Below are 56,113 nucleotides of genomic sequence, written 5' to 3' on the forward strand. Positions count from 1 at the left end.
CCGGTGATGTGGAACCCGGACGTATCCGACGATCGGCGGCCTTGTCGTACCCGACAGGCACAATCAGCTCACAACCATCAATCCGAAACCGCACAGGCCAGGACGTCACCCCGATGAAATTTCGAGGCTAACGGCTGTTCTACGTACTGCCCCATGGCAGCGGCCGGCGGCGGATAGTGTCGTGAGCCGTGGGTGATTCAATGTTGAGCGGGACTGAGGCAGTCGAAATTGCCAGCGAGCTACCAGGGGTCCGTGCATGGGTGTCGCCTATCACCATCACTCCCCTCGGGTTGGGCTTCAGCATCTACGCGAAAACGGACGTTCGCGGCGTTCGCTACGAGGTGTCGGCGTCGACTGAACTCGCGGGCGAAACAGTATGGATCGGCGGCAGCAACTCGGCCTCGACCAAGTTCTCTATGACACAGCTGTGGTGGAAAGTCGACCCGGACCAGGTCCAGTGGCCGCTGGCGATCCGAATTTTTGAGGCTGACGGCCACGACCCGGCAGACCGGCGGCACATCGAGACGTTAACCGCCGCCCGCCGACCCTGACCGATGACGAACGGACCCGCCGATTGCTCGGCGGGTCAAGTCGGCTCCCGCCGACCCGCTCGCAAGATCCGCGAGGTAGGCGTCGGCGCGCGCACCGCTCAGGGCCCGCAGCGACCTCACGACGTCGACAGCACGACCTACGCCGGCTACTCGCACGAGGGCCTGACCGGGCCGTTTTCGGAGCCGCGACCAGATGAGCGGTTCAGGATTCAGGTCAGGTATCAACCTGACCCGTACTTCTTCGGTTGCGACATCGCGCAGCGCCTTCGGGTGGCTCGCTGTCGTTCACCCGCGTCGGCTGAGAATCTCACGGCCCGCTCGGCTCTAGTTGATCTCCATAGAGTGCTGGATCAAACAGGCGATGCGTGGTTCCTTATTGTCGCGGACGTAGGGATGGATATTTGCTGCCGCACCGGACTCTGAGTCGATCTGTCACCAGCGAGTACGCGATGTTTGTCCTTATGACGCCTGCGATCCGTCGCTGATCGAGCGCACGCCCTCGAATCGAAGACTCGGGCCGAGTGGGCGTGCCACACAAATGCAGTCACTACCTCCATCGGATGGTGGCCGACCAGACTCAGGCGACGAACGAGATCGAACAGGTTCGTTCGACCCGGAAGGAGACCGGTCGTCAGGCGATCGAGACGGTGACGAGGCAACCGCTGCGCTTCCGTCTCGCCGAGCGAGGCGTGTCGCTCCTCCAACTGGACGGTGAGTGATCGCTCCTCAACCGACGGTCGCCGCGACGGCGACCAAGACGAACGCCGCGACGATGACCGCGAGCCTGACGTAGTGGAAGCTGTCCCAGCGGCGGGTCTGCTCCCGCCAGTCGTCGGGGTGGTCGTCCGGGGTCCAGCCCGCGGAGCGGTTGTTGACGGGAACGAGAAGCGTGATCGACAAGACAACGCTCAGTGCGAGCAGCGCGGCAGCGGCCAGCGCCAGTGCCGCCGCCGGCGCGCCCCAGGAAGCGGCCGCGAGAGCGGCGGCGAGGATGAGCGATCCGAAGTACCAGAACGGCATCACTCGTCCGAGCATGCGGGCGCCGTGCGCGCGGGCGGCCATCGAGGCGCCGGCGGGCACGGCGAGCGTGATCGGGTTGATCACGAAGGCGACGGAGAATTCGACCCCGACCATGACCCCGATGACGGTGGTGGCGAGAACTGCGAGTACAGGGGACATGCCGACTCCAAAATCTAGCGACACTAGAGTTTCTAGTAATGCTAGGGTAGGCCTCGTCGGGCCGGAGAGCAATAGGCGGAGCGGATATGGCTGAGCGGATGTCGCGTCAGGAACGGTACGAACAGCGGCGCCGCGCGATCCTGGACGCGGCCCGCGAGAGAGCCGACGCCGACGGTTGGGCAGCAGTCACCACGCGGCACCTCGCCGATGCGATCGGCTACACCCAGCCAGTGCTCTACGGTCACTTCCCGGGCGGGAAAGCGGAGATCATGCTGGCAGTGGCGCTCGAGGGCTTCGTCGAGCTGACACGGCGGTGCCGTACCGCTCTCGACGAGGGCGGCGACCGCGGCGCGGTCGAACCCGTGGCCGAGGCCTATCTGGAGTTCAGCCGTGACCACCCGGCGATCTACGAAGCGATGTTTCAGCAGGCCATCGACGCCGAGTTCGCCAGCGCCGATTCGCCGGCAGACCTGCGGGCGGGATTCGAGGTGCTGGCGGAGACGATCGGCGACGACGAGGGCGGCGCGGCCACCGAGGTCTTCTGGGGTGCGCTGCACGGAATCACGGTCCTGGAGCGCGCCGGCCGCATGAGGCCCGAATATCGCGCGCAGCGGATCGCGGAGTTGAGCAGCCGTTACGCCGTGCGGCGGCGCTGACCGCCGCGTCGACGTACGCTGCGCATGTGCGCTCTCCGATCCCCGACTATCTCGCCGAAGCTCTCGGTTCGGTCGAGTTCGACCAGTCCGGCGCCACCGCCGACTACATCCCCGAACTGGCCGACGCCGACCCCGACCGGCTGGCCGTGTCGTTCTGCACCGAGGACGGCCGCCGCTACTCGCAGGGCGACGCCGACGTCGAGTTCAGCATTCAGTCCATCTCCAAACCGTTCGTGTACGCGCTCGCCCTGGCCGATCGGGGATTCGACGATGTCCTCGCGAAAGTGGGGGTGGAGCCCACCGGCGACGCCTTCAACGAACTCTCGCTCGAACCCGGCACCGGCCGCCCGCTGAACCCGATGATCAACGCCGGCGCGATCACCGTGCACACCCTCGTCGGACCGCCCGACGCGACGCCGGAAGCGCGCAACGCGCGGATCGTGGACGGGCTCAGTGCCTTCGCCGGGCGTCGCCTGAGTGTGGACCAGCGGGTGTACGAGTCGGAGATCTCATGCGCCTACCGCAACCGGGCGCTGGCGAACATGTTGCGCGCCAACGAGATCATCGATGAGGGGCCGCTGGTGGCCGTCGCCGGATACACGCGGCAGTGTTCGTTGTTGGTCACCGTCGAGGATCTGGCGATGATGGCGGCGACGCTGGCCAACAGGGGCGTCAATCCGGTGACGGGTGCGCCGGTGGTGTCGGCCGCGGTGGTGCGTCAGACGTTGAGCGTCATGGCCACGTGCGGAATGTACGACGGCGCCGGCGACTGGATGACCCGCGTCGGGATCCCGGCGAAGAGCGGCGTCTCGGGCGGGCTGATCGGCGCGCTTCCCGGTCAGGCCGGCATCGCGACCTTCTCTCCTCGGCTCGACCGGCACGGCAACAGCGTGCGCGGCGTCGACCTGTTCCGGCGCTTCACATCCGATATGGGAATGCACTTGATGGAGGTGCCGCCCGCGGGTCCGTCGGTGGTGCGCAGTCGGCGCGAGTTCGGTCACGGACCGTCGGGTGTCGAGGTGGTGTCGCTGCAGGGGGAGATCCGGTTCGCCGGCGCCGAACGCATCGTCCGGGAGTTGGCGGACGCGCCGCCGACGCGCAAGCGGGTCGCGATCAACCTCATGCGGGTCAGTTCGGTCGGCGACGTGGGACGCCGCATGATCCTGGAGGCGGTGCGCCGACTGACTCTCGACGGCCTCGACGTCTACCTGATCGATCCCGACCGCGTGTTGCCCGATCCCGACCCCGGAGAGGGCGGCCGGGTGACCGTGGTGAGCGGCCGCGACGACATCCGGCGCCTGATGAGCAAGTGAGGCCGATCCGGACCCCTGCTCGTCCCGTCGCGGCAGGCAACTACGCTGTGCGTCGACAGTATTGTTCCGGCCGTCGTCGCGGCGGCCCTGCGGTTTGGAGTACTTGTGAATCTCATCGGCGTTATCGGCGGCGGAACCATGGGAGCTGGCATCGCTGAGGTGTGCGCGAAGGCCGGCAGCGACGTGCTGGTCCTCGAGACGAAGCAGGAGTTCGCCGATGCGGCGGCGGAGCGCATCGCGAAGTCGATCGGGCGCGGTGTCGCCAAGGGCAAGATCTCGCAGGAGGACGCCGACGCGGCTATCGCCCGTGTGAAGGTGACCCTCGACGTCAATGAGTTCGCCGACCGCGAACTGGTCATCGAAGCGGCACCCGAGGTCGAGTCGATCAAGCACGACATCTTCGCCAAGCTCGACGCCGTGGTGAAGCCGGAGGCCATCCTCGCCACCAATACCTCGTCGATCCCGATCATCAAGATCGCCGCCGCCACCAGCCGTCCCGAGCGCGTCGTCGGCGTCCACTTCTTCAACCCGGTCCCGGTGATGCCGCTGGTGGAGATCATCTCCGCGCTCACCACCGCGCCGGAGACCGCCGCCGCGGTCACCGACTACGCCAAGAACGTGCTCGGCAAGACCACCGTGCAGGCCGGCGACCGCTCGGGCTTCATCGTCAACGCGCTGCTGATCCCGTACCTGTGCCAGGCGATCCGGATGTACGACTCGGGCTACGCCAGCGCCGAGGACATCGACGCCGCGATGAAGGGCGGCTGCGGTTACCCGATGGGCCCGTTGACCCTCTGCGACACCGTCGGCCTCGACATCTGCCTGGCCGCCGCCGAGTCGCTGTACGCGGAGTTCGCCGAGCCGCACTTCGCGCCGCCGGCACTGCTGCGCCGCATGGTCGACGCGGGTCGTCTCGGCCGCAAGAGCGGCCGCGGCTTCTACGACTACAGCTAGCCGACACCTGCACGGAGCCCCTCGGCCGGAATCCCTCCGGCCGAGGGGTTTCGTCGTATCCGGACAGCTTCGGCGCCCGACAGTCTCTGCGCCAGACCGTCTCAGCGACCGCCGGCCTGCAACCGGAGTCCGGACAGCAGCAGGTCGAGGCCGGCGCGGAACTGCTCGGCGTCGTCGTGCACGGCGAACTCGTCGACGGTGTAGTGGATGAACGGATACTGATCGGGGTCGAGGGATCGCCACTGGTCGGCGAAGTGCTCGATGTACTCCGAGCGGCTCATCGTGCCGTCGAGCACGGCCGCGGGCGGCTGCTGTCCGAGGTCGGTGGCCGTTCCGATGACGAATCCGAGAACGGCCGAGACACCGTGGAAGGTCTCTCGCGGCCCGAGGCCCAGCCGCATCACATGACGGCCGAGCCGCTCGTACATCTGCAGTCCGTTGGGCTGGGTGCCGGTGTCGCGCATCAGGTATCCGCCCAGCCAGGGCCGGTCGACCACGGTGTCGAACAGCGCGACCGCCACCGCCCGGAGGTCGGCGATCGGATCGTCGGTGTCGTCGAAGTCATTGGTCCGGATGAGCACCTCGCCGAGCACGTGGTCGGCGGCCCGGTCGAGCAGTTCCTCCTTGCTCGAGACGTACCAGTAGATGCTTGCGACGCCGCCGCCCAGGCGTGCCGCGAGCGCGCGGAAGGTCAGCGCGGACTCGCCCGACTCGTCGAGCAGTGCGACGGCCTCTCCGATCACCGTGTCCATCGAATGGGAAGCGCGGCGGCGGCCCACTCGTCGCTGCGGGCGGTCGTGCTCGGGAACAGTCATGAATCCTCCTCCCTTGCATCCTATCGAACGTCGTTCTATTGTATCGAACAAGGTTCGATAACCGAACGTCGTTCGATAAGGAGGTGTCTCATGACTGACGTCGCCGAGACCTCGCGCTCCGGGACCGCACGATCCCGGACCTACACATCCGTCCGTGCCGCCTGGATGCCGATGGCCGCCCTGTGCCTGGCGTTCTTCGTCGAGATGGTCGACAACACGTTGCTCTCGATCGCACTGCCGACCATCGGGCGTGATCTGGGCAGCGGCACCACCGCGCTCCAATGGGTCACGGGCGCCTATTCGCTGACCTTCGGGGGTCTGCTGCTGACCGCCGGATCGATGGCCGACAAACTGGGGCGACGACGGGTTCTGCTCGTCGGGCTCGCCGCCTTCGGCGTGATCAGCCTCGGCGTTCTCGCCGTCTCCTCGACGGGCGAACTGATCGCCCTGCGCGCGCTGCTCGGCGTCGCCGCCGCCGCGATGGCCCCGATCACCAACTCGCTGGTCTTCCGCCTCTTCGACGACGCGGCGCTCCGCATGCGCGCGATGACGCTGATGATCGTCGTCGGCATGAGCGGCTTCATCCTCGGTCCGGTGCTGGGCGGAACGGCGCTGGCACACGTCGGCTGGGAATGGCTTCTCCTGGTCAACGCCCCGATCGCGCTGATCGCGTGGATCGGTGTCCGGCTCGGGGTCCCCGCCGACGATCCGCAGGATCTCACCGGAGATCGTCTCGATCTGCCGGGCGCGGCCCTGAGCATTCTCGCGATCGGTCTCGGGTGCTACACCCTCACCGCGGGTGTGGAGCACGGCTGGACGTCCGGCCCGGTATGGGCGTCGGCGGTCGGGGCGGCGGTCGCCCTCGGCGCCTTCGTGTGGCATGAGCGCCGCACCCCCGAACCGATGCTCGACCTCGGCGTCTTCGCCGACGGCACCGTGCGGGGAGCGGCGATCGCGCAGGTGGGTACGTCGATCGCGATGGCCGGTGTGATGTTCGGCCTGATTCTGCACTTCCAGTACGCGTACGGGTGGAGTCCGATGCGGGCGGGACTGGCGAACCTGCCCCTCATCATCACGATGATTCTCGCGACCCCGCTCTCGGAGTACCTGGCGAAGAGATTCGGTCATCGGATCGCGTGTGTGATCGGCGCCGGATTCCTCGCGGGCTCGCTCGCCGGACTCGCGTGGGCCGTCGACCACGGTTACCCGGCGATCGCCGTCTTCATGGTGACGCTGACGATCGGTCTGCGGACGGTGATGACGATCTGCGCGGTGGCGCTGGTCGGAGCGATGCCGAGCAACCGGACGTCGATCGGCACCGCGCTCAACGACAGCGCGCAGGAGATCGGCACCAGCGTGGGCACCGCGGTGATCGGCACGATGATCGCCGCGCTGGTCACGACCAGTCTGCCGCCGGGCGTGTGGGGCAGCGACCTCGTCGCCTCGTTCTTCCGCGGCGAGCGCATCGCATTCGCGGTGCTCGCGGTGGTGGTCGGGGTGGTCTCCGTGTGGGGCGCGTTGGCGTTGACCGATTCGCGAGCCACCGACGAGCACCCGTGAGCCGCCCCGTCGAGCGCGCGCCCGCGGATGCGACGATGGACCGATGACCGCAACGCTCGTCGCCAAGGACGTCTCCGGTGGGTACGCCCATCGGGTGCTGTTCGATCATCTCGACCTCACGGTGGCGCCCGGCGATGTGGTCGGGGTGGTCGGCGCCAACGGTGCCGGGAAGACGACGCTGCTCCGCATCCTCGCCGGTGATCTCGCACCGCTGGAGGGAACGGTGGTGCGGGCGCCGTCGGACGCCTTCGTGGGCTGGTTGCCTCAGGAGCATGAGCGGGTGCCGGGCGAGACGGTGGGCCAATACGTGGCCCGACGGACCGGTTGCGCGGCGGCGACGGCCGCGATGGACGCGGCCGCGGCGGCGCTGGCCGACGGGACCGGGGACGAGGCCTACTCCGCGGCCCTGGATCATTGGCTCGCGACCGGAGCTGCGGATCTCGACGAACGCCTGCCCGCGGTGCTCGCCGAGCTGGGATTCGACACGACCGCCGGCGCACCCGAGTCGGCGCTGATGACCGGTCTCTCCGGAGGTCAGGCCGCGCGCGTGGGCTTGGCGGCGCTGCTGTGCTCCCGCTTCGACATCGTCCTTCTCGACGAGCCCACCAACGATCTCGACCTCGACGGCCTGGCCCGGCTGGAAGAGGTCGTCGCCGGCATGCGCGGCGGCGTGGTCCTCGTGAGCCACGACCGGGAGTTCCTGTCGAGGAGTGTGACCCGCGTCCTGGAACTCGACCTGGCACAGCACACGAACACCGTCTTCGGCGGTGGATACGAGAGCTACCTCCAGGAGCGGGAAGTGGCGCGCCGGCACCGACGCGAGGCCTACGAGGAATACGCCGAGAAGAAGGCCGACCTCGTGGCACGGGCTCGGACGCAGCGGGAGTGGTCGAGCCAGGGCGTGCGGAACGCGATGCGCAAGAATCCCGACAACGACAAGGTGCGTCGCAAGGCGGCCACTGATTCGAGTGAGAAGCAGGCGCAGAAGGTACGGCAGATGGAGAGCCGGATCGCGCGCCTCGAAGAAGTCGTCGAGCCGCGCAAGGAGTGGGTTCTCGAGTACTCCATCGGAACGGCGCCGCGGTCGAGTTCGGTGGTGTCCACTCTCAACGACGCCGTCGTCCGGCAGGGCGAGTTCGTTTTGGGTCCGGTGTCACTGCAGGTGAACGCTGGTGAGCGCATCGGCATCACCGGTCCCAACGGTGCGGGGAAATCAACGCTGCTGGGGTTGATCCTGGGGCGCATCGAGCCAGACTCCGGCACCGCAGCCCTGGGCGCGAATGTCGCCATCGGTGAGGTCGACCAAGCGCGTGCGCAGTTCTCCGGACCCGAGTTGCTCGCGGACCGCTTCGAGGAACTCGTCTCGGAGTCCACAACCGAGGAGGTGCGGACGCTGCTGGCGAAGTTCGGACTGCGAGCCGATCACGTGGGGCGTCCGACCGCCGACCTCTCGCCCGGCGAGCGCACCCGGGCGGCGCTCGCGTTGCTGCAGGTCCGCGGCGTCAACGTGCTGGTGCTCGACGAGCCGACCAACCACCTCGATCTGGCCGCGATCGAGCAACTCGAATCCGCGCTCGACACCTACGACGGCGCACTGCTGGTCGTGACCCACGACCGCCGGATGCTGGAGAACGTCCACGTCGACCGCCGTTGGGACGTCCAGGACGGTCGTGTCCGCGAACTCTGACCGAGGTGCTGCGGAGATCAGTCGTGCGGGCCTCACCCGAGGGCGATCTTCCCTCGACGACCCGCGACGCGCATGATCTCGGCAGTGGCTCAGGACTCCGCGCGCAGACGCTGCTCGATCCTCTCCACCTTCTCGGTGAGCTGACCGGAGAATCCTTCGCGCATGTCCGCTTTCAGCACCAGACTCACGCGCGGACTGTGCGCGGCCACGGCCTCGCAGGCCGCTTTGATGACGGCCATGCACTCGTCCCAGTCTCCTTCGACGGTGGTGAACATCGAGGTCGTCTCGTTGGGAAGGCCGGAGGCGCGTACCACCCGGACCGCCTCCGCGACGGCCGCGCTGACCGATCCGTCGGGGTCGTCACTGGTTCCGGGAGCGATGGAGAAAGCGAAGAGCATGGCCTCAGGCTACGCGCCCGCCCGGGCTGGGAGCGCCCGTCGAATACCGCTGTCCGCCGTGGGGGAGTCGTGGACAATCGGGGGCATGAGCTACACGTTGGCGTTCTGGTCGGGAGGCGATTCCGCGGACTGCGGCGAGACCTACAACAGGTTGAACAGCGGTGAGAGGGTCGCGGCCGTCCGCCCCGTCGACGCCGCGGCCGTCGAGGGCGCCATCGGAGACCTCGACCGTTGGTCTCGCAATCAGAACATGCTCTACCCGCCGGGAGGGACCGCCGCGGACGGACCGGCCTTCGACGTTTTCATGGACGATCAACTCGTGGTCTTCACCGGCTACGGCGTCGAGCCGCACGACATCAACGTGGTGATCGACGTGATGCGCTCGCTCGGCTTCCGGCTGTACGACCCGCAGACTCTGGAGCGGTTCGAGTAACTCGGGACGCGTCCGGCCGATGCGATCGGTACGGTACGAGCGGTGAACACCTGCACCCGTCACCCCCGCATCCTGCTGATCCGCCACGGGGAGACCGAGTGGTCACGGACGGGCAGGCACACCGGGCGCACCGATATCGGATTGACGCAGACGGGAGAGGTGCAGGCGGGTGCGCTGGCGGGCATCGCCCAGCGTCTCGGGCTGGAGGATCCGTACGTCATCTCCTCGCCGCGCCGCCGTGCCCGGCGCACGGCGGAACTGGCAGAGTTGGCGCCCGACGAGGTCGGCGAGGACTTCGCCGAATGGGACTACGGCGACTATGAGGGGATCACCCGATCGCAGATCCGCGCGGAATACGAGCCGGACTGGTCGATCTGGACGCACGGAGCGCCCGGAGGTGAGTCCGTCCAGGAGATGACGCAGCGCGTCGATCGGGCAGTGCGGTACGTCGAGGCCGAACTGGTCCGCCGTGACGTGGTGGTCGTTTCGCACGGGCACTTCTCCCGGTCGTTCATCTGTCGCTATCTCGGCTGGCCGATCGTCTACGGTGCGGCCGTCGACCTGCGCCCGGCGGGATCGGCACTGCTCGCGGATGTGGAGGGCGAACGGCGCATCGAGCTGCTCACGGGCCCGGCCGGCGCGTGACTCGGGCGGCGCGCCGACGACACAAAACAAGCGCTTGTGACTTTTTCTTCGTGAGGTTACGGTGATCCACATCACGCACCACAGCGGCGCCGCCGCGCGAATCGATGGGATCGTCATATGGACAACGGCATCGGCAACTGGCCCACCCTGCACCGGGTGCGGCATCCACACCGCGTCGCACTGATCGACGCGACGACCGGCGCCGAGTACACCTTCGAACAACTGGATCTCCGGACCAACGCGCTGGCCGACGCCTTGCGCTCGCGCGGCATCGGCCGAGGAGACCGGGTCGCGCTCCTCGCTCTCAACAGCACCCACATGCTCGAGGTGGTCTTCGCCGTCGCCAAACTCGGTGCGGTGGCCGTACCGATCAACTGGCGACTGCAGGCCCCCGAAGTGCAGTACATCCTCAACGACTCCGGTGCCCGCCTCCTGTTCGTCTCACCCCAGACTGCGGCCCTCGCCCGTGCCGCGGCCGAGGGAACCGAGGTGTCCGGGATCGTCGAGATCCCGTCGGGCGAGCAGCGTGCCGCCGGCGAGCCCTCGGAGTACGAGGCACTCATCGCCGAGGGCAGCGACGAGCGGGTGCCGGTCGACGTCGCCGCCGACGACCTGTCGATGCTCATGTACACCTCGGGGACCACCGGCTTTCCGAAGGGAGCGATGCTGACCCACGCCAATCACCACTGGAACGGCATCAACAACCTCACCGCCGGCGACGGCGTCGGACCGCGCGATGTCAACATCGCCTCGGCGCCCCTGTTCCACATCGGTGCGCTGGGCGTCATCACGCTGCCGTTGCTCTACATCGGGGGAACCACCGTGGTGCTGGAGACCTTCACTCCCGACGCGTGGCTCGACGCGGTCGCGAAACATCGGGTCAGCGTGGCGTTCGCGGTGCCCGCGATGTGGGCCGCGATCGATGCCTCGCCGGCTGTCGAGACCGCGGACCTGAGTTCCCTGCGGTTCGGCATCTCCGGTGGTGCGCCGTGCCCGGTGGTGCTGATCGAGAGTCTCACGCGGCACGGCGTTCGGCTCTGCGAGGGTTTCGGCCTCACCGAGACCGCTCCGAACGTCTGCGTTCTGGAGGTCGACGAGGCCGTCGCGTACGCGGGATCGGTCGGCAAGCCGGTGCTCCATATGGAGATGAAGGTGGCCGACGGTGAGGGAGACGAGGTGCCGCCGGGCGTGATCGGCGAGCTTCTGGTTCGCGGTCCCAACGTCTTCGTCGGCTATTGGAACAAGCCCGAGGCCACGGCCGAGGCGCTGCAGGACGGCTGGTTCCACACCGGCGATCTCGCCACCTGCGACGAGGCGGGGTACTACCGGATCGTCGACCGGAAGAAGGACATGATCGTCACCGGCGGAGAGAACGTCTACGCCTCGGAGGTGGAGCAGACGATGTACCGGCATCCGGCCGTCGCGGAGGTCGCGGTGATCGGCCTGCCCGACGAGAAATGGGGCGAGTCGGTGACCGCGGTGGTCGCCGCCAAACCGGCCGCACAGGTGTCCGAAGCGGAGCTGATCGCCTGGACCCGCGAGCGGATCGCCCACTTCAAGAGCCCGCGGGCGGTGCACTTCGTCGACGTGCTGCCGCGCACAGCCACCGGAAAGGTGCTCAAGCGTGAACTGCGTCTGCGCTGGAGCGGCGACGAATCCGCGGTGCGGCGGTGACCGGAGACGCCGATCTCGGCGATCACTGGCGGAGCGTGTCACAGGTGGCGGCCCCGCGGTGTCCCATGGGTGTCTGATCGAGAACAACACCTGGGAGGTCGTCATGAAGATCGTGATCGTGGGAGCGGGGTACGCGGGGACGATGGCCGCGAACCGGTTGGCGCGACGGGCGCGCGGCGCCGAGATCGTCGTCGTCAATCCACGCCCGGAGTTCGTGGAACGCATCCGACTGCACCAAGTGGTCGCGGGCAGCGGGACCGCGGCCCACCCGTTGACCGAGATGCTCGACGAGTCGGTGACGACCCGGATCGCGGCGGTGACGAAGATCGCGGACGGTTCGGTGGCCCTGAGCGACGGCGGCGCGCTGGAGTTCGACCGCCTCGTCTATGCGGTCGGCGGTGCACCGAGCGCTCCGGAGGGAGCCGTGGACGTCGGCGCGCCCGAGTCGGCTGCCGTGGCCGCCGAACGACTGCGCTCCCTGCCGGACGGAGCCTCGGTCGACGTCGTCGGAGGTGGGCTGACGGGGGTGGAGACCGCGACGGAGATCGCGGCTCGGCGCCGCGACGTGCGGATCCGGCTCTTCAGCGATGCGCCGATCGCCCGATCGCTCGGCGCGAAGGCCCGAGCGCAGGTCGCCGAGGTGCTCGCCGGGCACGGCGTCGAGGTGGTCCGACAGCGGTGGTCGGGCGGACGGGACGCGGCGCTGACGGTGTGGGCCAACGCGAGCCGGGTGGGCGAGCTGGCTCTGCAGAGCGGGCTGGAGGTGAACGACGCCGGCCGCGTCGTGGTGGACGATCATCTGCGCAGCGTCAGCGATCCGCGGGTGATCGCGGTCGGCGACGGAGCGGCGGTTCCGGGATCGCGCATGAGCTGCCAGGCCGCGATTCCGCAGGGGGTGTACGCGGCGGATCTGATCGCCGCCGACTTCACGGGCCGGTCGCACAAGCCCTATTCCGTCGCGTTCGTGGCGCAGTGCGTGTCGCTCGGCCGCTCCGACGGCGTGATCCAGCGGGTGCACCGCGACGACAGTCCGGCGAGCCTCTGGCTACGCGGGCGCACGGCCGCGGCGATCAAGGAGCAGGTGTGCCGCAGCACGGTGCACACCGTCCGTGCCGGTCGGTACGCGTGGAAGCCGGGCGCGGCATGAGCGCCCCAGAGCCACCCGGAGTCGCGGAGTTCACCGAGCACCGTCCCCTGCTGTTCTCGATCGCTTACGAGATCCTCGGGTCCGTCGCCGACGCGGAGGACGTACTGTCCGAGAGCTGGCTGCGCTGGCAGGAAGGCGACCGGTCGGAGGTCGAGAACCCGCGCGCGTACCTGGCGCGGATCGTGACCCGACAGGCGTTGAACGCCGCGCGGGCGTCGTCGCGACGACGCGAGACATACGTCGGTCCGTGGCTGCCGGAACCGCTCGAGTCGATTGCCGAGGACTCCGGACTCGACCACGTCCTGTCCGGCGAAGCCGTCACGACCGCGATGCTCCTCGTCCTCGAGTCGCTCACTCCTGACGAGCGCGCGGTCTTCGTGCTGCGCGAGGTCTTCGACTTCGGGTACGCCGAGATCGCCGACGCGATCGGAAAGTCACAGCCTGCGGTCCGGCAGATCGCGCATCGCGCACGAAACCACGTCCGTGCCCGACGCCCCGCCGCGGTCGCCGACCCCGAGGATGCGCGGGCGGTGGCCGAGCGGTTTCTGACCGCGGCCGCCACCGGCGATCTCCAGGAACTCATGGACACGCTCTCTCCGGGTGTGGTGTACATGGGCGACGGTGGCGGCGTCGTGGCGGCGGCGCGCCGGCCGATCGAAGGTGCGGCCCGGGTGGCGCGGATGGCGACCGGACTCTTCGCCAAGGCACCGACCCTGGGTGAGGTGGGGATGCGGATGACGGTCGTGAACGGCATGCCGTCGTTGGTGGTGACGATCGACGGGGATCTCGACAGCGTGGTCTCGGTCGAAGTGATGGGAGAGAAGGTGACGGCGGTGTACGCGGTGCGGAATCCGGTCAAACTCGACGGGCTCCGCTGACTCGCCTCGTCGCCGCCCGCCCGTACGATCCGTACGCTGGAGAGGGTGTTAGAGATCCTCTTCATCCTCGTCATCGCGCTGATCGCCGTCGGAGTGTTTTCGATGATGCGCAACCGCACCGCCACTGCCCAATCCGGACGCGTTTCTCTCGACGACGCCAAGGCCGATGCGCGGCAGGCGATCGAACGACTCGGCGGCCAGGTGTACTCGCTCGACCCGGGCGACGACCCGGCTGCCAAGCAGGCACTCGCCGACGCGGGCGAGCGGTTCACCGCGGCCGGCTCGCAGATCGAGCAGGCGTCCAGTCCCGCTCAGGCCGGACTCGCCAAGCAGACCGCCGTGGAAGGCCTGTACTACATTCGCGCGGCCCGCACCGCACTGAAACTCGATCCGGGTCCCCCGATCCCCGAACTCGAGGGACAGCGCGCGGCCGGATCGGTGACCGAGGAGCGGTCGGTGGAGTTCGACGGCCGCACCGTCGAGGCGTCGCCGAAGCCGTCCAGCCAGACGCCCAACTACTATCCGGGCGGTCGCGTGGCGGGACGTCCGGTGCCCGCGGGCTGGTACTCCGAGCCGTGGTGGCGTCCGGCGCTCATCGGCGGTGCGTGGGGCGTGGGATCGGCGCTGCTGTTCAGCTCCTTGTTCTCCGGAATGGCGGGTGTCCCGCACGGGGTCGCCGACGCCGACATGGCCGGCGGCGACTACTCCGACGGCGGGGACGGCGGCGGCGACAGCGGGGACGGCGGCGGAGACCTCGGCGACGGCGGCGGTTTCGACGGCGGCTTCGGTGGTTTCGACGGCGGGGACTTCGGTGTTTTCGGGGGCGGCGACTTCTTCTGACCGGCAGCTGATCGGGGGTGGCGCACCGCATCGGCCCGCTGGGTGCCTGAGGGCGGTGCCGTCGGCATTACCATCGAGACATGCTTGATGGGCTTCGGTCAGCGGACATCCGGATGGTCGTCGCCGACATGGACGGAACGCTGCTCGACGACGCCGGCCGGGTTCCCGACGCCTTCTGGCCGATCCTCGATGAGTTGACCGGACGCGGTATCGCGTTCGTCCCGGCGAGCGGTCGGCAGTACTACACCCTCGAGGAGATCTTCGCCCCGCACCGCGGCACACTCTCGTACGTCGCCGAGAACGGCAGCATGGTGATGCACGAGGGCAGTCTGTTGACGTCGTCGACCATCGATCCCGCGCTGGTCGCCTCGGTCATCGACACCGTCCGCGAGGCCGATCGGCACGGGCGCGATCTCCGACTGCTCGTGCACCGGACCGACGGAGCCTTCATCGAGTCCGACGACGCCGAGTTCGTCGTTCACGCTCGCCGGTACTGCGTTCGGCTGGAGCATGTGGCCGATCAGGCCCAGGTCGACGGCGATGTGGTCAAGCTCGCGATCTACGACTTCGCCGACGCGGAGTCGAGTGCCGCGGAACTGTTCGCTCCGCTGGTCGGCGACCACAAACTCGCCGTGTCGGGGAGCCACTGGATCGACATCACCGCGCCGGGGACACACAAGGCCACCGGTGTCCGGGAACTGCAGGCTCTTCTCGGCGTGGGCCCCGAGCACACGGTCGTCTTCGGCGACTACCTGAACGATCTCGAGATGCTCGAGGCCGCACGGTGGTCGTTCGCGATGGCCAATTCGCACCCCGACGTGCTCGAACGTGCGCGGTTCCGGGCTCCCAGCAACGTCGACGCAGGCGTGGTCACGGTGCTCCGACAGATGCTGGCCGGACGGTGAGGTCCGCGCATCGGCGGGAGATCGCGCTCGCGGTGACGCTCTCCGGAATCGCCGGTTACCTCGACGCGGTCGGCTTCTTGGAACTCAAGGGATCGTTCGTGTCGTTCATGAGCGGCAACACCACCGAACTCGCCACGCAACTCGGCACCGGTCGCCTCGGCGGTGCGGGCACCGTGGCATCGATCCTCGCCATGTTCTTCTGCGGTGCCGTGATCGGTGCGATCGCCGCGCGGTTCTGGGACGGCCGGACCACCGTTCTCCTCACCACCACCGTTCTGCTGGCGGCGAGCGCCCTGGCCTGTGTGTTCGTGGCTCCGTCGTCCGCCTTCGCGATCGGACTGCCCGCGGCGATGGGTGCGATGAACTCCACCTTCCTGAGGAAGGGCGAGGTGAGCATCGGCCTGACCTACATGACGGGGACGCTCGTGAAGGCCGGACAACAACTCGTCGAGGCGTTCACCGGCGGTCCCCGCATGCTGTGGCTCCGGAACCTGTCCCTGTGGTTCGCGCTCGCCGTCGGCGGAATGATCGGGGCGGCCACCCACAATCTGACCGGGCCGACTTCGGCCGTGTGGATCTCCGTCGCGGCGATGCTCGTCGTCACGTCCGCGACCGTCGCGGTGCGGCGACGGACCGGGAGGTTCGGCGTGCCGAGTGCCGGGCACGCGGCGCGCGAGACCCGCGTCGTGCACGATCCGCCGAGCCCGGATGAGGTTTCGTAGCATGAGTGGCATGTCATCGGACGCCGCAGACCTCGCCGCGAGACTCCTCGACGCTCACGTCGATTACGAGCGCCGCCGGCTCACCGACCCCGTGGCGTTCGCGGCGCTGGTGGAGGAGGAGATCACGGCGTTCCTCGACGCCGCAGACCAGCTGCCGCTCGAAGATGCCGTCTCCCGCGATCTGGTCAAGGCCGTCGCACGCAAGTACGCGATCGCATTCCCGGTCGACGGCGCGATCCCCGGTCTCGTCGGCACCGTCGCCTCACGGATCTACGAGTACTCGACTGGCGACGACACCCGGCTCGGTGACGTCCTCGAGAGGCGCCGTTACGAGGAACTGGCGGCCGGCGTCGCCGAGTTGGGTCTGTCGCGGCGGATGCTCAAACGCGTCCTCGACAGTCCGGCGACCGAGGATGCGTGCGTGGAGGCGATCCAACGGGCGGTCGACTCCTCCCGGATGCCGGGCCCGGTGGCGACCGTCGTCGATTCGATGGTCGAGCGAGTCGCGAGACACTGCGCTCGCACGGTGCTCGCAGCCAACCGCGCCGAAGCCGATCATCTCGTGCTCGACGCCGCTCGCGAGGTATGGCTCGCCGGCGCCGATCAGAGCGTCGGTGACGTGCGCGACGTGCTGAGCAGTTCGGATGTCGAAGACGCAGTGGTGCTGGTCTTCGAGTTCTGGCGTACGTTCCGCGAGACGCCGTTCTTCCGGGCGATTCTCGACGAGGGCGTCGACGAGGTCTTCGACACCTACGGCGCCACCTCGCTGTCGGATCTGCTCGACGAGTTGGGCGTGGGGCGCGACGACCTGGTGGAGGAGGCGATGCGGTTCGGTCCGCCCGTCATCGCACGGATCGACGCCGACGGGTTCGTCGAGGCGGCTCTGCGCCGCCGGTTGAGCCCGTTCTACACCTCTGCGGAGTTCGCAGCGCTGGTCGGCCGCTGAGGCAGTGCCCCGCGTCAGAGGATCTGCGACAGGAACGTCTTCAGGCGGTCGCTGCGCGCATCGGTGAAGATCTGTTCCGGTGCCCCGGTCTCCACCACCATTCCCTCGTCCATGAACACGACGTGGTCGGAGACGTCGCGGGCATAGCCCATCTCGTGCGTCACCACGATCATCGTCATGCCCTGTTCGGACAGATCGGTCATCAACGCGAGCACACCCTTGACCAGCTCCGGGTCCAAGGCGCTGGTGGCCTCGTCGAAGAACATGATCTGCGGATGCATGGCCAGCGCACGGGCGATGGCCACGCGCTGCTGCTGTCCGCCCGAGAGGGTCGAGGGCCGCGCGTCGGCCTTGTGCGCCAATCCCACCGACTCGAGTTGGGCGATGGCGAGCGCCCGCGCCTCGTCCTTGCCGAGGCCGAGCAGTTTGCGCGGACCGAGTTCCACATTCTGCGCCACGGTGCGGTGCGGGAACAGATTGAACTGCTGGAACACCATGCCGATCCGGCGGCGCAGTTGATCCGGGTCGTCCTTCAGGACGCTGCGGCCGTCGATCAAGATATCGCCCTGTTGCGGCTCGTGGAGCCGGTTGAGAACACGCAGGAGCGTGGACTTGCCCGATCCGGACGGACCGATGACCGTGGTGGTGGTGCCGGCCTCCACATGGATGTCCACGCCGCGCAGGACGTGGTTGTCGCCGAAGCTCAGGTGCAGGTCCTGCCCGGTGAGGGAGACCGCGGCACCGCGATCGACGAGGGGATGCGAGTTCGCCACGATGCTCACGCCTTTCCAGTGCGCAGACGGTTGTCGATGTAGTTGACGAGGTGGGTCAGCGGCACCGTCATCACGAGATACAGCAGGCCTGCGGCCAGCAGCGGGGTGAGATTGCCGCTGTTGGCGTTGAAGTCCTTGCCCACGGCGAACAGTTCCCGCTGCATCAGCGTCAGACCCAGGAAGTAGATCAGCGACGAGTCCTTGATGAGCACGATGAACTGGTTGACCAGAGCCGGAAGGACGCGTCGGACGCCCTGGGGGATCACTACCAGTCGCATGGATCGGCGGTAGGAGAAGCCGAGCGCCCGCGCGGCCTCCATCTGACCCGATTCCACGCTCTGGATGCCGGATCGGAAGATCTCGCCGATATAGGCGGCGGCGAGCAGGGCGAGGGCCACCGAGCCGAGCCAGAAGGGATTGCCGCCGGTCAGGTTCTTCACCACCGGCCCGAATCCCAGGCCGACCATCAGAATGACGACGACGGCGGGCAGGCCGCGGAAGATATCGGTGTAGACGCGGGCCGGCCAACGCAGCCACCGGCTGCGCGACATCCCGGCCATCGCCAGGAGCATGCCGCCGACGGTGCCCAGGATTCCCGACGTGATCGCGATCTTCAGGGTGTTCGGCAGACCGGTCTTGATCAGTTCGGGCAGTGCCTTGGTGAACTGTTCACCGCTGAAGAAGGTCTCGCGCAGTTGCTGCCACGTGCTCTTCGGCGCGGCGTCGGCGGCGTCGGTTTTCGGCTTGCCCTCATTCGCCTTCGCGATCGCTTCGAAGTCGGGCAGCACCGGCTTCGGCGCGGCCTTGGAGCCCGGCTTCCAGCCGTCCGGAAGCGGTCGCGGCGCCCAATCGCTGTACAGGCGAGCCCAGGTGCCGTCCGCGATGATCGCGTCGAGCCCGCTGTTCAGCGCGTCGACGAGCGGTTGATTGCCCTTGGCGACGGCCCACGCGGTGAAGTTGTTGATGCTGAAGGTGTTCTCCAGGATCTTCATTCCGTCTGCGGCCTGAACGGTGCCCTCGGCCTGCTGGCTCGGGGCCACCCATGCGTCGATCTGACCGGATTTCAGGTTTGCGTATGCGGTCGCATAGTCCGGGAACTTCACCGCGCTCAGCTTGAGGGTGTTCGTGACGTAGTCGTCCTGAACCGTGCCCTGAACGACGCCGATCCGGGTGCTCGGGTTGAGATCGCCGAAGCTCTGCACCCGGCCGTTCGCCGGGCCGGCCAGAGCGAAGTAGCCGAAGTCGTAACCGTTGGTGAAGTCGACGGTCTGGCGACGTTCGTCAGTGGTGGTGATCGACGACGATCCCACGTCGTACCGGTGCCCGGCGACCTGGGCGAGCAGGCCGGAGAACTCCGTGCCGATGAACTCCACTTTGAGACCGAGCTTGGCGGCGATCGCCTTGAGCATCTCGTTGTCCATGCCCGTGTACTGCTGCTGCGAATTCACACAGATACTGGGCGGCGCATCCGACAGCGTGCCGACCACCAGGGTTCCGGGCTTGATGAGGCCGAGCCTGGAGGTGTCGATCTCGTCGAGCGGCCGAGTCGACTCGGTGGTGAACCGGTCGGGGGCCGCAGCGGCGCTGGCGAGATTCGTCGGTGCGGCGGAGGCGCTCTCCACGCCGGGAGGTGAGCAGAGTCCGGAATCGTCGCTGGACGCCGAACTGGAGCAGGATGCCAGCAGCGCCACCAGCAGAGCGACGGCCAGCAGCGGCAGCCAGCGCCGGCGGGCTGCGGAAAGCAGAGTCATGATTGGACAGGGTAATCCGGCGCGCTGCTGATTCCGCAATTAAAACCACGGGGTGAGAAAACTCGGCCGCGGTGTAACGGACGGATCGGACGCCGATCGCAAAACGCCCCGGACCGGTCAGTGAGACCTGGTCCGGGGCGCTGTGGCCGACGCGTCGGCGAGTGTCAGTTCGCTGCTTCGTACGCCGCGATGATGTCAGCCGGAATGCGGCCGCGATCACTGACCGTGTAGCCGTTGTCGGAGGCCCACTGGCGGATCACGCGGGTGTTGGTGCGGCCACGTGCTGCGGTCGGCGCGGCGCGGCGAGCGGCGGCGCGACCGCCGGTGACACGAGATGCGGCGATGTACGTGGCGACGTGGTTGCGGAACTCTTCGGCATGCTCGGGGGAGGTGTCGAACTCGTAGTTCTTACCGTCCAGACTCCAGTGGACGGTTTCGTACTCGTCGAGTTCTGCGCCGTCGATATCGTCGACGATCTGGATCACGGTCTTCTTGGCCATCTGTGGTCCTCCGGTTGATTCGAGCCCGCCGCGCATGTCCTCACCCGAGTGCGCCGCGGCGTTTATCTGCGCTCAGCGTACACGTATTCAACGGGTCGGGACCACTGGTGAGGAATTGCGATTATCGACCGTCGGGCTATCGGCGTCGGAATCCAATCCGAGCAGTGATGCGGGGGCGCGTTCATCCGCCCTAATCGCACTGTATCCATTAGCGGTAATCGCGAAGCCGGTGCCGGAACTGGACTCTACGCAGTAGAGGTCGTCGGAATCGGTGAGACAGGCGAAACGGTCGACATTGATCGCACGACCGGAGCCGAGGATGCGTGACCGGAACAACACCGGATAACTGTTAGCGCACGCGCCTGCTTTCGGTCCGTTGGCGTCGAGCACCACGTAATCGGCCTGCCAATCGCACTCGGCGGTGGCGTCGGCGGCGCGTTTGGCACCTCGGACGTGCTCGCCGACGCACACCAGAGCATCGGCGCCGTTGTTGCCGGTGGAGCATCTCACGCCGCGGTCCGGCGTCGAGAAATGAAAACCGGAGACATCGGACGTCCGGCCGTCGGCCGAGGTGGCGCCGACCTGGAATCCGGAATTGCTGGCTCGAGGCGCCGCCTTGATGACGCGTTCATAGCTCCACGGAGCCTCCGTTCGGCGGATGCCGACCGTGCGGGACGCGGATGTCGGCGAGAGCGAAGGCGCCGGCGATTCGGTGCTCGGCGCATTCGTGCCCGGGATCACGATCTTGCTGGGTGATGCGTCCGTGCTCAGCAGCGAACACGACGTCAGGACCGAGACGCCGAGGCATACCAGGGCGACGAGGGGCAGGCGTGTTCGAGGTCCGTACCCTTGCACTGTGGCGACTCCCAAGATCGTGTTGTTCTACGTCTTCGCTCCGCTGCCGGACCCGGAGGCGATCCGACTCTGGCAACAGAGCGTCTGCGAGGCCTCCGGACTGCGCGGCAGGATCATCGTGTCATCTCACGGCATCAACGCAACAGTGGGAGGTGACATCCGCGACGTCAAACGTTATGTCCGTGCCACCCGGAGCTATCCCGCATTCAAAGACGCCGACATCAAATGGTCGGACGGAACAGGCGATGATTTCCCGCGCCTGAGCGTGAAGGTGCGCCCGGAGATAGTGACCTTCGGCGCCGCCGAAGAACTGCGTCTGGACGATCACGGTGTGGTCGGCACCGGTGTGCGTCTGGCGCCGGAACAGTTGCACGAGCTCGTCGACCGGCGCGGTGACGAAGTGGTCTTCCTGGACGGCCGTAACAAGATCGAGGCGCAGATCGGCCGATTCCGGGATGCGGTGGTCCCCGACGTCACCACCACGCGGGATTTCCTTCCGCTTCTGGAAAGCGGTGCGCTCGATCATCTCAAAGGCCGGCCGGTCGTCACATATTGCACCGGCGGTGTCCGCTGCGAGGTGCTCAGCGCATTGATGAAAGCTCGTGGATTCGACGAGGTGTATCAGCTCGACGGGGGAATTGTCCGCTACGGAGAACAGTACGGCGACAGCGGTCTGTGGGAGGGCTCACTCTACGTTTTCGACAAACGCATGAGAATCGACTTCAGTCCGGAAGCGGCGGTGATAGGGAAGTGCCTTCGCTGCGGTACTCCGACGAGCGATGTCGCCAATCTGCCGGACGGCGACGGTCGCGATCTGGCAGTGCTCTGCGCCGACTGCCGCGGTGAGCAGACGGCGTGACCGCATCCGCCGCACCGGTCGTGGTGCTCGCGGGATTCCTCGGCGCGGGCAAGACCACGCTCCTCAACCATGTTCTCCGGCACGCGGGTGGCCGGCGGATCGGAGTTCTCGTCAACGACTTCGGGTCCATCAACATCGACGCTCTTCTGGTCTCCGGACAGTCGGGCGGCACGCTCAGCCTTGAGAACGGATGTATGTGCTGCACTACCGATGCGTCGGATTTCGCCGAGACACTCGCCGGCCTGACCGCCCCGGGAAACGGCATCGACGCGGTCTTGATCGAGGCCAGCGGAATCGCCGAACCCAAGGCACTGATCCGGATGGTGCTGTCGGCGCGAAGCTCCACCGTGGCGTACGGCGGCCTCGTCTACGTCGTCGACGCCGCTCACTACGACGACACGATCGCCGAACACCCGCAACTCGGTGAGCATCTCGCGATCGCTGATCTGGTGGTCTGCAATAAGATCGATCTGCTCGCCGGCCAGGACGCCGTGCAATCGCTGATCGCGCGGCTTCGAATGATCAACTCCACCGCTCCGATCCTGCCGGTGGCGGACGCGGCGGTGGACCCGGAACTCTTCTTCGAGCCCGCTGCGGAGATCGCCCGAGACGACGGTCCTCGTCAGTTGAGCTTCGATGAACTGCTCCTCGCCGACGACCACGACCACCCCGACGACCACGACCACCCCGACGACCACGACCACCCCGAAGGCCACGACCACGGTCACGATCATCTGCACGCCGGTTTCGAGTCAGCGGCGCTCGAGACCTCCGCGCCGGTGGACCCTCGGCGCCTCGCGCAGTTCCTCGAACGCCCGCCCGCCGGCGCTTACCGGATCAAGGGAACGGTGCTGGTCGATCTCGACGGGCACCGCGACACCGCCTACACGGTTCAGGCTGTCGGAGGCTTCGTCCGAGTCGATGCCGGCTCGTGGCGCGGACGGACGCCGGGTACGTCACTCGTCGTCATCGGGGCGGGGCTCGATGCGGCGGCCACCCGCGAAGCACTCGACGGTCTCGTCGCGCCCGCCGATCCCGACGATGTGAACGGAATCCTCCATCTGACGCGTCATCTGGTCACAGCAACCTAACGATTCCCGGTGAGATCCGAGCCTGCGTTTGCCGTCTAGCCTCAAGCACTGGTTCACTGTTACCAAAGTTGTCTGTGTGACAGATGGTGTTTGGATCCTCGGAAGGAGAGTGGTGTGTGCGCCCCGTGCCCGCACACCCAACCCGCCCATGAATGCTGTACGTTTCCGCCGGCGTGCGCTGATCGCGTCGTCCGTCCTCGCGTCGTCTGTCCTCGTCGGAGGACTGCTGACGGTCGCGCCCACCGAAGCGGCGCCCAAGGCCGCGGCGCCCAAGAGTGGTGAGTTGGCGGGCAAGACGGTGTTCCTCGACCCGGGCCATCAGGGATCGGCGGCGGGCCACGATCTGGCGAAGCAGGTGCCGGACGGGCGCGGCGGCAAGAAGGACTGCCAGACCACGGGTGCCACCGCGGTCACCGGCAAGGCCGAGCACACGATCAACTGGGACGTCTCCCAGCTGGTGAAGGCCGCACTCGAGAGCAAGGGTGCCCGCGTGGTGATGAGTCGCAACGACGACACCGGCTGGGGCGGTTGCGTCGACGAGCGGGCGGAGGCCGCGAGCCGGTCGGGCGCCGCGCTGGCAGTGAGCATCCACGCGGACTCGACGAGCACCGGTGCCGATTCCAGCAAGACCGGCTTCCACATGATCGTGCCGACGCTGCCGATCCCGGACAAGACCGTCGACTCGGTGCAGTCGGGCGAGGGCCGCAAGGCGTCGAACACCCTGCGTGACGCTATGAAGAAGGCCGGCTTCGCCCCGGCCAACTACCTGGGCGCTGTCGACGGAATCGTGACGCGGCCGGACATCGCCGCGGTCAATCTCACGCGCGTGCCGGCGGCCTTCATCGAGATGGGCAATCTGTCCGATCCGGCCGAGGCGGCCGTCCTGTCGTCCCCGCAGGGGGCCACCAAGTACGCGGTGGCGATCACCGAGGGCATCTCGGCCTACCTCGACGGACACGCGGCCGCGGCCAATCCGACCGCACCGGCTCCGGACCCCGGTGCCCAGCCGAGTGCACCGGCAGCCGAGAGCCCGTCCGAAGGCACCGACCTGTCGGGGCTGAGCGGCGTGGAGGCGATCGGTCCGCTGATCGACAAGCTCGCCAAGGCCAAGAGCCCGCAGGAGGCGCAGCGCATTCTGATGACCGACGGCCAGGACGTCTCGGCCAACGTGCTCAAAGCGATCCTCGCGGTGGTCTATGCGGTGTTCGGCGGCAAGCTCCCGATCTGACGAGTGGACTAAGGTTGTGTCATGGGTCTCATGACATCGCTGAAACTTCCCAGCCTGCAGACCGTCCGGGAGCTGTTCGTGGTGCCGACTCCCGTGCCCTCGCTTCATGATCGCAAAGTGCTGATCACCGGCGCCGCCAGCGGCATCGGCCGCGCCACCGCGCTGGCGGCCGCCGACGCCGGGGCGCAGCTCGTGCTCACCGACATTCAGGCCGACGCTCTCGACGCGGTGGTCGCGGAGATTCTCGATCGGCGGGGCACCGTTCTCTACCACCGTGCCGGCGACGTCTCCGACTACGAGTGGGTGGCGGCGTTCGCGCGGGGCGTCGACGCGGAGGTCGGCGTGATGGACGTCGTCATGAACGTGGCGGGCGTGTCGGCGTGGGGGACGGTCGAGCGCTTGGAACACCGCCATTGGAAGAAGATGGTGGACGTCAATCTGATGGGCCCCATCCACATCATCGAGTCGTTCGTGCCTGCGATGGTCCGCCGCGGCACCGGCGGTCACCTGGTGAACGTGTCGTCGGCTGCCGGGCTCCTGGCACTGCCGTGGCACGCCGCCTACAGCGCCAGCAAGTTCGGTATCCGGGGCGTGTCGGAGGTACTGCGATTCGATCTCCGGCGCCACAACATCGGCGTCTCGCTGGTGTGCCCGGGCGGTGTGGCGACTCCCTTGGTCGAGACCGTCGACATCGTCGGTCTCGATCGCGGCAACACCGCCATCCAGCGCGAGATCGCGGGTTTCCACAAGATCGCGGTCACGCCTGAGAAGGCGGCATCGGCGATCCTCCGCGGAGTCACCCGCAACAAGTTCATGGTCTACACCTCGTTCGACATCCGGTTCGGCTACTGGTGGGCGCGGAAGTTCGCGCTTCCCTACGAGGTGGTGATGCGCATCGCGAACAACCGATTCGACTACTTGGCGCGCCTCAGCGACCTCGCCTCCGCGGCAGGTGCCGCGGACCGGACCGGAACCGCGGCGTCGCGGCGCGCTGAGTGAGCGCGCCGGACGGGGTGCTGGTGGTCTCGGCCACCCGCGCCGAGGCCGCGCATGTGCCGCCGGGGGCCGATCTGCTCATCACCGGTATCGGGAAGGTTCGCGCGGCCAGCAAGGTGACGCACCGGCTGGCTGTCGGTGACTACCGCCGGGTGATCAACATCGGCACCGCGGGGGCGCTGCGCGACGGGCGCACCGGACTCTTCACACCTTCGCGAGTCATCGAGCACGACATCAGTGCCGCGGATCTCGCCGCAATGGGCTATCACACGGTTGACGAATGGGACGTGGCGGGCGGCGACGGCAGCGTGCTGGCGACCGGGGACACATTCGTGAACGATCCGCTGCACCGGGACCGGCTCGCGTTGCGGGCCGATCTCGTCGACATGGAGGGCGCGGCGATCGCTCACGTCTGCGCCGAGTACGGACTGCCTCTCCGCGTGGTCAAGGTCGTCACCGACAATGCCGACGACTCGGCGTTCGACTGGCCGCAGGCCATCGCGGCCGCGGCACGCGACCTCGGCGACTGGCTCGACGGAAGTCGGTTCGGCGAGATCTGAGGTCTTCGACGCCCGGCCGGCTCGCGGTCGGGATCGACTCAGCGCTCGTCGGCGCCGGCCGTCAGGTCCTCGATCTGGCTCTTGTCCCGCAGCTGGCCCGCGGTGCGACGCGGACGGCCTTTGGGATCGCGCGGCGGGATGGTCTGCGGCGCGGCGCGGCGACGGGGTGCGTCGGCGGCTGCCGGCGAGGCGGCCGGAGCCGGTCGGGGCCGGGGCGCCGGGCGAGTCGGGGACGGAGCGGGGCTCTGCGCCGCTGCCGGCCGTCGCTGAGCGGCCGCGGGATCGGCGGAGGGCTTGGCGGCGGGCCGGGCGCCGGCAGCGCGCTGGGGCGCGGGCTTGGCCGGTGCGGCCTTCGACGCAGCAGCGGTTCGCGGGGCTGCGGGGGAAGTGGCTGCACGCTTGGTGGCCGCGTCCTTCGCGTTCGCGGAGCCCTTCGGGGCCGCCGCCGCGGCGGGCACCCGCTTGGTCGCGGCAGTTCTGCTCCTGGTCTCGCGCGTCGCTGCGTCCTTGGGCTGTGTGCCGGCCGCCGCGTCTCTCGTGGCCGTGCGTTTCGTCGCAGAGGTGCCTGCCGCACCGGTTCGCCGCGTTGCGGATGCCTTGGCCTGAGCGCCGGCCGCCGCCGGAGTGGCGGCGCGCTTGGGGGAGCCGGTCTTGCCCGAGGACCCGGAGCGGGGTGCGGTCTTCTTCGCGGGGGCGGCCCGCCGACCGGACTCGGCGGTGGTCGGACGCGACTTCCCGGTGAACTTGCCGAACACGGCCAGGCCCTGGGGGCGAGCCAGGAGCAATCGCGCCACCACAACGGCCAGGGTCAGGACGAAGGCCAGCAGGATCCATGGAAAGCTCGTCGCGATCGGCAGGATCACCTTCAGGACGATGTCCCGCATGCCCTGCGCGCTGTCGGAACTCAGGGTGTAGAGGGTGACGATGCCGACCACGAACGCGACCAGCGGCGGTTGTGCCGCCGCGGTGAACAGTGCTCGTTGCCGCACGCACAGTGCGGCCAGAACGCACCCGAGCAGGTAGCACACCTTGAACGCCCGGCCCAGTGACGATGACGTATCGGCGCTGATGACGGCGCCGAGAGTCGTGGCTCCGACGGCGATCAGAACGGCGCCCCACCAGGGCACACCCCGGATGGTGGGCAGGACGGACCGCTCGTCGGCGGGCACGGCAGAGCCGGCTAGCAAGCGCGAAAACACAACTAAACGGTACCGTTAACTCCGCCGATCGCCGTGATCCGAAGCCGTGAGTTTCCTGAATCTATCGGCTCGGTGATATTGATCTCACCACCGAATCGACGGGGCTGATCCCGTCGCTGACCCGCACCGACGGGTTGGCGGTACCCGAGAGGGCTTCCAGATCTGCGAGCTTGCGGGCGGTGACTCCGAGGCGACTGTCGATGGCTCCGACCGTCGAGTTGTACGACTCCACGGCCCGGCGCAGGGACGCACCGGTCTTCTCCAGGTGGCCGAGCACTTGGTCTATCCGCTGGTACAGCTGGCGACCGAGAGCATGAATGGTCTCGGCGTCCTCGGCGAGCGCATACTGACGCCAGCCCAGGGCGACGGTTCGCAGCAGGGCGATCAGGGTGCTGGGCGTGGCGAGCACCACGTCACGGGAGAACGCGTAGTCGAGGAGCCCCGGGTCGCCGCGCAGCGCGGATTCGAGAACCCCGTCGCCGGGCAGGAACAGAACGACGAATTCCGGCGACACGGGTTGTGCGGACCAGTACGACTTCGCGGACAGTACGTTCACGTGCGCCCGCACGGCCTGCGCGTGCCGGGCGATGACCTCGCGGTTGTCGGGGACTGCGCCGGAGGTCGATTCCAGGTACGCGTGCAGCGGCACTTTGGCGTCCACCACGATCCGTCGTCCACCGGCGAGTTGAACCACCAGGTCGGGTCGCACGGCCCGGTCGGCGTCCGACTGCCCCTGTACCTGCGTCGCGAAATCGCAGTGCCGCGACATCCCGGACAGTTCGACGATTCTTTCGAGTTGGATCTCGCCCCAGCGGCCGCGAACGTGCGGTGCGTGGAGTGCGCTGGCCAACTGGCTGGTCTGCTGGTGTAGTCGCTGCGAGGTCGCGTGCACTCCGCGCATCTGTTCGGCGAGGCCGGCGTAGGCGTGGGCACGTCCGGCCTCGCTCCGCCGCAGTTCCTCCGACAGCCGTCCGAGTGTCTCGCGCAGCGGACCCACCACGAGGTCGACCTCAGCGCCCAGCGACGGCCCGGGACGTTCGCCGCCGGAGTGATGTCCGCCCGTCGCCGTACCGCGGGCGAACCACCCGAGGAGTGCGCCGACGATGAGACAGAGCGGGCCGATGATCGCTGCTGGTGTCATGCCGCCATCTTGGCGCGAGCCTCTGACATCGATCCCGGGCGTCGATCCCGGCCTGGCAGCTCCCCGCCGGCTCGAGGCGCACGGGCTACTCGTCGTCCGGACCGCGGCGTCGGTGGCCGGCTCAGTCTTCGAGGTCGGGCGGCGGCTCCTCACGAGCGAGAAGGTTCCGCTTGAGATCGAGCCCGTAGCGGAACCCGCCGAGACCGCCGCTCGCCCTGGTGACGCGGTGGCAGGGAACGAACAGAGCGGCGGCGTTGCGCACACAGCATTGAGCGGCGCCGCGGACCGCTGCCGGACGCCCCGCGCGTTCGGCGAGCTGACCGTAGGTGACCGGGTATCCCGCCGGCACCAGCCGCAATGCCGACCACGCCGCGGCGATGAACGGGCCCGCGATCTGACGCACCGCGACACCGGACGGAGCGGCGAAGTCGCCGTCGTAGTAGGCGGTCACGGCGTCGGCGACCGGGCCCGCCGGGCGCCGGCTGAGCTGACCACCGCGCAATGCGGGAGCGATGAGCCCGGCGAGATACTCGGCCGACTCGGTCCAGCCGGCGGCGTGCACGGTGTCCGCGTCGTCGTACAGGACGGTGAACGGGCCGTCGGCGGTGGCGACGGTGGTCCAGCCGAGGGCTGGGGCGGTTGGCATGGTCATCGGACCTCCCGGTGTCGGCCGGCGAGGTGATGGACTCGCCGGGATCAGACTGACGTCTACTGAATTGGACGCACCGCACCGTGGTTCGGTTCCATTCCCGTCTCCCGGCGCGTACGACAGTCGGACGACCCCTCGCGCGGCGGACCGCGGATGTCGGAGGCGTATGTGAAGATTGGCGCGTGAGCGACCGAAACGACGAATCTTCGCCGGAACCCGACACCGGGACGAGCGACCGCGCCGACGCAGCCGCCGCGGAGCCGACCCCGGAGCGATTGCTGAACCCGGTCACCGGCAAGCCCTATCCGACGCGCGGCAGGGTGTTCCTGACGGGCCTGCGGTCCTCGTCCATCGTGTCCTTGCAGATGCTGCTGGTGATGGTGTTCCTGTTCGCGCTGCTGTGGGTGATGTCCAAGCTCTGGGTGATCCTGCTGCCGGTGATCCTCGGCATCGTCGTCGCGACGGTGCTGTGGCCGCCTGTCCGATGGCTGCTCTCGAAGCGGGTGCCGCCCGCGGCGGCGACCCTCGTGGTGCTGCTGGCGGCGATCGCGGTCATCGGCGGCGTCATCGGCGGCATCGTGCCGTCAGTCATCGACCAGGCGCCGCAGCTGGCCGATCGCGCCGTCGACGGTGTGCATCGGGTTCAGGAGTGGATCCAGGGTCCGCCGCTCAACGTCGGCGACGATCAGATCAATGCTCTCGTCAACGAGATCACCAGCAAGCTGCAGAAGAGTGCGACCACGATCGCCTCGGGTGTGTTCAGCGGCGTCGGCGTCGCGACCTCGGTGCTGGTGACGCTGTTCACGACCGTCGTCCTGGTGTTCTTCTTCCTCAAGGACGGGCCCAAATTTCTGCCGTGGCTCAACCGCACGATGGGGGCCGAGGGGGCCGTTCACATCAGCGAGATCCTGCGGCGGATGTGGGAGACGCTGGGCGGCTTCATCCGAACCCAGGCCATCGTCAGCTTCGTGGATGCGGCCCTGATCGGCATCGGCCTGGTGGTGCTCGACGTGCCGCTCGCGGGAGTGCTGATCGTCATCACGTTCATGGGCGGATTCATCCCGATCGTGGGTGCCTTCGTCGCCGGTGCGCTCGCGGTGCTGATCGCGCTCGTGTCGAACGGGCTCACTTCTGCCCTGATCGTGCTCGGAATCATCCTGGCGGTGCAGCAGTTGGAGGGCAATGTCCTCTCGCCGTGGCTGCAGGCCAAGTCGATGAACCTGCACGCGGTCATCGTGCTGCTGTCGGTGACGTTGGGCGGCAGTCTCTTCGGCATCACCGGAGCGTTCCTCGCGGTGCCCGCGGCGTCGTGTCTCGCCGTCGCCCTGAGGTACATCCTCGAACAGATCGGCAGAGCCGCGGGCGATGAGATAGCCGCTGAGGACGAGGCGGCCCGGGCGGCGCAGCAGGAGTCCCGCAAGCGCAGGCGCGGGCCGGGTAGGTCGGGCGCGCAGACGCAGATAGACTGACCTCCCGTGAGTCTTACCCTCGGAATCGTCGGCCTGCCCAATGTCGGAAAGTCGACGCTCTTCAACGCCCTGACCCGTAACGACGTGCTCGCCGCGAACTACCCGTTCGCCACCATCGAGCCGAACGTCGGTGTCGTGGAACTGCCTGACGCGCGGCTCGACCGGCTCGCCGAGATCTTCGGCAGCGAACGGATCCTCCCCGCCGTCGTGTCGTTCGTCGACATCGCGGGAATCGTCAAGGGCGCATCGGAGGGCGAGGGCATGGGCAACCAGTTCCTCGCGAACATTCGCGAGGCCGACGCCATCTGCCAGGTGGTCCGCGTGTTCTCCGACGACGACGTGGTGCACGTCGACGGCCGCGTCGATCCGCGCGCCGACATCGAGGTCATCGAGACCGAACTGATCCTGGCGGACATGCAGACTCTCGAGAAGGCGATTCCGCGTCTCGAGAAGGAGGCGAAGAAGAACAAGGACCAGGCGGAGTCGCTTGACGCGGCCAAGAAGGCGCAGGCGGTTCTCGACAGCGGCAAGACGTTGTTCTCGGTGAAGGACTCGTTCGATCTGTCGTCGGTGCGCGAACTGCATCTGCTGACCGCTAAGCCGTTCCTCTACGTATTCAACGCCGACGAGGCCGTCCTCACCGACGAGGCTCGCAAGCAGGAACTCCGCGACGCCGTCGCACCGGCCGACTGCGTCTTCCTGGACGCCAAGGTCGAGAGCGAACTCCTCGAACTCGAGGAGGAGGACGCTCAGGAACTCCTCGACTCGATCGGGCAGGACGAGCCCGGTCTGCGTCAGCTCGCCCGCGCGGGCTTCCACACGCTCGGTCTGCAGACCTACCTCACCGCCGGTCCCAAGGAGGCGCGCGCCTGGACCATCCGCCAGGGCGACACCGCGCCCAAGGCCGCGGGCGTCATCCACACCGACTTCGAGAAGGGCTTCATCAAGGCCGAGATCGTGTCGTTCACCGACCTCGACGCCGCCGGCTCGATGAACGCGGCCAAGGCCGCGGGCAAGGTTCGCATGGAGGGCAAGGACTACGTGATGGCCGACGGCGACGTAGTCGAGTTCCGGTTTAACGTCTAGCGATAATGACAGGCAGTCCGGTTCGCTGGTGACACCCTCGGGTCACCAGCGCCGATCTCGGCTGGGGCGACCCATCCACGCAGGCACTCGTTCCCGACACCGTCCTTCCAACTCAAGAGGATGCGGCATCAAGCCCGGGGCGCTGCACCTTCTGTGCGGCTTGCCCGGGTCCTCGACCACCATGAACATGGTTGAGGACGTCTACGCCGAGTGACGATCCGAGTGATGAACGGAGAGCAGATGACCGAGACGATGCGTGCCCTTGTGTCCGGACGCGGACCCGAGTGGATTCTCGCCGATGCGGCGCTTCCCGAGCCCGGTCCGGGCCAGGTGCTCATTCGCAACCGCGCCGCGGCGACCAACAACGCCGATCTCCCGATGCTGGCCGAGGCCGACCCCACCAGAGGCGGACACGGCCGTGAGTTCATCGCCGGATTCGAGTACGCGGGGGAGATCGCAGCTCTCGGAGAGGACGCCGGCGACTGGCAGGTCGGGGACCCGGTGATGGGCACCTTTCCGTCCGCGTTCGCGGACTACCTGATCGCGGACCACCGCTTCGTGCTGCCCCGTCCCGAGGGGTTGGCCGCGGACATCGCCTGCGCGTTGCCGACAGCGCTCCTCACCGAGTTCGGTGCTCTCACTGTCGCCGGGTTCGTGCCGGGGCGAAGTGTTCTCATCACGGGCGCGACCACCGGCATCGGCCTGGTCGGCGTGCAGATGGCGAAGGTGCTCGGCGCTTCCTCGGTCGTCGCGACCACACGTACCTCCGGCAAGCGTGAAGTTCTCGCCGGTCTCGGCGCGGATACGGTGATCGTCACCGGCGACGAGGACCTGACTCAGGCAACACTCGCCGCGACCGGCGGCAAGGGCGCCGACGTCGTCCTCGACCATGTCGCCGGCGAGACCTTCGCGCAATGCCTTCCCGCGACCGCCGAGGACGGTCACGTCGTCAACATCGGTCGCCTCGCAGGTCCCGCGTCCACGATCGACCTCGACGCGTTGTCCTACCGGCACCTGACCGTCCACGGCGTCTCGTTCGGGTTCTCCCGCGACTGGGAGACCGTGCCGATCCTCGAAAGTCTGAGCGCTGACGTGCTGCCCGCAGTCGCCCGCGGCGAGATCCAGCCCGTCATCGACTCCGTCGTGGACGTCGCCGACTTCCAGCAGGTCGCAGAACGGCTTCGTTCAGGGAAGGCGGTCGGCAAGGCCGTCCTGGTATTCGGCTAGATGTGGTGCGCCCGATGACCTCGTCACGTGAGCAGCACTCGACCCGCAACGGAAGTCGTCCGGCATGACTGAGGTCGTCGTCAGCGGCAGGCTGATCTGCGGCGATGACGCGCAGACCGCGATCGTCGAGCGACTTCTGCCGCGACATGTCGAACTCACCCGGGCCGAACCCGGATGCGCCGCGTTCTCGGTGCTGCCGACGTCGGAGCCGGGCGTGTGGGCGGTCGACGAGACGTTCGTCGACGCGGCGGCGTTCCGAGCGCACCAGAGGCGGGTCGCGTCGAGCGAGTGGGGCCGGATGACCGCCGGAATCGAGCGCGTCTACACGACCCAGGGCAGCTGAGGCGGACCGGCACATCGACCGTCCTCGCGCCGTCCAGGGCCGTCGATCGGCGTGGCTGCTGGCATATCGGCCTTCTTCCTGGTAGTTAGTTGCGATGACAGAACAAGAATCGTCATTCAGCCGGACCGCACTCTTGGCGCAACCCGAGGCGCCCATCCTCGCCGCCGCGCGCCTGACCGCGTGCGCGCGATCTCGCTACGCGGAGACGTTGCTCGCCGAGACGGGAAACGACCAAGTCGTCGTGGTCGGCGCCGGTCTGGACGCCACTGCGCTGCGGCTCCCGACCGGCAGACACCGGGTGTGGGTGGTGGACCGTCCGGGAGTGCTGCAGTGGCGGGCGCGGCTGTTCGCACAGGCCGACCTCGCGGACACCGCGACAAGCGTCGCCGCTGATCTCGCCGACGGTCTGCGATTAGGCGATCTCGACAATGCAGGAGTCGACCTCATCCGCCCTGTCACCGTGCTCTGGCTCGGTGTCAGCATGTACCTCGCACCCGATGAGTGCCGCAGGTTCCTCGGCGACGTCAGCGCGCTGGCCGACGGATCCGCGCTCGTCTTCGACTACCACCTGAGCCGGGAACTGCGTGACGACGCCGGCCGCGACTACGCACGTGCGGTCGCGGCGATGGCGGGCGCGAGCGGTGAGCCGTGGCAATGCGCGGCGTCCCCGGACTCGGTCGCGCAATGGCTCACCGAGTACGGGTGGCGGGTGGAGGCCGATATCGACGAAGCGGACGCGACCGACGACGGCTTCTTCGACCGGCAGCAGTACTTGTCGCCGATGCGGCTGGTACGCCTCGTCCACGCGGTCCGGTGACGGTCCCTCGCGCCGCGCGACCTCAGTTGATGATCTCGCCGCCGCCGTGTTCGAGAGTCGCGGCCAGCCGCTCGCGCCAGCTTCGGAGCTCGTCCGCCGTGAGACGCTTCCAATCGGTGACCTCGCCGACCACGCGAAGCGGGTGGACGCTGCGATACGACCGGGTGGGATTGCCGGGGAATTTCTTGTCGGTGACATTCGGATCGTTCTCGAAGTCGCCTGTCGGTTGCACGAGGTAGACCCGTGGTTCGCCGTCGCCGGCCGCGAGTTCGGCGGCGAGGCCGGCGCCGTCTTGCAGCGCGGTGAAGTAGATGTGGTTCATCACCACTTCGGGACGGTAGTTGGACCGGAACCCGGCGGTGAGGTGGTCTCCGATGTCGAGGTCGGCCTTCGTCCCGTGAAAGAACGGTCCCTCGTCCAGCACGTCGTTCACCGAGTCAGGCTACCCGATCCGGTGCTGCCCGACTCGGTGGCTGACGGTCCGCGCTCAGCGTGCCGCGTCACCGTCGCTCCGCGACCTGTTGGTGCAGCAGGCTCGGCCACAGTGCCATCTCTGCCGGTGTGCGTGCCACGGTCAGAGTCGCGTGCGGCAGCAGGTCGACGAGCGCCTCCGCGGTCGACAGCGGATGTCCGGCGTCGTCGGTCCACGCCAGAATCGAGGTCGGGACGTCGATCGCCGCGACGTGAGCGGGCGAGGGGAGGTCGCTGAGGGCGGCCCCGCGCAGAACGGACGGCAGCAGGTCTGCGGCGACGGCCGGCACCGTCTCGCGGGTGCCCGCGAGCGCCGGGGGCCGGGGTGCAGTGCGTCCCGCGTCGATGAACGCGTCGATCCCCTCCGTCTCGACGGTGTCGGCGGCTGCCCGATACATCTCGGCCATCGCGGGCCGGCTGTCCCACGCGGTCGGTGGGATCACCAGCGTGAGCCCGGAGAAACGACCGGGATCGAGGACGGCGGCGTGCAACAGAGTGCCGGTGCCCATCGACGGCCCGACACCGTGCACCCGCTCGCCGGGGAACCAGGAGTCGAGCAGCCGCAGCAGGTCGTCGGCCAGCACCGGCCATCGATGGTCGCGGGGCTCCGGCCGCCCGGTCGAACGACCGTGCGCCCGCGCGTCGTAGCGCAGGAGGCGGGTGCCGCTGAGGCCGCGGCCCAGGTCGAGTCCCAGCGTCCGGTCGCGCGAGCGACTCGATGTGAGGCCGTGCAGCTGGACTACCGGCCACCCGTGCTCATCACTGAACTCGACGTCGAGGTCGGCTCCCGGAACGGTGAACGTCGTCATGGCTCTCCTCTGGGATTGCGGCCGCCGCGATGAGGGGTAGCGTAGCCGCTCATGCGGCTCACCAACGTCGGCCACCTCCGTCTCCAGTTCGGGCGACTGTACGGCTACGACGTCGCCGTGTCCGCTCCGGGAGACGACCTGCCGCTCTCCTTCGACCAGCGCAGGCACGTCGGTGCCGGCGACCGTCCGGGATCGTGGATGGCGCTCTCGTTCGAACTCGCCGAGACGATTCCGCGCGACCGCCTCGCCGACGCCTGGCTGCGGGTCGTCGACAGGCACGGGACGCTGCGGACGGTCGTCGTCGACGGGGGCGAGGGACCGCGCCTGCGTGAGGTCCGCATCGGAGCGGGAGCGTGGATCGAGCATCCGGTGGCTCCCGGCCAAGCCGTCAACGACGCGCTCCGGTCGGTGCTCGACGCGCACTGCAGGCCCTACTCGCGACCGTCCCACCGCCTGTGCGTGCTGGAGAAGGCCGCGGGTCCCACCGTGGTCGTGGCCGCCGACCACGCGCATGTCGACATGTGGTCGATGCTGGTGGTGGCGCGCGACCTGCTCGCCGCCCTGGCCGGCTCGCTCGACGGCGAGGTGCCCGCGTTCGTCGAGCACACTCGGGCGATGGCGAACCGGCCCGCGGCTCCGTCGGACGTCCGGACGCGATGGGCGCAGATCCTCGCCGCCGGCGGCGACGTGATGCCGCGCTTCCCGTTGCCGCTCGGCACGGCGGAACCGAGCGCCGAACGCGTGGAGGTCCGCGACGTGTTCGACGTCGACGACAGCGCCGCGTTCTCGGCGCAGGCTCGGGCCGACGGCGTGTCCACGCTCTCGGCCGCGGTGTCGGTGATGACGTCGGTGACGCGGGAACTGGCGGGAACGCCACTGCGCGCCGTGTTCCCCGTGCACAGCCGCTACGACGCGGCCTGGCACGAGTCGGTCGGCTGGTTCATCACCAACTCCGTCATCGAATCGTGCGACCCCGCCCCGTCGGCCTGCGCCGAAGCCGTCCGCGAAGCGGTCCGCCTCGGATCCTGGCCGCTGCGAGAGATTCTGGAACCGTGGGGCGGTGACATGCCCGAGGCACCCGGGATGTTCGCGGTGTCGTGGCTCGACCTGCGCCGGCTGCCGGTTCGGATCGATTCGGCGCGGATCGACGCCCAGTACGTGGGCGCCGTGATCCGAACCGACGGTGTGATGCTGTGGTTCATCCTCGACGAGGCCGGCCTGCATCTGAGGTGCCGCTATCCGGACACCGCGGAGGCCAGGACCAACGTCGGCGGGTGGCTGGATCTGCTCGTCGCGCGCCTGCAGGAGAGGTCACGATCGTCCGCGGGCGACGTGCTGCGCGTGAGCGGTCGGACATTCCGCATTCAGCGGGCGCGACGGTCGGACGTCCCGGCGATCGTCGACCTGCTCTCCGACGACGAGATCGGGCGCGATCGCGAAGGCGCCGAACTGGAACGGTACGAAGCGGCGTTCGACGTCCTGGTCCGAGACCGTGCCCACTACCTCGCTGTGGTCCGGGACGAGCGGGATCGGACCGTCGCGACGATGCAACTGACGGTGATCGGCGGCCTCTCGCGCGGCGGCACCACGCGGCTGCAGATCGAGGGTCTCCGCGTCGCCGAAGCAGAGCGCTCCCGCGGACTCGGGAGTGCGATGCTCGACTGGGCGCACGCTCACGGTCGCGCGCACGGGGCGCACCTGGCCCAACTCGCCACCGATGAGGCGCGCATCCGTGCGCGTGCCTTCTACGCCCGGGCCGGTTACCGGGCCGAGCACGTCGGTCTCAAACGAGAGCTCTGAGCCGTCGGGGCCGGTCAGGTGAGGGCCTGCGCCAGGCCGACGAGGATGCCCTCGGGCCCGCGTATGTAACAGAGCCGGTAACTGTCCTCGAACCGGACGATCTCGGTGCTGATGATCTCGGCGCCGTGCGGACGCAGGCGCTCCAGCGTCTCGTCGAGATCGTCGACCGCGAACATCACGCGCAGGTAGCCGAGTGCATTCACCGGAGCCCTCCGGTGATCGGCGACGACGTCCGGTTCGATGAACCGCGACAGTTCGAGCCGACTGTGCCCGTCGGGGGTCGCCATCATCGCGATCTCCACCCGCTGCTCGCCGAGACCGGTCACCCGGCCCGCCCAGGGACCCTCCACGACGGTCCGGCCGTCGAGCGACAGTCCGAGGGCGCTGAAGAACTCGATGGCCGCGCTGAGATCTTCGACGACGATGCCGACGTTGTCCATCCTCACGGGCACGCACTCACTGTACCGAGATCCGTCCGCGATGTTGAGCCAACGAGCACCCGCCGCCGGCGACCGGAGGACATACTGCTTCAGTGATGTCAGTGAAGCGCACTCGTCTCCTCGCCGTGTCGGTCGTCGTGCTCGCAGCGGTCGGGCAGTTGCTGGCAGGCCCGGGCCGCAGCGATGCGGCGCCGACCGGCTGGAAGTACACGATGGTCGGGTTCAGCAACGGCACCGACCGAGCCATGGACGTGTACGGGTCCAGCGACGGCACACAGTTCAAGCCGGTGCGGAAGGCGGCCTACCGTCCGCCGACCGGCCGGGTCCGCGACCCGAGCGTGTTCCGGAACACCGACGGCATGTACTACGTCACGTACACCACCGCAGACGGCGCGAACATCGGCTTCGCCCGCAGCCGTGATCGGGTGAACTGGACGCCGATCGGCAACTATCCGGTCCCGTTCTGCTGCGCACTGCTTCCCGGGACCGGCGACGGCACCGGGTCGATGAACATTCCGGGATCGTCGGGCTCGGCCGCGTTGAAGAGCGCTCCGTCACTGTCGCCCTTCACGACGAAGGCGTGGGCGCCCGAATGGTTCGTCGAAGGCGGGCGGGTCCACGTCGTCCTGTCGATGTCCACCGGCGGCGGCTTCGTGCCCTACGTCATGACCGCTTTGGAGCCGTCTCTGCGTCTGTGGAGCATGCCGGTGCCGATCGCCGGCATCGGCGCCGACCACATCGACACCACCATCGTGAAGGTCGGGGCCACCTACCACGCCTTCACCAAGAACGAGACGCACAAGTACGTGCAGCACGCGGTGTCGTCGAAGCTCGCCGGGCCGTACCGGTTCGTGGCACCCGGCGATTGGGGTTCATTCGTGGAGGGACCCGCGGTGACGCAGTTGCCGAACGGCGCCTGGCGCATCTATCTCGACGCGTACAAGGCGGGGAAGTACGTCTACTCCGACAGCACCGACGGAATGCGCACGTGGTCGCCCGTCAGAGAGCTCCCCGGCTTGTCCGGCTCGGTCCGGCACTTCGGTGTGATGCGCGAGCGGGGCTGACGTGCCGACAGCGACCCCGAGGCCCCCGACTACGACCTTCGCGATCTCGCAGGCGACGCAGCAGCGCTCGTGCGGGTGCTCGGAGCGGACAACGCGCACATGGGTGGGTTGGGTGTCGGCGGCATGGTCGCTCAGGTCGCGGCACTCGACTTCCCGGATGTGTTCACCGCGCTCACCCTCGTCGGCACCAGGGCGGTCGCGCCGGGTCCGGTCGACGACGATCTGCCCGATCACGACGCGAACGTGATGGCGGCGCTGTTCTCGCGACCGAGCCCGGACTGGGCCGATCGCACGGCCGTCGTAGCGCATGCAGCCGAGAGCGCGCCGCTCCTTCACAACGACCCGGATCAGGCAGGCCGTCTCGCCGGTCGGATCTGGGATCGAACGCCGTCGAAGGCTCCTGCCGGGCACATGGCGAACCAGCGCGCCACCGTCTTCGCCCGGCTCGACTGTGCACCGCGCTGGCGTGAGCACCTCGGCGAGATCCGGATGCCGACGCTCGTCGTCCACGGCCGGCTCGATCCGTTCTTCCCGGTGGGCAACGGTCGAGCCCTGGCCGCGGAGATACCCGGCGCACGGCTGCTCATCCTGGACGACATGGGTACCGGACTGCCCGAGCAGGCGAGCGGCGAGGTCGCTGCCGCGATGCTCGATCTCTGAACCCCGGCCGGCCGTCGGTCAACCGACGCGCCGGACCAGCCAGTCGACCAGCGGCCTCGTCTGACGCCAGTCCTTCCGAACCCGGTCGACCAGCGCGGGGGAGTGGATCACCTCGTCGAAACCGTAGTCACGGCTCACGGTCAACGACCGGTACCGCAACAGGTCGATCCGCGGGTGGTCGGCGCTCCAGCCGCGCGGCGAGGTCTTGACACGGTCGCCGCCCACCTCCCACCCCTTGCGTTCCAGGGTGCCGACGATCTTCTCGAGCTCGGCTCCGTGGAGGTCGTCGTCGATGGCGCGGCGAATGGCGGCCAGAGTGTCGGGGTCGGCGTGATAGAAGCCGGCGGCCACGCGCACTCCCGGGGCCGAGATCTGGACGTAGTAGCCGGTCGCGGGTCCGACCGCCACGAATGCGCCCTGATGGGTCTTGTACGGGGTCTTGTCCTTCGAGAACCGGACGTCCCGATACGGGCGGAACACCTTCGCCGGACCGAACTCGTCGGCGAGTTCGTCGGTCAGCGCGACCATCGGCGCGGCGACGCTGGACTGGTAGACGTCGCGGTGTGCTTCCCAGAACACTTTGCTGTTGTCGATCTCGAGATCGTCGTAGAAGTCGAGCGCAGCCTCGGGGAATCCGGTGAAGCTCATGGGTCGAGCCTACCGAGGGCCCTGCGGCTGTCCGATTGTGACGAGGGTCAAAGGACGTCGTAAATTGTCCCCCTGAACGGTGTGACGCTGGAAGGGGTGACCGAATGACGGTGGCGAGCGAAGAACGCGCTCCCGACGAGGGATATCAGCGCGGACTGACCGCGAGTACGGTCCAGATGATCGCCATCGGCGGTGCCATCGGCACGGGCCTGTTCTACGGCTCGGGCGGAGCGATCGAGAAGGCCGGGCCGGCGCTGCTGCTCGCCTACGCGCTCGCGGGCCTCGCGATCTTCATCGTGATGCGCGCACTCGGCGAACTGCTGATCTACCGGCCGGTGTCCGGCGGCATCAGCGAGTACGCCGACGAATTCCTCGGGCGGTTCGCCGGCTTCAGCCAGGGCTGGACGTACTGGGCGGTGTGGACCACCACCTGCATGGCCGAGATCACCGTGGCGGGTAAGTACGTCAACTACTGGTGGCCGGCGATCCCCGGCTGGGTGACCGCGCTGACGGTTCTCGTCATCCTGTTCGGCGCGAACCTGATCTCGGTCGGCCTGTTCGGCCGTGCCGAGTTCTGGTTCTCGGCGATCAAGGTGACGGCGATCCTCGGCATGATCATCGTTGGCATCGGAGTCCTGTTGCCGATCGCCGGCTTCGGTCCGGCCGAGGGGCCCTCGGTGACCAACCTCTGGAACGACGGCGGGTTCTTCGCCACCGGTTTCACCAATGCGCTGCTGAGTTTGCAGATCGTCATGTTCGCCTACGTCGGTGTGGAACTGGTCGGCGTCACCGCGGGTGAGGCGGAGAACCCGAGGGTCACTCTGCGCAAGGCCATCAACTCGGTGCCCTTCCGCATCGGCATCTTCTACGTCGGTGCGATCCTGGTGATCCTGTCGGTCCGCGGATGGCGGAACTTCCACGCCGGAGAGAGCCCGTTCGTCGCGGTGTTCCAGTACATCGGCCTGCCCGGCGCGGCCGGTCTGGTCAACTTCATCCTGTTGACCGCGGCGCTCTCGTCCTGCAACTCCGGCATCTACTCCACCGGCCGGATGCTCCGTTCGCTGGCACAGCGCGGTGACGCGCCGCACGGTCTCGACCGCTTGTCGAGCCGGAAGGTGCCGGTGGCCGGAATCGTGCTCAGTGCCCTGGTGATGGTCCTCGGCGTGGTCGTGAACGCGATCGATCCCGATCACGCGTTCTCGTACATCACCTCGGTCTCGACCGTCGGGATCATCGTCGTGTGGTCCACCATCCTGATCTGCCAGATGCGGTTCCGGGCGAAGGTCAAGAGCGGCGAACTGCCCGAATCCGATTACCGGGTGCCCGGAGCGCCCTACACGACGTGGGCGGCACTGGCGTTCCTGGCGTTGGTCTTCGTTCTGCTGTTCTTCACCGAGGACGGACGGATCGCCCTGATCGTCGGCGCCGTCTGGTTCGCCTGCGTGGTGATCGGCTACGTGTTCTGGTCGCGGATGCCGCTGCGGGAAGAGCCCGTCGAGACCGAGAGCCGCGTCGAGCGACGATGACGGCCGATTTCCGGATCGATCCGGCCGGCCCGAGCGCGCCGACGCGATAGGGTTGGGGACGTGTCCAGGTTCAGTCCCCTCGAGTGGCCGGTGTTCCGGCAACTGCGGTCGGGTGACGTGCTGGGCCGAGGCCCCGCGGTGGAGTCGCCGCGCACCAAGGCGATGCAGTCACGCACCGCCACGGCGGACCGGATGGCGCAGAGCGTCTGCCCGTTCTGTGCGGTCGGGTGCGGTCAGCGGGTGTACGTCAAGGATGAGCGGGTCATCGCCATCGAGGGCGATCCGGATTCTCCGATCTCGCGCGGGCGACTCTGTCCGAAGGGGGCGTCGAGCGAGCAGTTGGTGAACAACCCGCTCCGGCAGACCACGGTCCGCTACCGCGCCCCGTACGCCACGCAGTGGCAGGACCTGGATCGGGACACCGCGATCGACATGATCGCCGACCGCTTCCTCGAAGCCCGTCGCAGGCACTGGCAGGACGTCGACGAGCACGGAAACCCCTTGCGCCGCACCATGGGTGTGGCCTCACTCGGCGGGGCGACGCTAGACAACGAAGAGAATTACCTGATCAAGAAGCTCTTCACCGCCGCGGGCGCGATTCAGATCGAGAATCAGGCGCGGATATGACACTCCGCCACGGTTCCCGGTCTGGGAGCCTCGTTCGGCCGCGGTGGTGCCACCCAGTTCTTGCAGGACATGGCCAATGCCGACTGCATCGTGCTCATGGGCGGCAACATGGCGGAAGCGCATCCCGTCGGATTCCAATGGGTCACTGAGGCGAAGGCGCGCGGTGCCCGCGTGATCCACGTCGATCCGCGTTTCACCCGCACGTCGGCGGTGGTCGACAAGCACATCTCGATCCGGGCGGGATCGGACATCGTGCTGCTGGGTGCGCTGATCAACTACATGATCACCCGCGAGCGCTACTTCCACGAGTACGTCGTCGCGTACACCAACGCGGCGACTCTGGTGAGCGAGGACTACCGGGACACCGACGACCTGGACGGTCTCTTCTCCGGCTTCGACGAGGAGTCCGGCACCTACGATCGCGCCACCTGGCAGTACACCGGCGGGCGAGACGAGACGCTGCAGGATCCGCGCACCGTGTTCCAGATCCTGAAGCGGCACTACTCCCGCTACACCCCGGAGATGGTGACGCAGATGTGCGGCATCGCCGAAGCGGAGTTCGAGTACCTCGCACGGTCGCTGGCCGACAACTCGGGTCCCGAACGCACCGGATGCTTCGGCTACGCGACCGGGTGGACGCAGCACACGATGGGCGCCCAGGTGATCCGCACGGCTGCCATTCTGCAGTTGCTTCTCGGCAACGTCGGACGTCCCGGTGGCGGAATCATGGCGTTGCGCGGTCACGCGAGCATCCAGGGCTCCACGGACATTCCGACGCTGTTCGATCTGCTTCCCGGCTACCTGCCGATGCCGTCCGCGGGCAAGCACAACACGTTCGACGACTACCTCGCGACGGTGCGGCCGGCGTCCGGCAAGGGATTCTGGGCGTATGCCGAGGACTACACGGTGAGTCTGCTCAAGGCGTGGTGGGGTGAGGCGGCGACCGCCGAGAACGACTGGTGCTTCGACTACCTGCCGCGGCTCACCGGACCGGCGGGCACATACCAGACCGTGGTGGAGATGCTGGAGGGCAATGTCGACGGTTACTTCATCGTCGGTCAGAACCCCGCCGTCGGATCGGCCAACAGCCGTCAACAGCGGATGGCGATGTCCAAGCTCAAGTGGCTGGTGGTGCGTGATCTGAACATGATCGAGAGCGCCACCTGGTGGAAGGAGGGGCCCGAGATCGACTCGGGTGAGCTGAAGACCGAGGACATCGCCACCGAGGTCTTCTTCCTGCCTGCCGCCACCCACGTCGAGAAGGCCGGCTCGTTCACTCAGACGCAGCGCATGGTGCAGTGGCGCCACCAGGCGGTGGCCCCACCCGGCGACGCGCAGAGCGAACTCGACTTCTATTACGAACTCGGCAGGCGCATCCGGGAACGCGTGGCCGACTCGACCGACCCGCGCGACCGTCCCCTCCAGGATCTGACCTGGGACTACCGCCGTAACGAACACGGTGACGTGGACCCGGAGGCGGTGCTCGCCGAGATCAACGGCCGTCATTTGACGGGGCCGAACGCCGGCGAACCGATCGACGCGTACACCGAGTTGCGTTCCGACGGCTCCACGATCTCCGGGTGCTGGATCTACGCGGGCGTCTACGCCGGCGGGGTCAACAGGGCCGCGCGGCGCACCCCCGGCGGCGGTGGCGGTGTGACGCAGTCCGACTGGGGCTGGGTGTGGCCGTCCGACCGCCGCATCCTCTACAACCGGGCGTCGGCCGACCCGCAGGGCCGGCCGTGGAGCGAACGCAAGAAGTACGTCTGGTGGGACGCGGACGCCGGACGGTGGACCGGATCGGATGTTCCGGACTTCCCGATCGACCGCGCGCCGGGGACGGTGCCGCCGGAGGGGGCGATCGGTGCCGACGCCATCGGCGGCGACGACGCGTTCATCATGCAGGCGGACGGGAAGGGCTGGCTGTTCGCGCCGAACGGTCTGGTCGACGGTCCGATGCCGACGCACTACGAGTCGCAGGAGTCGCCGGTCCGCAACGCCCTGTATCCGCAGCAGCAGTCGCCCGCCAGGGTGATGCTCCCCCGCGAGGACAATCTCGACGCGCCGAGTGCCGGCGACCCGGGCGCCGGCGTCTACCCGTACGTCTTCACGACGTATCGGCTCACCGAGCACCACACGGCGGGCGGCATGAGTCGATGGTCGCCGTACCTCTCCGAACTCCAGCCGGAGATGTTCTGCGAGGTCTCTCCGGAACTGGCCGCCGAATGCGGGCTGACCGCGCAGGGATGGGCGACGATCGTCTCGCCGCGCGGTGTGATCGAGGCCCGGGTGCTGGTCACCGACCGGATGCGGCCGCTGGAGATCAACGGCCGCGTGGTGCACCAGGTGGGTCTGCCGTATCACTGGGGTGTGGGCAACGACGCGGTGGTCAGCGGTGACGCCGCCAACGACCTCGTCGGTGTCACGATGGATCCGAACGTCTTCATTCAGGAGTCGAAGGTGGGTTCGTGTGCGGTCATCGCGGGGCGTCGTCCGCGCGGTGCCGCCGCCGATGCGCTGGTACGCGACTACCAGCGACGGTCCGGGGCCACCGTCGAGACGGACAACAGCCGTCTCACACCGCGAGAGGAGCAGTGATGGGCCAGCTGACCGGACCGACCGATCCGAGCGCCGATGCGCACTGGCATCCTCACGAGGACCGGCGCGGCTTCTTCACAGACACCTCGATCTGCATCGGCTGCAAAGCCTGCGAGGTGGCGTGCAAGGAGTGGAACGGCAACCCCAGAGACGGTGACCTCGAGTTCACCGGAATGTCGTACGACAACTCCGTGTCTCTCGGTGCCAGCACGTGGCGGCATGTTGCCTTCGTCGAGCAGGATGCGGACCGCATCGCCACGGCACGAGCCTCGGGCGCCGGGCTGGCGGACCTGGGTATGCCGCAGGTCCGCGGTGCCGACCCCCTCGACCCGCCGGCGCCGAGTTCGCCGTCACCGGACACGACGCCGCCGGACACGCCGGAATTCCGATGGCTGATGTCCTCAGACGTCTGCAAGCACTGCACGCACGCCGGTTGCCTCGACGTGTGCCCCACCGGCGCGATGATGCGGACGGAGTTCGGCACCGTGGTGGTGCAGGCCGACATCTGCAACGGCTGCGGCACCTGCGTGGCCGGCTGCCCCTTCGGGGTGGTGGAGCGCCGCAGCGACGGCACGGTGGCGCCGACCGTCCGCGAGGGCGACCGCAAGGGTGAGCAGCCCGAGATCCCGAATCGGGGCGTCGCCCAGAAGTGCACGCTGTGCTACGACCGCCTGCGAGACGACCAGACGCCCGCCTGCGCACAGACGTGCCCCACCACGTCGATCTCCTTCGGCCGGCGCACGGACATGGTGGAGCGAGCGCACGAGCGAGTGGCGCAACTGCACGCTGAGGGGATGACCGAGGCGCGGTTGTACGGCGCCAACGAGGACGACGGCGTCGGCGGCACCGGGTCGGTGTTCCTGCTGCTCGACGAGCCGGAGGTGTACGGACTGCCGCCCGATCCCCGCGTGTGCACCGCCGATCTGCCCCGGATGTACCGGCGCGCCGGTACGGCGGTGGCCGGGATGGTGGGCGCCGCCGTGCTGTCGTTCCTCGGCTCGCGAAGGGACCGGCGAGCGTGACGAGTTCCGAATACGGCCAGTTCCGTCCGCCGCGTCCGCCGCGTCCGCAGCGTCCGCAGCGGGGGAGGCGTCGCGGGGGCGGCGGTCGCCGCGGCGACGAGTTGATGGTGCCGCAGGCGCAGGTGGAGCATCTCGATGAGAACGGCTACTACGGGCACCCCGTCGTCAAGGCGCCGCCCTGGGAGACGCCCGTCGGTGCGTATCTGGTGCTCGGCGGGATCGCCGGCGGCTCCGGACTGCTCGCCGCGGGTGCTCAGCTCACCGGACGGAAGGTGTTGCGCCGCAATGCGCGACTGGCGGGGCTCGGCGCCGCGGGGGCCGGAGCTCTGGCGCTCGTCGCCGATCTAGGCCGGCCGGAGCGGTTCCTGCACATGATGAGGACCTTCAAGGTCACCTCGCCGATGAGCGTCGGCTCATGGATTCTGATGGGGTACAGCGGGATGATCGGGGTGGCCGCCGCGTCGGAGGTCGACGCTCTGACGGGTGATCGGCTGCCGCTCGGCCGGCTCCGACCGCTGCTCCGGGCACTCGAGGGCCCGGCGGGACTGGGGGCGGCCGCGATGGGTGCCCCGCTGGCCGCGTACACCGCGGTCCTGCTCGGCGACACCGCGATGCCGACGTGGAATGCGATGCACCGGGATCTTCCCTTCGTGTTCGTCAGTTCCGCGAGCTTGGCCGCGGGCGGTCTCGCACTGATCACCACGCCCGCAGCGGAAGCGGGACCGGCCCGCAATCTGGCCGTTCTCGGTGTGATCGGCGACGTCGCGGCGACGCGGCTGATGGAGCAGCGGATGGACCCGGTGGCCGCCGAACCCCTCCACCACGGCGGGCCGGGGAAGCTGATGCGCTGGGCCGAGCGGCTCGCGGTGGCCGGCGGCGTGGGCGCGCTGATCGCGGGCGGTCGGCAGGGCCGGGGCCGGCGGGCGCTGGCAGCGGCGGCCGGTGGAGCGCTGGTCGCGGCGTCCACGTGCACGCGGTTCGGCGTCTTTCATGCGGGCCTGGAGTCGGCGCGCGATCCGCGCTACACGATCGAACCGCAGAAGCGCAGGCTCGCGGCCCGCCGTGCGGCGGGGGTGACGGGAGACTCGATCACCGGACTGTGATGCCCGGCGCTCCGCCGGCCACGGTGTGCCCGATCACCGGATGGCCGGGCACTTCACCGACCACCAGCAGACCGCCGGAGGTCTGGGCGTCGGCCAACAGCAGCAGATCGTCTTCGCTCACCCCGGCGCCCGCGCCGAGGTGCGGGCGCACCCAGTCCAGGTTGCGTCGCGTCCCGCCGGAGACGTAGCCGTCGCGGAGGGCTTCGAGAGCGCCGTCGAGTACCGGCACCGCCGAGGCCTCCACCACGGCGCTCACGCCGGACGCGCGGCACATCTTGTAGAGGTGGCCCAGCAGACCGAAGCCCGTGACGTCGGTGGCGGCCCGGACGCCGTTCGCCACGGCGGTGTCGGCCGCGTCGCGGTTGAGTGCGGTCATCGACGCGATCGCGTTGGGAAACACCTCGCCGGTCCGCTTGTGCCGATTGTTCAGCAAGCCGACGCCGAGGGGTTTGGTCAGCGTGAGGGGGAGCCCCGGCTCGGCGGCGTCGTTGCGCAGGAGACGGTCGGGGTCGGCGACGCCGGTGACCGCCATGCCGTACTTGGGCTCGGGGTCGTCGATGGTGTGACCGCCGATCACCGGGCATCCGGCCTGGGCGCCGACGTCGAGCCCGCCGCGCAGCACCTCCGTCAGCAGTTCCATCGGCAGCACCTCGCGAGGCCAGCCGACTAGGTTGACGGCCACCACCGGCCGCCCGCCCATCGCGTAGACGTCCGACAGGGCGTTGGCCGCGGCGATCGCGCCCCAGTCGTAGGCGGAGTCGACGACGGGAGTGAAGAAGTCGGCGGTGGACAGCACCGCCAGACCGTCGGCGACGCGGACCGCGGCGGCGTCGTCGCCGTCGTCGAGACCCACCAGCACATCGGGAGATCGCTGTCCGACGAGGCCGCGCACCGCGTCCTCCAACTCGCCCGCCGGGATCTTGCAGGCGCACCCTCCGCCGTGGGCGTAGTCGGTCAGTCGCTTAACCTGAGTCACACGGCCGAGCGTAGACGGCTATGTTGGTCTGCGGAGGCGTCTGGGTTCCTGGTGGGCCCCCCGGTCTTCAAAACCGGTGAGGTCGAGTATCTCGGTCTGGCGGGTTCGATTCCCGTCCGTCTCCGCCAACTCTCTCGTCGAGTGACCAGGAGACTGAGTGAATCAGATTGCGCCGCAGCACGACCCGCGCAGATTGATTCCGCGCACGGATGCTCTGCTGGCGTTGCCGGAGGTAGCGGCGGCTCGTCGGCGCCTGTCGGCGGACACAGTCGTCGAGCGTGTCCGCGCGATACAGGAGAGGGCACGCCGAGGTGAGTTGCCGCCGCAGAAAGTGGCTGCCGCGGTGATCGCCGACCTCACCCGAGCGCGGGCTTCGGCGCAGACGCCGGTACTCAACGCCACCGGCGTCGTGGTCCACACCAATCTCGGGCGCGCCCCCCTCAGCCGGGCCGCGGTGTCGGCGATGGTCGATGCCGCCGGCTACGTCGATGTGGAACTGGACCTGGAATCGGGGGTCCGAGGCAAACGGGGCGCCCGGACCCGCTCCGCGTTGCTCGCCGCGTGCCCGGCGGCCGGTGACGCACTGGCGGTGAACAACGGCGCGGCGGCACTGGTGCTCGCGACCACGGCGCTGGCCGCCGGCCGTGAAGTCGTCGTCTCCCGCGGTGAACTGATCGAGATCGGAGCCGGGTTCCGGCTGCCCGACCTGATCGCGTCGACCGGGGCCCGGCTCCGCGAAGTCGGCACCACCAATCGCACGCATCTCTCCGACTACGCCGACGCGATCGGTCCGGACACCGGGTGTCTGCTCAAGGTTCACCCCAGCAACTTCACGGTGTCCGGATTCACCTCGGCCGCGCCGGTGAGCGAGCTGGCGCAGGTGGCGCGGGACCGGGGCGTGCCGCTCGTCGTGGACGTCGGCTCCGGACTGCTGGCGCCGGATCGGACATTGCCCGACGAACCGGATGCGGCGACGATGCTGAACGACGGTGCGGATCTGGTGACCGCGAGCGGCGACAAACTGCTCGGCGGGCCGCAGGCCGGCCTGGTCCTGGGGCGGGCAGATCTGGTGCAGCGGCTGTCGCGGCATCCGCTGGCGCGTGCGGTGCGAATCGACAAGCTGGCGCTGGCCGCGCTCGAAGCGACGGTCGCCGGACCCACCGCGCCGGTGGTCGAATACCTGCACGCCGATCCGGAGCGTCTGCGGGCGCGAGCGCAGGCGCTGGCGGCGGCCGTGGACGGGACCGTCGTCGAGCACGACGGCCGCGTGGGCGGCGGCGGTGCTCCGGGAGTTCCGCTGCCCGGCTACGCGGTCCGGCTGCCGGAGTCGATAGCCGCGCGGCTGCGGACCGGGACGCCGTCGGTGCTGCCGCGCGTGCACGACGGGTTCACACTGATCGACCTGCGCTGCGTTCCGGAGGCGGACGACTCGCGGCTCGCCGAGGCCGTCCGCGCCGCCATGCGGGCGGACTGACCCCAGTGTTCGTCGTCGCAACCGCGGGACACGTCGACCACGGCAAGTCGACTGTCGTGAAAGCGCTGACCGGGATGGAGCCGGACCGCTGGGAACTGGAGCGGCGGCGCGGTCTCACGATCGACCTGGGTTTCGTCTGGACCGTGCTGCCCTCGGGTCGGGAGGTGGGCTTCGTCGACGTGCCGGGCCACGAGCGGTTCCTGACGAACATGCTCGCCGGGCTGGGACCGGCCCCCGCCGTGTGCTTCGTGGTCGCCGCAGACGAGGGGTGGCGCGAACAGTCCTCAGATCACCGTGATGCGCTTGCCGCGCTCGGCGTCGACCGCGGACTGATCGTGGTGACCCGGACCGATCGGGCGTCGGCGGACCGGATCGCCGAGGTCACCGCGCAGGCGCGGCACGAATTGGCGAACACCGGACTCGCCGACGCCGAGGCGGTCGCCGTCTCGGCCCGTGACGGCACCGGGCTCGACGATCTGCGCGGCGCGCTGGACCGGATGCTCTCGGCACTGCCGCAGCCGCGGTCCGGACGAGTACGGCTGTGGGTCGATCGTGCATTCACCGTCACCGGCTCGGGCACCGTGGTCACCGGGACACTCGAGGCCGGGGCACTCGCTTCGGGCGAGCGTCTGGACCTGTTCGGCAGAGACGGTCGTCGTGAAGTGACCGTCCGCGGACTCCAGTCGCACGGCAGGCCGCTCGACGCCGCGCGGCCGGTGAGCCGTACCGCGGTGAACCTCCGCGGCGTCGCCCACGATGCGATTCACCGCGGCGACGCACTGCTCACTCCGGGCGCCTGGCCGGTGACGACTCTCGTCGACGTCTGCCGTGTGGGGCCGGGGATGGGCCCGCGGGAACTTCCGGAGTGGCTCACAGCGCACATCGGCACGGTGGCGGTGCCGGTGCGCGTGCGCCCGCTCGACGGCGACCACCTTCGCCTCACCCTGGCGAGGGGACTCCCGCTCCAGCGGGACGACCGCCTGGCGCTGCGCGATCCCGGCGCGGGACGGATCCTCGGCGGCGTGCGGGTACTGGACGTCGATCCGCCCGAACTCGTCCGGCGCGGCGACGCGCGGCGGCGGGCGGGAGCGCTCGCCGGTCTGGCACAGGACGCCGCCGCCCTCGCCGAGGTGCAGCGGCGGGGCGCGGTCCGACGTACCCGACTCGACGACCTCGGCCTGGAGACCGGGGTGGTGCCCGACGGGGTCGAGGCGGTGGGCGAGTGGTGGGTGACGACGCGGCTGATGCATCACTGGCAGATGCGACTGCGTAGCGCGGTCACGGAACTGCATGACCGCGACCCGTTGGCGGCGGGACTGTCGTACGGCGCGGCGCGGGATCTGCTCTCGTTACCCGACCCGGCGCTGCTCGGCGCTGTGGTCGACGGGGCCGGCGTGGCGGCCCGCGGCGGTCTGCTGTCGCTTCCGGAGCGCAGGTCCGATCTCGGCCCCGCCGAAGCGGGAGTCTGCGCACTCGAGAAGCGTCTCGCGGCCGATCCGTTCGCGGCTCCGGAGGCCGACGACCTGGCGGCTCTGGGGCTGGGCGTGCGCGAACTCGCCGCCGCCGACCGCGCCGGGAGGCTTCTCCGGCTCGGCGACGGGCTGGTATTGCTGCCCACCGCGCCGGCGCGGGCGATGCGCGAACTGGCCCGGCTGCCGCAGCCTTTCACCACCTCGCAGGCGCGGCAGGCACTGCGCACCTCGCGCCGTGTCGCGATCCCGCTGCTCGAGAACCTCGATGCGCGCGGCTGGACGCGGCGGATCGACGCCGGTCACCGCGAAGTCGTGCGCCCGTCCGGCCGACAGGCGGCGGAGACGGGGTGACAGCAGAAAGATGACTGGCGCACCCGGGGAGAGGTTTCGGGTGCGCCAGTCGGCATTGCGTTCAGCTCTTCCAGGTCAGGTGACCGCTTGAGGTCACTTGACCTCCGAACGCAAGATTCGGTAGATGCCCAGGGTGATGGGGATGCCGATCCAGATGGCGTGAGCCACCAGGAAGTGTGCCCATTCGGCTCCCGTCGGCCAGGAGTCGGACATCAGCGGGCCGGACGATGTGCTCGTGCTGATCCAGTCGCCCACATGGTGGTCGCGCAGCGCCGGAACCAGTTCCAGAACCAGGCCGATGGCGTTGGGCAGGACGAAGTAGGCGACGATCGCGGCCGGTGTGTTCAGGAACAGCGCGGCGAGACCGAAGCCGAGGAGCAGACCCGTGATCTGGAGGATCACCGCGCCGGTCAGCCCGGCGGCCGGGAACGACCACGAACCGTTCGGGTCGCCGTATGCGGCCCCGACGATCACATTGCCGATGGCGCCGACGATCAGGGCGAAGGCGACTGCGGCCAGTGCGGCGACGAGCGAGGCCACCAGCTTGGCGACCACGATCCGTTCACGTCGCGGTTCCATGGTGAAGGTGATCAGGGCGCCGCGCTGGCTCCACTCGGAGGTCACCAGCAGAATCGCCATCACCGGCAGCAGGAAGCCGGTCGGGGTGTTCATGATGCCGAAGAAGTCGGCGAAGCCGGCGCCGTCACCGTTGTCGGTGGAGTTGCCGGTGGTGATCAGCATGACCACCATGATCACGACCGAGATGAGACCCATCGACGCGATCAGCCAGAAGCCGGCGCGGGTGTCGACGAGCTTGCGCAGTTCGACGCGGATCAGGCGGCTGAGCGGGATCGGCTTGGCCGTCTGATCGACGGCCGCATACGTGGTGGTCATCGGAAGACTCCCTGGTTGACGGGCTGCTCACGCTGGGTCTGCTGCGTGAGCTGCAAGAACATCGCCTCCAAGCCGGTGTTGTCGCCCGGCCGCAGCTCCACGAGGTGGATCTGGGCGTCGAGCGCCACCCGGCCGACGACGGTCGGTTCGGCTTCCACGTGGAAGCCGCCGTCGGCAGCGGGGTGCGCGACCACCTGGGCCGCGGCCAACGCGCGTCCGAGCGCGGCGTCGTCGACGGCCTTGACTCGGGTGCCGGTGCCCGCGAGCAACTGCTCCTTGGTGCCCTGCGCCACGATGCGGCCCTGCCCGATGACGATGAGATCGTCGGCGATGATCTCGATCTCGTGGAGCAGGTGGCTCGACAGCAGGACGGTGCCGCCGCGGTCGGCGTAGTTGCGCAGCAGGGTGCGCATCCAGTGGATTCCCGCGGGATCGAGGCCGTTGACCGGCTCGTCGAGGATGAGTATCCGCGGATCGCCCAGCAGGGCGTTGGCGATGCCGAGCCGCTGGCGCATGCCGAGCGAGTAGTTGCGGACCCGGCGCCCCGCCTCCTGCGGCGTGAGGCTCACCAGGTTCAGGACCTCGTCGATGCGGCTGCGGTCGAGGCCCATGGTCATCGCGGACAGGCGCAGGATCTCGGCACCGGTCCGGCCTGCGTGCTGGGCGGATGCGTCGAGCAGGACTCCGACCTGAGTCGCCGGATTGTGGATGTCGCGGTACTCGACGCCGGCGATGGTCGCAGATCCGGCCGTGGCCGGAGTGAGTCCGGCGATGATCCGCATGGTGGTCGACTTGCCCGCGCCGTTGGGCCCGAGGAAGCCGGTGACACGGCCGGGCTTGCAAGCGAACGAGACGTCGTCGACGGCGACGTAGTCGCCATATCTCTTCGTGAGGTGCTCGACGGTGATCATGACTGACGATTCTGCTCTGAACCGGCGGCGGGCACATCAGTCCGCCGACTGATTCCGGGTCAGCCGAAAGTAGGGTATGACCCTGACCCGGCGCACTAGGGAGCACCGCGGGCGGCGGGATACGGTGACACACGTGCACCCCGACGACTATCAGCCACAGCTCACGTGGCGCAGCCATGCGTGGCGGCTCGCGGTGGTGCTCGCCGTCTCCGGACTGGTCTGGGGCACGCGGGCCGGCTACCAGTGGCAGTACGCGAGGTGGTGGTTCGCGGCTGATCTGCTCCTCGGCGTGCTGTCGTTGATCGCGGTGCACTGGCGTCGGAGGTATCCGGTCGCGGTGGCGATGGCGACCAACGTGGCTTCGACGGTGTCCGCGTCGGCGGCCGGACCGTCGATGCTGGCGCTGGTCTCGCTGTCGACCCGGCGACGGTGGCGGGAGATCGTTCCGGTCGCGGCGGTCGCGATGGTGTGTTCGCTGTTCTCGCAGCTGTGGCATCCACCCGACGAACCCGAGCCGACCGTCATCGACTACTTCGTCGTCGCGGTGATCCTGCTGCTCACGATCGCGTGGGGCCTGTACCTCGGATCGCGGCGTGAACTTCTCGCCTCGTGGCGGTCTCGGGCCAAACTGGCCGAGGCGGAACAGGAGGCCAGGGTCCGGCATGCGAGGGCCACCGAGCGCGGCCGGATCGCGCGAGATGCACGACGTGCTCGCTCACCGGATCTCCACCGTGCACATGTACGCCGGAGCGCTGGCATTTCGCGACGACCTGCCGGCCGATCAGGTCCGCGATGCGGCGCGGACCATCGAGCAGATGTCGGCGACGGCGCTGACCGAGTTGCGCGAGGTGCTCGGTGTGCTCCGCGACGATCCCGGTGACGCGTCGCCCGAGCAGCCTCAGCCCGGAGCAGCCGACATCCCCGAGCTCATCGACGAGAACCGCGGGCACGGAATGAATCTCGCCTTCGACTGCGACGCCGACCTGGCGGCGATCCCCGACGGGGTGGGGCGCACGCTCTACCGCTGTGTGCAGGAGGGTGTCACCAATGCGCGCAAGCACGCTCCGGCGACAGCGGTCGCGATCGGCCTCGACGGTGCACCCGACCGCGGTGTCGACCTGGTGGTGAGCAACCCGCTGCCCATCGGCGACCACAAGTCGAGAGTGCCGGAGTCCGGCTTCGGACTCGTCGGTCTCGCCGAGCGGGTGGAGCTTCGCGGCGGGCGGCAGTCGGCGCATCTGACGGCCGACGGCCGGTTCGTCCTGCGGGTGTGGCTACCGTGGCAGACATGACGTCTCGATTGATGATCGTCGACGACGATCCGCTGGTCCGGTCCGGGCTCCGGCTGCTGGTCGGCGGCGACCCCGGTCTGGAGGTGATCGCCGAGGCAGGAGACGGCCGAGAGGCACTGGCCCGGTACGCGGCCGATCCGGTCGATCTGCTGTTGATGGATCTGCGAATGCCGGTGATGGACGGTATCGACGCGACCGCCGCGTTCAAGGCGGCACCGAATCCGCCCGCCGTCATCGTGCTCACCACCTTCGACGCCGACGAGTACGTGGTCCGAGCGCTGGCCGTCGGCGCCGACGGGTTCCTGTTGAAGGACACGCCGCCGGCGGAGATCATCACGGCGATCGGACGGGTGCTGGCTGGGGAGCCGGCGCTGAGCCCGTCGGTCACTGCGGCGCTCATCAAGCAGGTCGTCGACGGCCGGGACGGAAATCGGGAGTCCACGGCCCGGGAGGCGGTGGACGCGCTGACCGGTCGTGAGCGAGAGGTGGCCGTCTGTCTGGCTCGGGGCGCGTCGAACGCCGAGATCGCCTCGGAGCTGTACATGTCGGTGGCGACGGTCAAGGCCCACATCTCCCGGATCTTCACCAAACTCGACGCCGCCAACCGGGTGCAGGTCGCGATCCGGATCCACGACGCCGGACTCACCTGAGCCGACGGAGTAGGGTCGGGGACCATGAACATCGGGGACACCGCACCGGATTTCGAGCTGCCCGACCAGAACGGTCGACGGCGACGGCTCTCCGAACTGCTGGCCGACGGGCCGGTCGCGCTGTTCTTCTATCCGGCGGCGTTCACCCCGGGCTGCACCAAGGAGGCGTGCCATTTCCGGGACCTCGCAGCGGAGTTCGCTGCCGCGGGAGTGCAGCGGATCGGGATCAGCCGGGATGACGTCGCGAAGCAGAAGAGCTGGACCGACGAGCACACCCTCGACTACCCGTTGCTGGCGGACGTCGACGGCGCCGTCGCCTCCGCATACGGTGTCCGGCGTGGATCGCTGCTGGTGAAGGTCGGCATGCCGACCAAGCGGGTCACGTTCGCAATCGGCTCCGACGGAGTCATCGCCGACGTGATCGCGTCGGAGATCAACATGAACGTGCACGCCGACCGCGTGCTCAAGGCCCTGGCGCGGTAGCCGATCAGGGCGGTTACCGGCGCTCGGCTCGGGGACCCGGGCGTTCGGCCGGGCGGGGACCTGTGGCGGCGAGCGCCGCGTAGAAGAGAAGCAACGACGACGCGGCGGCGAAGTTCAGCCGGAGGTCGCGGGCCCGGACGTGTGCTCCGACCGCGAGGCAGAAGTACACCGTCAGCATGACCGCCGTGAAGCGGGCCAGCATCGGGAACCTCGGGGCCGCGGCGAGTCCCGCCGCCGACGCGGCCTTGACCACCGGAAACACCCACCGTTGGTCCGCGGGATAGCCCACGTCGTCCAGACATCGCGCGACGTAGGGGATCGGGCCGAGGCAGATGATCGCATCGGCGGACTGGCCCGCGGCGGCGAGCCGATACACGAGGGGATCCCGGAGCAGATCGGTCGGCACGTTCATGTCAACCGATCGTACGGTCGGCGGGGATGGACGACAATGGTGAGATGACTGATTCCGCTGTGTCCTCGTCCGTCTCCGACGGCGTCGGTGTCCTCACCCTCGACGACCCCGACCGCCGAAACCCCTTGTCACTGGCCACCATGCGGGCTGCCACCGAAGTCCTGCGCACTTTCGGCGAGAACCCGGAGGTGCGGGTGATCGTGATCAAGGCGCACGGTCCGGCGTTCTCCGCCGGCCACGACCTGTCGGAGATGGTCGAGCGCACGGTCGACGACGAGCGGGAGATCTTCGCGGCCTGCACCGACCTGATGACGGCGGTCCACGACGTTCGCCAGCCGGTGATCGCCCAGGTCCAGGGAATGGCGCTCGCAGCGGGCTGCCAGTTGGTCGCCACCTGCGATCTCGCGGTGGCCGCCGACAGTGCACGGTTCTCCACGCCTGGCGTCCGCATCGGGCTCTTCTGTTCCACTCCGATGGTCGCGCTCAGCCGTGCCGTCGGGCGCAAGCGCGCCATGCACATGCTGCTGACCGGCGACATGGTCGATGCCGCGACCGCCGTCGAATGGGGCCTGGTCAACACCGC

55 protein-coding genes, 1 tRNA gene and 1 pseudogene (1 of these 57 cut by a window edge) are annotated in these 56,113 nt (G+C 68.6%); 39 read left to right on the top strand and 18 right to left on the bottom strand.

The window, feature by feature from the left end; genetic code table 11:
* Positions 1-188 precede the first annotated feature (188 nt).
* On the top strand, positions 189-551 hold the full coding sequence (locus ABFX36_RS09835) for a hypothetical protein (protein WP_222111165.1): 363 nt from the start codon (positions 189-191) through the stop codon (positions 549-551).
* A 726-nt stretch (positions 552-1,277) separates the two neighbouring features.
* Here the strand turns inward: ABFX36_RS09835 and ABFX36_RS09840 are convergent.
* Positions 1,278-1,730 carry an anthrone oxygenase family protein gene (locus ABFX36_RS09840; protein WP_222111164.1) on the bottom strand — a complete coding sequence of 151 codons (453 nt, stop codon included), beginning with the start codon at positions 1,728-1,730 and terminating at the stop codon, positions 1,278-1,280.
* Positions 1,731-1,816: 86 nt separating this feature from the next.
* Between ABFX36_RS09840 and ABFX36_RS09845 the strand changes: the two genes are divergently transcribed.
* From ABFX36_RS09845 to ABFX36_RS09855, 3 genes are all read left to right on the top strand, one after another.
* Positions 1,817-2,386, top strand: a complete 570-nt coding sequence (locus ABFX36_RS09845; protein ID WP_222111163.1) for a TetR/AcrR family transcriptional regulator — start codon at positions 1,817-1,819, stop codon at positions 2,384-2,386.
* A gap of 26 nt (positions 2,387-2,412) precedes the next feature.
* Positions 2,413-3,699, top strand: coding sequence for a glutaminase (locus ABFX36_RS09850; protein WP_222111162.1), 1,287 nt, complete (start codon positions 2,413-2,415; stop codon positions 3,697-3,699).
* 105 nt (positions 3,700-3,804) lie between these two features.
* On the top strand, positions 3,805-4,653 hold the full coding sequence (locus tag ABFX36_RS09855; RefSeq protein WP_222111161.1) for a 3-hydroxybutyryl-CoA dehydrogenase: 849 nt from the start codon (positions 3,805-3,807) through the stop codon (positions 4,651-4,653).
* 101 nt (positions 4,654-4,754) lie between these two features.
* On the opposite strand, the gene ABFX36_RS09860 is transcribed toward ABFX36_RS09855, so the two are convergent.
* Positions 4,755-5,468, bottom strand: a complete 714-nt coding sequence (locus ABFX36_RS09860; RefSeq protein WP_346076127.1) for a TetR/AcrR family transcriptional regulator — start codon at positions 5,466-5,468, stop codon at positions 4,755-4,757.
* A 90-nt stretch (positions 5,469-5,558) separates the two neighbouring features.
* On the opposite strand from ABFX36_RS09860, the gene ABFX36_RS09865 reads away from it, so the two are divergent.
* Both ABFX36_RS09865 and ABFX36_RS09870 read left to right on the top strand, forming a co-directional pair.
* The gene (locus ABFX36_RS09865) at positions 5,559-7,028 is read left to right on the top strand and encodes an MFS transporter (protein ID WP_346076129.1); all 1,470 of its coding nucleotides are present in this window, start codon (positions 5,559-5,561) and stop codon (positions 7,026-7,028) included.
* Positions 7,029-7,071: 43 nt separating this feature from the next.
* Positions 7,072-8,715, top strand: coding sequence for an ABC-F family ATP-binding cassette domain-containing protein (locus ABFX36_RS09870; protein ID WP_346076131.1), 1,644 nt, complete (start codon positions 7,072-7,074; stop codon positions 8,713-8,715).
* Between the two features lie 89 nt (positions 8,716-8,804).
* On the opposite strand, the gene ABFX36_RS09875 is transcribed toward ABFX36_RS09870, so the two are convergent.
* Positions 8,805-9,113 (bottom strand): thiamine-binding protein, encoded by a 309-nt coding sequence (locus ABFX36_RS09875; protein WP_346076133.1) that lies wholly within the window; start codon positions 9,111-9,113, stop codon positions 8,805-8,807.
* 85 nt (positions 9,114-9,198) lie between these two features.
* On the opposite strand from ABFX36_RS09875, the gene ABFX36_RS09880 reads away from it, so the two are divergent.
* From ABFX36_RS09880 to ABFX36_RS09920, 9 genes are all read left to right on the top strand, one after another.
* Complete coding sequence (locus ABFX36_RS09880; RefSeq protein ID WP_346076135.1) at positions 9,199-9,546, top strand: hypothetical protein; 348 nt, start codon at positions 9,199-9,201, stop codon at positions 9,544-9,546.
* 42 nt (positions 9,547-9,588) lie between these two features.
* Positions 9,589-10,191 (top strand): histidine phosphatase family protein, encoded by a 603-nt coding sequence (locus ABFX36_RS09885; protein WP_346076136.1) that lies wholly within the window; start codon positions 9,589-9,591, stop codon positions 10,189-10,191.
* Positions 10,192-10,308: 117 nt separating this feature from the next.
* A complete protein-coding gene (locus ABFX36_RS09890) occupies positions 10,309-11,865 on the top strand; it encodes an acyl-CoA synthetase (RefSeq protein WP_346076137.1) in 1,557 nt (518 codons plus the stop codon).
* A 103-nt stretch (positions 11,866-11,968) separates the two neighbouring features.
* On the top strand, positions 11,969-13,012 hold the full coding sequence (locus tag ABFX36_RS09895) for an NAD(P)/FAD-dependent oxidoreductase (RefSeq protein WP_346076139.1): 1,044 nt from the start codon (positions 11,969-11,971) through the stop codon (positions 13,010-13,012).
* Positions 13,009-13,890 (top strand): RNA polymerase sigma-70 factor, encoded by an 882-nt coding sequence (locus tag ABFX36_RS09900; RefSeq protein ID WP_346076141.1) that lies wholly within the window; start codon positions 13,009-13,011, stop codon positions 13,888-13,890. Before ABFX36_RS09895 ends, ABFX36_RS09900 begins: the two co-directional genes overlap by 4 nt.
* Before the next feature lie 102 nt (positions 13,891-13,992).
* Positions 13,993-14,730: a DUF1542 domain-containing protein gene (locus tag ABFX36_RS09905; protein WP_428832052.1), complete on the top strand. Its 738-nt coding sequence runs from the start codon at positions 13,993-13,995 to the stop codon at positions 14,728-14,730.
* An 80-nt stretch (positions 14,731-14,810) separates the two neighbouring features.
* Positions 14,811-15,635 (top strand): Cof-type HAD-IIB family hydrolase, encoded by an 825-nt coding sequence (locus ABFX36_RS09910; protein ID WP_346076145.1) that lies wholly within the window; start codon positions 14,811-14,813, stop codon positions 15,633-15,635.
* Positions 15,632-16,357 carry a YoaK family protein gene (locus ABFX36_RS09915; RefSeq protein ID WP_346076147.1) on the top strand — a complete coding sequence of 242 codons (726 nt, stop codon included), beginning with the start codon at positions 15,632-15,634 and terminating at the stop codon, positions 16,355-16,357. The genes ABFX36_RS09910 and ABFX36_RS09915 overlap by 4 nt, the downstream gene beginning before the upstream one ends.
* A gap of 10 nt (positions 16,358-16,367) precedes the next feature.
* Positions 16,368-17,303 carry a hypothetical protein gene (locus ABFX36_RS09920; protein WP_346076149.1) on the top strand — a complete coding sequence of 312 codons (936 nt, stop codon included), beginning with the start codon at positions 16,368-16,370 and terminating at the stop codon, positions 17,301-17,303.
* A 14-nt stretch (positions 17,304-17,317) separates the two neighbouring features.
* On the opposite strand, the gene ABFX36_RS09925 is transcribed toward ABFX36_RS09920, so the two are convergent.
* The 4 genes from ABFX36_RS09925 to ABFX36_RS09940 all read right to left on the bottom strand — a co-directional run bounded on the left by ABFX36_RS09925 (position 17,318) and on the right by ABFX36_RS09940 (position 21,182).
* On the bottom strand, positions 17,318-18,076 hold the full coding sequence (locus ABFX36_RS09925) for an amino acid ABC transporter ATP-binding protein (protein ID WP_346076151.1): 759 nt from the start codon (positions 18,074-18,076) through the stop codon (positions 17,318-17,320).
* 5 nt (positions 18,077-18,081) lie between these two features.
* The gene (locus ABFX36_RS09930; RefSeq protein ID WP_346076153.1) at positions 18,082-19,827 is read right to left on the bottom strand and encodes an ABC transporter substrate-binding protein/permease; all 1,746 of its coding nucleotides are present in this window, start codon (positions 19,825-19,827) and stop codon (positions 18,082-18,084) included.
* 164 nt (positions 19,828-19,991) lie between these two features.
* Positions 19,992-20,327, bottom strand: a complete 336-nt coding sequence (locus ABFX36_RS09935) for a histone-like nucleoid-structuring protein Lsr2 (protein WP_006898253.1) — start codon at positions 20,325-20,327, stop codon at positions 19,992-19,994.
* Positions 20,328-20,414: 87 nt separating this feature from the next.
* The gene (locus tag ABFX36_RS09940) at positions 20,415-21,182 is read right to left on the bottom strand and encodes a hypothetical protein (RefSeq protein ID WP_006898252.1); all 768 of its coding nucleotides are present in this window, start codon (positions 21,180-21,182) and stop codon (positions 20,415-20,417) included.
* 1 nt (position 21,183) lies between these two features.
* Here ABFX36_RS09940 and trhO point away from each other — a divergent pair, with 1 nt between their 5' ends.
* The 5 genes from trhO to ABFX36_RS09965 all read left to right on the top strand — a co-directional run bounded on the left by trhO (position 21,184) and on the right by ABFX36_RS09965 (position 25,916).
* Complete coding sequence (trhO, locus tag ABFX36_RS09945) at positions 21,184-22,041, top strand: oxygen-dependent tRNA uridine(34) hydroxylase TrhO (protein ID WP_006898251.1); 858 nt, start codon at positions 21,184-21,186, stop codon at positions 22,039-22,041.
* Positions 22,038-23,132, top strand: coding sequence for a CobW family GTP-binding protein (locus tag ABFX36_RS09950; protein ID WP_346076156.1), 1,095 nt, complete (start codon positions 22,038-22,040; stop codon positions 23,130-23,132). The genes trhO and ABFX36_RS09950 overlap by 4 nt, the downstream gene beginning before the upstream one ends.
* A 148-nt stretch (positions 23,133-23,280) precedes the next feature.
* The gene (locus ABFX36_RS09955) at positions 23,281-24,360 is read left to right on the top strand and encodes an N-acetylmuramoyl-L-alanine amidase (RefSeq protein ID WP_346076158.1); all 1,080 of its coding nucleotides are present in this window, start codon (positions 23,281-23,283) and stop codon (positions 24,358-24,360) included.
* Positions 24,361-24,381: 21 nt separating this feature from the next.
* Complete coding sequence (locus tag ABFX36_RS09960) at positions 24,382-25,359, top strand: SDR family oxidoreductase (RefSeq protein ID WP_346076160.1); 978 nt, start codon at positions 24,382-24,384, stop codon at positions 25,357-25,359.
* Positions 25,356-25,916, top strand: coding sequence for a nucleosidase (locus ABFX36_RS09965; RefSeq protein ID WP_045538314.1), 561 nt, complete (start codon positions 25,356-25,358; stop codon positions 25,914-25,916). Before ABFX36_RS09960 ends, ABFX36_RS09965 begins: the two co-directional genes overlap by 4 nt.
* A 38-nt stretch (positions 25,917-25,954) precedes the next feature.
* Here ABFX36_RS09965 and ABFX36_RS09970 read toward each other — a convergent pair whose 3' ends face one another.
* From ABFX36_RS09970 to ABFX36_RS09980, 3 genes are all read right to left on the bottom strand, one after another.
* Positions 25,955-27,085: a DUF6542 domain-containing protein gene (locus tag ABFX36_RS09970; protein ID WP_062367783.1), complete on the bottom strand. Its 1,131-nt coding sequence runs from the start codon at positions 27,083-27,085 to the stop codon at positions 25,955-25,957.
* A gap of 91 nt (positions 27,086-27,176) precedes the next feature.
* Entirely contained in the window at positions 27,177-28,256 is a 1,080-nt protein-coding gene (locus ABFX36_RS09975) for a DNA recombination protein RmuC (protein WP_006895774.1), read from the bottom strand.
* A 121-nt stretch (positions 28,257-28,377) separates the two neighbouring features.
* Positions 28,378-28,908, bottom strand: coding sequence for a methylated-DNA--[protein]-cysteine S-methyltransferase (locus ABFX36_RS09980; protein ID WP_006895775.1), 531 nt, complete (start codon positions 28,906-28,908; stop codon positions 28,378-28,380).
* A gap of 179 nt (positions 28,909-29,087) precedes the next feature.
* Here ABFX36_RS09980 and ABFX36_RS09985 point away from each other — a divergent pair, with 179 nt between their 5' ends.
* The 5 genes from ABFX36_RS09985 (at position 29,088) to ABFX36_RS10005 (ending at position 33,847) form a co-directional block, all read left to right on the top strand.
* Positions 29,088-30,374: an AI-2E family transporter gene (locus ABFX36_RS09985; RefSeq protein ID WP_006895777.1), complete on the top strand. Its 1,287-nt coding sequence runs from the start codon at positions 29,088-29,090 to the stop codon at positions 30,372-30,374.
* 6 nt (positions 30,375-30,380) lie between these two features.
* Positions 30,381-31,460 (top strand): redox-regulated ATPase YchF, encoded by a 1,080-nt coding sequence (gene ychF / locus ABFX36_RS09990; protein ID WP_006895779.1) that lies wholly within the window; start codon positions 30,381-30,383, stop codon positions 31,458-31,460.
* A 225-nt stretch (positions 31,461-31,685) separates the two neighbouring features.
* Positions 31,686-32,687 (top strand): quinone oxidoreductase family protein, encoded by a 1,002-nt coding sequence (locus tag ABFX36_RS09995; protein WP_260868930.1) that lies wholly within the window; start codon positions 31,686-31,688, stop codon positions 32,685-32,687.
* A gap of 64 nt (positions 32,688-32,751) precedes the next feature.
* The gene (locus ABFX36_RS10000) at positions 32,752-33,030 is read left to right on the top strand and encodes a putative quinol monooxygenase (protein ID WP_222111728.1); all 279 of its coding nucleotides are present in this window, start codon (positions 32,752-32,754) and stop codon (positions 33,028-33,030) included.
* Positions 33,031-33,124: 94 nt separating this feature from the next.
* Positions 33,125-33,847: a class I SAM-dependent methyltransferase gene (locus ABFX36_RS10005; protein WP_346076164.1), complete on the top strand. Its 723-nt coding sequence runs from the start codon at positions 33,125-33,127 to the stop codon at positions 33,845-33,847.
* A gap of 22 nt (positions 33,848-33,869) precedes the next feature.
* Here ABFX36_RS10005 and arr read toward each other — a convergent pair whose 3' ends face one another.
* Together arr and ABFX36_RS10015 are read right to left on the bottom strand one after the other, a co-directional pair.
* On the bottom strand, positions 33,870-34,280 hold the full coding sequence (gene arr, locus ABFX36_RS10010; protein ID WP_346076166.1) for an NAD(+)--rifampin ADP-ribosyltransferase: 411 nt from the start codon (positions 34,278-34,280) through the stop codon (positions 33,870-33,872).
* Positions 34,281-34,347: 67 nt separating this feature from the next.
* Entirely contained in the window at positions 34,348-35,127 is a 780-nt protein-coding gene (locus ABFX36_RS10015) for an alpha/beta fold hydrolase (protein WP_346076168.1), read from the bottom strand.
* 51 nt (positions 35,128-35,178) lie between these two features.
* Between ABFX36_RS10015 and ABFX36_RS10020 the strand changes: the two genes are divergently transcribed.
* Positions 35,179-36,927 carry a GNAT family N-acetyltransferase gene (locus tag ABFX36_RS10020; protein ID WP_346076170.1) on the top strand — a complete coding sequence of 583 codons (1,749 nt, stop codon included), beginning with the start codon at positions 35,179-35,181 and terminating at the stop codon, positions 36,925-36,927.
* 14 nt (positions 36,928-36,941) lie between these two features.
* On the opposite strand, the gene ABFX36_RS10025 is transcribed toward ABFX36_RS10020, so the two are convergent.
* On the bottom strand, positions 36,942-37,367 hold the full coding sequence (locus ABFX36_RS10025; RefSeq protein WP_346076243.1) for a VOC family protein: 426 nt from the start codon (positions 37,365-37,367) through the stop codon (positions 36,942-36,944).
* Between the two features lie 95 nt (positions 37,368-37,462).
* On the opposite strand from ABFX36_RS10025, the gene ABFX36_RS10030 reads away from it, so the two are divergent.
* Both ABFX36_RS10030 and ABFX36_RS10035 read left to right on the top strand, forming a co-directional pair.
* Positions 37,463-38,431 carry a glycoside hydrolase family protein gene (locus tag ABFX36_RS10030; RefSeq protein ID WP_062367776.1) on the top strand — a complete coding sequence of 323 codons (969 nt, stop codon included), beginning with the start codon at positions 37,463-37,465 and terminating at the stop codon, positions 38,429-38,431.
* A gap of 69 nt (positions 38,432-38,500) precedes the next feature.
* Positions 38,501-39,091, top strand: a complete 591-nt coding sequence (locus tag ABFX36_RS10035; protein ID WP_052692447.1) for an alpha/beta hydrolase — start codon at positions 38,501-38,503, stop codon at positions 39,089-39,091.
* A gap of 18 nt (positions 39,092-39,109) precedes the next feature.
* Here ABFX36_RS10035 and ABFX36_RS10040 read toward each other — a convergent pair whose 3' ends face one another.
* Positions 39,110-39,739, bottom strand: a complete 630-nt coding sequence (locus ABFX36_RS10040; RefSeq protein ID WP_045539705.1) for a DUF2461 domain-containing protein — start codon at positions 39,737-39,739, stop codon at positions 39,110-39,112.
* Between the two features lie 104 nt (positions 39,740-39,843).
* Here ABFX36_RS10040 and ABFX36_RS10045 point away from each other — a divergent pair, with 104 nt between their 5' ends.
* The 4 genes from ABFX36_RS10045 to nrfD are packed head-to-tail and all read left to right on the top strand — an operon-like array spanning position 39,844 to position 46,615.
* A complete protein-coding gene (locus ABFX36_RS10045; protein WP_006895794.1) occupies positions 39,844-41,265 on the top strand; it encodes an amino acid permease in 1,422 nt (473 codons plus the stop codon).
* 60 nt (positions 41,266-41,325) lie between these two features.
* On the top strand, positions 41,326-44,490 hold the full coding sequence (gene fdnG / locus ABFX36_RS10050; RefSeq protein ID WP_346076172.1) for a formate dehydrogenase-N subunit alpha: 3,165 nt from the start codon (positions 41,326-41,328) through the stop codon (positions 44,488-44,490).
* Positions 44,490-45,512 (top strand): 4Fe-4S dicluster domain-containing protein, encoded by a 1,023-nt coding sequence (locus ABFX36_RS10055; RefSeq protein ID WP_062367772.1) that lies wholly within the window; start codon positions 44,490-44,492, stop codon positions 45,510-45,512. The genes fdnG and ABFX36_RS10055 overlap by 1 nt, the downstream gene beginning before the upstream one ends.
* On the top strand, positions 45,509-46,615 hold the full coding sequence (gene nrfD / locus ABFX36_RS10060) for an NrfD/PsrC family molybdoenzyme membrane anchor subunit (protein WP_346076175.1): 1,107 nt from the start codon (positions 45,509-45,511) through the stop codon (positions 46,613-46,615). The genes ABFX36_RS10055 and nrfD overlap by 4 nt, the downstream gene beginning before the upstream one ends.
* Here the strand turns inward: nrfD and selD are convergent.
* Positions 46,602-47,591 (bottom strand): selenide, water dikinase SelD, encoded by a 990-nt coding sequence (selD, locus tag ABFX36_RS10065; protein WP_346076177.1) that lies wholly within the window; start codon positions 47,589-47,591, stop codon positions 46,602-46,604. The genes nrfD and selD overlap by 14 nt on opposite strands.
* A gap of 32 nt (positions 47,592-47,623) precedes the next feature.
* Here selD and ABFX36_RS10070 point away from each other — a divergent pair.
* From ABFX36_RS10070 to selB, 3 genes are all read left to right on the top strand, one after another.
* Positions 47,624-47,719, top strand: a tRNA-Sec gene (locus tag ABFX36_RS10070).
* A 29-nt stretch (positions 47,720-47,748) separates the two neighbouring features.
* Positions 47,749-49,065, top strand: coding sequence for an L-seryl-tRNA(Sec) selenium transferase (gene selA / locus ABFX36_RS10075; RefSeq protein ID WP_346076179.1), 1,317 nt, complete (start codon positions 47,749-47,751; stop codon positions 49,063-49,065).
* 5 nt (positions 49,066-49,070) lie between these two features.
* Positions 49,071-50,888 carry a selenocysteine-specific translation elongation factor gene (gene selB, locus ABFX36_RS10080; RefSeq protein WP_278124519.1) on the top strand — a complete coding sequence of 606 codons (1,818 nt, stop codon included), beginning with the start codon at positions 49,071-49,073 and terminating at the stop codon, positions 50,886-50,888.
* A gap of 93 nt (positions 50,889-50,981) precedes the next feature.
* Here selB and ABFX36_RS10085 read toward each other — a convergent pair whose 3' ends face one another.
* The gene (locus ABFX36_RS10085; protein WP_346076181.1) at positions 50,982-51,782 is read right to left on the bottom strand and encodes an ABC transporter permease; all 801 of its coding nucleotides are present in this window, start codon (positions 51,780-51,782) and stop codon (positions 50,982-50,984) included.
* The gene (locus ABFX36_RS10090; RefSeq protein WP_045538289.1) at positions 51,779-52,693 is read right to left on the bottom strand and encodes an ABC transporter ATP-binding protein; all 915 of its coding nucleotides are present in this window, start codon (positions 52,691-52,693) and stop codon (positions 51,779-51,781) included. The genes ABFX36_RS10085 and ABFX36_RS10090 overlap by 4 nt, the downstream gene beginning before the upstream one ends.
* 76 nt (positions 52,694-52,769) lie before the next feature.
* On the opposite strand from ABFX36_RS10090, the pseudogene ABFX36_RS10095 reads away from it, so the two are divergent.
* From ABFX36_RS10095 to ABFX36_RS10105, 3 genes and pseudogenes are all read left to right on the top strand, one after another.
* A pseudogene (locus ABFX36_RS10095) lies at positions 52,770-53,985 on the top strand (sensor histidine kinase).
* The gene (locus ABFX36_RS10100) at positions 53,982-54,635 is read left to right on the top strand and encodes a response regulator (protein ID WP_039867204.1); all 654 of its coding nucleotides are present in this window, start codon (positions 53,982-53,984) and stop codon (positions 54,633-54,635) included. Before ABFX36_RS10095 ends, ABFX36_RS10100 begins: the two are co-directional and overlap by 4 nt.
* Positions 54,636-54,659: 24 nt before the next feature.
* The gene (locus ABFX36_RS10105) at positions 54,660-55,118 is read left to right on the top strand and encodes a peroxiredoxin (RefSeq protein ID WP_062367766.1); all 459 of its coding nucleotides are present in this window, start codon (positions 54,660-54,662) and stop codon (positions 55,116-55,118) included.
* Positions 55,119-55,131: 13 nt separating this feature from the next.
* Here the strand turns inward: ABFX36_RS10105 and ABFX36_RS10110 are convergent, their stop codons facing one another.
* Positions 55,132-55,524 (bottom strand): DoxX family protein, encoded by a 393-nt coding sequence (locus ABFX36_RS10110; protein ID WP_372452519.1) that lies wholly within the window; start codon positions 55,522-55,524, stop codon positions 55,132-55,134.
* 50 nt (positions 55,525-55,574) lie between these two features.
* Between ABFX36_RS10110 and ABFX36_RS10115 the strand changes: the two genes are divergently transcribed.
* On the top strand, positions 55,575-56,113 hold the 5' portion of the coding sequence (locus ABFX36_RS10115) for an enoyl-CoA hydratase (protein ID WP_052692412.1). Its footprint extends 235 nt past the window's final position; the window shows 539 of its 774 coding nt (coding positions 1-539); it begins with the start codon at positions 55,575-55,577; its stop codon lies beyond the right edge, outside the window.

The sequence above is a fragment of the Gordonia cholesterolivorans genome, assembly GCF_039531975.1.
Lineage (GTDB): Bacteria > Actinomycetota > Actinomycetes > Mycobacteriales > Mycobacteriaceae > Gordonia > Gordonia sihwensis.

What these genes read in the sequence shown, in the direction of transcription:
- ABFX36_RS09895 (WP_346076139.1), top strand. Translation starts at nt 11,969, where the DNA reads ATGAAGATCGTGATCGTGGGAGCGGGGTACGCGGGGACGATGGCCGCG.
- ABFX36_RS09870 (WP_346076131.1), top strand. Translation starts at nt 7,072, where the DNA reads ATGACCGCAACGCTCGTCGCCAAGGACGTCTCCGGTGGGTACGCCCAT.
- ABFX36_RS09905 (WP_428832052.1), top strand. Translation starts at nt 13,993, where the DNA reads ATGATGCGCAACCGCACCGCCACTGCCCAATCCGGACGCGTTTCTCTC.
- ABFX36_RS10100 (WP_039867204.1), top strand. Translation starts at nt 53,982, where the DNA reads ATGACGTCTCGATTGATGATCGTCGACGACGATCCGCTGGTCCGGTCC.
- ABFX36_RS10005 (WP_346076164.1), top strand. Translation starts at nt 33,125, where the DNA reads ATGACAGAACAAGAATCGTCATTCAGCCGGACCGCACTCTTGGCGCAA.
- ABFX36_RS10040 (WP_045539705.1), bottom strand. Translation starts at nt 39,739, where the DNA reads ATGAGCTTCACCGGATTCCCCGAGGCTGCGCTCGACTTCTACGACGAT.
- ABFX36_RS09955 (WP_346076158.1), top strand. Translation starts at nt 23,281, where the DNA reads ATGAATGCTGTACGTTTCCGCCGGCGTGCGCTGATCGCGTCGTCCGTC.
- ABFX36_RS10105 (WP_062367766.1), top strand. Translation starts at nt 54,660, where the DNA reads ATGAACATCGGGGACACCGCACCGGATTTCGAGCTGCCCGACCAGAAC.
- ABFX36_RS10025 (WP_346076243.1), bottom strand. Translation starts at nt 37,367, where the DNA reads ATGGACAACGTCGGCATCGTCGTCGAAGATCTCAGCGCGGCCATCGAG.
- ABFX36_RS09910 (WP_346076145.1), top strand. Translation starts at nt 14,811, where the DNA reads ATGCTTGATGGGCTTCGGTCAGCGGACATCCGGATGGTCGTCGCCGAC.
- ABFX36_RS09920 (WP_346076149.1), top strand. Translation starts at nt 16,368, where the DNA reads ATGTCATCGGACGCCGCAGACCTCGCCGCGAGACTCCTCGACGCTCAC.
- ABFX36_RS09960 (WP_346076160.1), top strand. Translation starts at nt 24,382, where the DNA reads ATGGGTCTCATGACATCGCTGAAACTTCCCAGCCTGCAGACCGTCCGG.
- ABFX36_RS10055 (WP_062367772.1), top strand. Translation starts at nt 44,490, where the DNA reads ATGGGCCAGCTGACCGGACCGACCGATCCGAGCGCCGATGCGCACTGG.
- ABFX36_RS09840 (WP_222111164.1), bottom strand. Translation starts at nt 1,730, where the DNA reads ATGTCCCCTGTACTCGCAGTTCTCGCCACCACCGTCATCGGGGTCATG.
- ABFX36_RS10020 (WP_346076170.1), top strand. Translation starts at nt 35,179, where the DNA reads ATGCGGCTCACCAACGTCGGCCACCTCCGTCTCCAGTTCGGGCGACTG.
- ABFX36_RS10030 (WP_062367776.1), top strand. Translation starts at nt 37,463, where the DNA reads ATGTCAGTGAAGCGCACTCGTCTCCTCGCCGTGTCGGTCGTCGTGCTC.
- ABFX36_RS10000 (WP_222111728.1), top strand. Translation starts at nt 32,752, where the DNA reads ATGACTGAGGTCGTCGTCAGCGGCAGGCTGATCTGCGGCGATGACGCG.
- ABFX36_RS10090 (WP_045538289.1), bottom strand. Translation starts at nt 52,693, where the DNA reads ATGATCACCGTCGAGCACCTCACGAAGAGATATGGCGACTACGTCGCC.
- ABFX36_RS09865 (WP_346076129.1), top strand. Translation starts at nt 5,559, where the DNA reads ATGACTGACGTCGCCGAGACCTCGCGCTCCGGGACCGCACGATCCCGG.
- ABFX36_RS09995 (WP_260868930.1), top strand. Translation starts at nt 31,686, where the DNA reads ATGAACGGAGAGCAGATGACCGAGACGATGCGTGCCCTTGTGTCCGGA.
- ABFX36_RS10015 (WP_346076168.1), bottom strand. Translation starts at nt 35,127, where the DNA reads ATGACGACGTTCACCGTTCCGGGAGCCGACCTCGACGTCGAGTTCAGT.
- ABFX36_RS09880 (WP_346076135.1), top strand. Translation starts at nt 9,199, where the DNA reads ATGAGCTACACGTTGGCGTTCTGGTCGGGAGGCGATTCCGCGGACTGC.
- ABFX36_RS09860 (WP_346076127.1), bottom strand. Translation starts at nt 5,468, where the DNA reads ATGACTGTTCCCGAGCACGACCGCCCGCAGCGACGAGTGGGCCGCCGC.
- ABFX36_RS09935 (WP_006898253.1), bottom strand. Translation starts at nt 20,327, where the DNA reads ATGGCCAAGAAGACCGTGATCCAGATCGTCGACGATATCGACGGCGCA.
- ABFX36_RS09980 (WP_006895775.1), bottom strand. Translation starts at nt 28,908, where the DNA reads ATGACCATGCCAACCGCCCCAGCCCTCGGCTGGACCACCGTCGCCACC.
- ABFX36_RS09890 (WP_346076137.1), top strand. Translation starts at nt 10,309, where the DNA reads ATGGACAACGGCATCGGCAACTGGCCCACCCTGCACCGGGTGCGGCAT.
- ABFX36_RS09900 (WP_346076141.1), top strand. Translation starts at nt 13,009, where the DNA reads ATGAGCGCCCCAGAGCCACCCGGAGTCGCGGAGTTCACCGAGCACCGT.
- ABFX36_RS09875 (WP_346076133.1), bottom strand. Translation starts at nt 9,113, where the DNA reads ATGCTCTTCGCTTTCTCCATCGCTCCCGGAACCAGTGACGACCCCGAC.
- ABFX36_RS09975 (WP_006895774.1), bottom strand. Translation starts at nt 28,256, where the DNA reads ATGACACCAGCAGCGATCATCGGCCCGCTCTGTCTCATCGTCGGCGCA.
- ABFX36_RS09930 (WP_346076153.1), bottom strand. Translation starts at nt 19,827, where the DNA reads ATGACTCTGCTTTCCGCAGCCCGCCGGCGCTGGCTGCCGCTGCTGGCC.
- ABFX36_RS10045 (WP_006895794.1), top strand. Translation starts at nt 39,844, where the DNA reads ATGACGGTGGCGAGCGAAGAACGCGCTCCCGACGAGGGATATCAGCGC.
- ABFX36_RS09845 (WP_222111163.1), top strand. Translation starts at nt 1,817, where the DNA reads ATGGCTGAGCGGATGTCGCGTCAGGAACGGTACGAACAGCGGCGCCGC.
- ABFX36_RS10085 (WP_346076181.1), bottom strand. Translation starts at nt 51,782, where the DNA reads ATGACCACCACGTATGCGGCCGTCGATCAGACGGCCAAGCCGATCCCG.